49 protein-coding genes (1 of these 49 running past the window's edge) are annotated in these 57,211 nt (G+C 65.1%); 30 read left to right on the plus strand and 19 right to left on the minus strand.

The window, feature by feature from the left end:
* The first annotated feature begins 303 nt into the window (after positions 1-303).
* Together OKA04_RS08705 and OKA04_RS08710 are read left to right on the plus strand one after the other, a co-directional pair.
* Complete coding sequence (locus tag OKA04_RS08705; RefSeq protein ID WP_264500760.1) at positions 304-1,143, plus strand: TIGR02452 family protein; 840 nt, start codon at positions 304-306, stop codon at positions 1,141-1,143.
* A 209-nt stretch (positions 1,144-1,352) separates the two neighbouring features.
* Positions 1,353-1,628 (plus strand): hypothetical protein, encoded by a 276-nt coding sequence (locus tag OKA04_RS08710; RefSeq protein ID WP_264500761.1) that lies wholly within the window; start codon positions 1,353-1,355, stop codon positions 1,626-1,628.
* 90 nt (positions 1,629-1,718) lie between these two features.
* Here the strand turns inward: OKA04_RS08710 and OKA04_RS08715 are convergent, their stop codons facing one another.
* The 5 genes from OKA04_RS08715 to OKA04_RS08735 form a co-directional block, all read right to left on the minus strand.
* Positions 1,719-3,770, minus strand: coding sequence for a TonB-dependent receptor (locus OKA04_RS08715; RefSeq protein ID WP_264500762.1), 2,052 nt, complete (start codon positions 3,768-3,770; stop codon positions 1,719-1,721).
* 63 nt (positions 3,771-3,833) lie between these two features.
* Positions 3,834-4,691: an ABC transporter ATP-binding protein gene (locus OKA04_RS08720; protein ID WP_264500763.1), complete on the minus strand. Its 858-nt coding sequence runs from the start codon at positions 4,689-4,691 to the stop codon at positions 3,834-3,836.
* A 597-nt stretch (positions 4,692-5,288) separates the two neighbouring features.
* The gene (locus OKA04_RS08725) at positions 5,289-6,215 is read right to left on the minus strand and encodes an ABC transporter ATP-binding protein (protein ID WP_264500764.1); all 927 of its coding nucleotides are present in this window, start codon (positions 6,213-6,215) and stop codon (positions 5,289-5,291) included.
* A gap of 38 nt (positions 6,216-6,253) precedes the next feature.
* Positions 6,254-7,138: a nitrate ABC transporter permease gene (gene ntrB, locus OKA04_RS08730; protein WP_264500765.1), complete on the minus strand. Its 885-nt coding sequence runs from the start codon at positions 7,136-7,138 to the stop codon at positions 6,254-6,256.
* Between the two features lie 84 nt (positions 7,139-7,222).
* Positions 7,223-8,509 carry a CmpA/NrtA family ABC transporter substrate-binding protein gene (locus OKA04_RS08735; protein ID WP_264500766.1) on the minus strand — a complete coding sequence of 429 codons (1,287 nt, stop codon included), beginning with the start codon at positions 8,507-8,509 and terminating at the stop codon, positions 7,223-7,225.
* Between the two features lie 251 nt (positions 8,510-8,760).
* Between OKA04_RS08735 and OKA04_RS08740 the strand changes: the two genes are divergently transcribed.
* Together OKA04_RS08740 and OKA04_RS08745 are read left to right on the plus strand one after the other, a co-directional pair.
* The gene (locus OKA04_RS08740; RefSeq protein ID WP_264500767.1) at positions 8,761-9,324 is read left to right on the plus strand and encodes a TetR/AcrR family transcriptional regulator; all 564 of its coding nucleotides are present in this window, start codon (positions 8,761-8,763) and stop codon (positions 9,322-9,324) included.
* On the plus strand, positions 9,321-10,487 hold the full coding sequence (locus OKA04_RS08745; RefSeq protein ID WP_264500768.1) for an MFS transporter: 1,167 nt from the start codon (positions 9,321-9,323) through the stop codon (positions 10,485-10,487). The genes OKA04_RS08740 and OKA04_RS08745 overlap by 4 nt, the downstream gene beginning before the upstream one ends.
* A 16-nt stretch (positions 10,488-10,503) precedes the next feature.
* On the opposite strand, the gene OKA04_RS08750 is transcribed toward OKA04_RS08745, so the two are convergent.
* On the minus strand, positions 10,504-11,544 hold the full coding sequence (locus tag OKA04_RS08750) for a CmpA/NrtA family ABC transporter substrate-binding protein (protein ID WP_264500769.1): 1,041 nt from the start codon (positions 11,542-11,544) through the stop codon (positions 10,504-10,506).
* 91 nt (positions 11,545-11,635) lie between these two features.
* Between OKA04_RS08750 and OKA04_RS08755 the strand changes: the two genes are divergently transcribed.
* The 4 genes from OKA04_RS08755 to OKA04_RS08770 all read left to right on the plus strand — a co-directional run bounded on the left by OKA04_RS08755 (position 11,636) and on the right by OKA04_RS08770 (position 14,911).
* A complete protein-coding gene (locus OKA04_RS08755; protein ID WP_264500770.1) occupies positions 11,636-12,559 on the plus strand; it encodes a LysR family transcriptional regulator in 924 nt (307 codons plus the stop codon).
* An 85-nt stretch (positions 12,560-12,644) separates the two neighbouring features.
* Positions 12,645-13,589, plus strand: a complete 945-nt coding sequence (locus tag OKA04_RS08760; protein ID WP_264500771.1) for a GNAT family N-acetyltransferase — start codon at positions 12,645-12,647, stop codon at positions 13,587-13,589.
* A 6-nt stretch (positions 13,590-13,595) separates the two neighbouring features.
* Positions 13,596-14,381, plus strand: coding sequence for a pyridoxal phosphate-dependent aminotransferase (locus tag OKA04_RS08765; protein ID WP_264500772.1), 786 nt, complete (start codon positions 13,596-13,598; stop codon positions 14,379-14,381).
* Positions 14,369-14,911, plus strand: a complete 543-nt coding sequence (locus OKA04_RS08770; protein WP_264500773.1) for a phospholipase D-like domain-containing protein — start codon at positions 14,369-14,371, stop codon at positions 14,909-14,911. The genes OKA04_RS08765 and OKA04_RS08770 overlap by 13 nt, the downstream gene beginning before the upstream one ends.
* A gap of 4 nt (positions 14,912-14,915) precedes the next feature.
* Here the strand turns inward: OKA04_RS08770 and OKA04_RS08775 are convergent, their stop codons facing one another.
* Entirely contained in the window at positions 14,916-19,466 is a 4,551-nt protein-coding gene (locus OKA04_RS08775; protein ID WP_264500774.1) for a hypothetical protein, read from the minus strand.
* 146 nt (positions 19,467-19,612) lie between these two features.
* Between OKA04_RS08775 and OKA04_RS08780 the strand changes: the two genes are divergently transcribed.
* The gene (locus tag OKA04_RS08780; RefSeq protein WP_264500775.1) at positions 19,613-20,554 is read left to right on the plus strand and encodes a TraB/GumN family protein; all 942 of its coding nucleotides are present in this window, start codon (positions 19,613-19,615) and stop codon (positions 20,552-20,554) included.
* Here the strand turns inward: OKA04_RS08780 and OKA04_RS08785 are convergent.
* Entirely contained in the window at positions 20,541-21,560 is a 1,020-nt protein-coding gene (locus OKA04_RS08785) for an LLM class flavin-dependent oxidoreductase (protein WP_264500776.1), read from the minus strand. The genes OKA04_RS08780 and OKA04_RS08785 overlap by 14 nt on opposite strands.
* A 202-nt stretch (positions 21,561-21,762) precedes the next feature.
* Between OKA04_RS08785 and OKA04_RS08790 the strand changes: the two genes are divergently transcribed.
* Both OKA04_RS08790 and OKA04_RS08795 read left to right on the plus strand, forming a co-directional pair.
* Positions 21,763-23,106: a tetratricopeptide repeat protein gene (locus tag OKA04_RS08790; RefSeq protein ID WP_264500777.1), complete on the plus strand. Its 1,344-nt coding sequence runs from the start codon at positions 21,763-21,765 to the stop codon at positions 23,104-23,106.
* 81 nt (positions 23,107-23,187) lie between these two features.
* Complete coding sequence (locus tag OKA04_RS08795; protein ID WP_264500778.1) at positions 23,188-23,829, plus strand: L,D-transpeptidase; 642 nt, start codon at positions 23,188-23,190, stop codon at positions 23,827-23,829.
* A 533-nt stretch (positions 23,830-24,362) separates the two neighbouring features.
* On the opposite strand, the gene OKA04_RS08800 is transcribed toward OKA04_RS08795, so the two are convergent.
* Positions 24,363-24,755 carry a cytochrome b562 gene (locus tag OKA04_RS08800; protein WP_264500779.1) on the minus strand — a complete coding sequence of 131 codons (393 nt, stop codon included), beginning with the start codon at positions 24,753-24,755 and terminating at the stop codon, positions 24,363-24,365.
* Positions 24,756-24,917: 162 nt separating this feature from the next.
* Between OKA04_RS08800 and mutS the strand changes: the two genes are divergently transcribed.
* The 4 genes from mutS (at position 24,918) to OKA04_RS08820 (ending at position 30,295) form a co-directional block, all read left to right on the plus strand.
* A complete protein-coding gene (mutS, locus tag OKA04_RS08805; protein WP_264500780.1) occupies positions 24,918-27,392 on the plus strand; it encodes a DNA mismatch repair protein MutS in 2,475 nt (824 codons plus the stop codon).
* 250 nt (positions 27,393-27,642) lie between these two features.
* Positions 27,643-28,182, plus strand: coding sequence for a four helix bundle protein (locus OKA04_RS08810; RefSeq protein ID WP_264500781.1), 540 nt, complete (start codon positions 27,643-27,645; stop codon positions 28,180-28,182).
* 156 nt (positions 28,183-28,338) lie between these two features.
* Positions 28,339-29,904, plus strand: coding sequence for a translocation/assembly module TamB domain-containing protein (locus OKA04_RS08815; protein ID WP_264500782.1), 1,566 nt, complete (start codon positions 28,339-28,341; stop codon positions 29,902-29,904).
* Positions 29,897-30,295, plus strand: a complete 399-nt coding sequence (locus OKA04_RS08820) for a hypothetical protein (RefSeq protein ID WP_264500783.1) — start codon at positions 29,897-29,899, stop codon at positions 30,293-30,295. The genes OKA04_RS08815 and OKA04_RS08820 overlap by 8 nt, the downstream gene beginning before the upstream one ends.
* Before the next feature lie 44 nt (positions 30,296-30,339).
* Here the strand turns inward: OKA04_RS08820 and OKA04_RS08825 are convergent, their stop codons facing one another.
* On the minus strand, positions 30,340-30,762 hold the full coding sequence (locus OKA04_RS08825; RefSeq protein ID WP_264500784.1) for a hypothetical protein: 423 nt from the start codon (positions 30,760-30,762) through the stop codon (positions 30,340-30,342).
* A gap of 64 nt (positions 30,763-30,826) precedes the next feature.
* Complete coding sequence (locus OKA04_RS08830) at positions 30,827-31,123, minus strand: hypothetical protein (RefSeq protein WP_264500785.1); 297 nt, start codon at positions 31,121-31,123, stop codon at positions 30,827-30,829.
* A gap of 401 nt (positions 31,124-31,524) precedes the next feature.
* Between OKA04_RS08830 and OKA04_RS08835 the strand changes: the two genes are divergently transcribed.
* The 11 genes from OKA04_RS08835 (at position 31,525) to OKA04_RS08885 (ending at position 43,919) form a co-directional block, all read left to right on the plus strand.
* Complete coding sequence (locus OKA04_RS08835; RefSeq protein ID WP_264500786.1) at positions 31,525-31,977, plus strand: division/cell wall cluster transcriptional repressor MraZ; 453 nt, start codon at positions 31,525-31,527, stop codon at positions 31,975-31,977.
* 661 nt (positions 31,978-32,638) lie between these two features.
* Entirely contained in the window at positions 32,639-33,622 is a 984-nt protein-coding gene (gene rsmH / locus OKA04_RS08840) for a 16S rRNA (cytosine(1402)-N(4))-methyltransferase RsmH (RefSeq protein ID WP_343226877.1), read from the plus strand.
* The gene (locus tag OKA04_RS08845) at positions 33,619-33,978 is read left to right on the plus strand and encodes a hypothetical protein (RefSeq protein WP_264500788.1); all 360 of its coding nucleotides are present in this window, start codon (positions 33,619-33,621) and stop codon (positions 33,976-33,978) included. The genes rsmH and OKA04_RS08845 overlap by 4 nt, the downstream gene beginning before the upstream one ends.
* A 77-nt stretch (positions 33,979-34,055) precedes the next feature.
* Positions 34,056-35,933, plus strand: coding sequence for a peptidoglycan D,D-transpeptidase FtsI family protein (locus OKA04_RS08850; protein ID WP_264500789.1), 1,878 nt, complete (start codon positions 34,056-34,058; stop codon positions 35,931-35,933).
* Entirely contained in the window at positions 35,930-37,429 is a 1,500-nt protein-coding gene (locus tag OKA04_RS08855) for a UDP-N-acetylmuramoyl-L-alanyl-D-glutamate--2,6-diaminopimelate ligase (protein WP_264500790.1), read from the plus strand. The genes OKA04_RS08850 and OKA04_RS08855 overlap by 4 nt, the downstream gene beginning before the upstream one ends.
* On the plus strand, positions 37,426-38,793 hold the full coding sequence (locus OKA04_RS08860; RefSeq protein ID WP_264500791.1) for a UDP-N-acetylmuramoyl-tripeptide--D-alanyl-D-alanine ligase: 1,368 nt from the start codon (positions 37,426-37,428) through the stop codon (positions 38,791-38,793). The genes OKA04_RS08855 and OKA04_RS08860 overlap by 4 nt, the downstream gene beginning before the upstream one ends.
* Positions 38,794-38,796: 3 nt before the next feature.
* Positions 38,797-40,011, plus strand: coding sequence for a phospho-N-acetylmuramoyl-pentapeptide-transferase (gene mraY / locus OKA04_RS08865; RefSeq protein ID WP_264500792.1), 1,215 nt, complete (start codon positions 38,797-38,799; stop codon positions 40,009-40,011).
* On the plus strand, positions 40,011-41,315 hold the full coding sequence (gene murD / locus OKA04_RS08870) for a UDP-N-acetylmuramoyl-L-alanine--D-glutamate ligase (protein WP_264500793.1): 1,305 nt from the start codon (positions 40,011-40,013) through the stop codon (positions 41,313-41,315). Before mraY ends, murD begins: the two co-directional genes overlap by 1 nt.
* Before the next feature lie 9 nt (positions 41,316-41,324).
* Complete coding sequence (locus OKA04_RS08875) at positions 41,325-42,191, plus strand: LysM peptidoglycan-binding domain-containing protein (RefSeq protein ID WP_264500794.1); 867 nt, start codon at positions 41,325-41,327, stop codon at positions 42,189-42,191.
* A gap of 48 nt (positions 42,192-42,239) precedes the next feature.
* Positions 42,240-43,382: an FtsW/RodA/SpoVE family cell cycle protein gene (locus tag OKA04_RS08880; RefSeq protein ID WP_264500795.1), complete on the plus strand. Its 1,143-nt coding sequence runs from the start codon at positions 42,240-42,242 to the stop codon at positions 43,380-43,382.
* Between the two features lie 90 nt (positions 43,383-43,472).
* On the plus strand, positions 43,473-43,919 hold the full coding sequence (locus tag OKA04_RS08885; protein ID WP_264500796.1) for a hypothetical protein: 447 nt from the start codon (positions 43,473-43,475) through the stop codon (positions 43,917-43,919).
* A gap of 24 nt (positions 43,920-43,943) precedes the next feature.
* Here the strand turns inward: OKA04_RS08885 and OKA04_RS08890 are convergent, their stop codons facing one another.
* From OKA04_RS08890 to OKA04_RS08900, 3 genes are read right to left on the minus strand one after another with little or no spacing between them, the layout of a single operon-like run.
* On the minus strand, positions 43,944-44,402 hold the full coding sequence (locus OKA04_RS08890) for a VOC family protein (RefSeq protein WP_264500797.1): 459 nt from the start codon (positions 44,400-44,402) through the stop codon (positions 43,944-43,946).
* A gap of 51 nt (positions 44,403-44,453) precedes the next feature.
* Positions 44,454-46,043, minus strand: a complete 1,590-nt coding sequence (locus OKA04_RS08895) for a LamG-like jellyroll fold domain-containing protein (RefSeq protein ID WP_264500798.1) — start codon at positions 46,041-46,043, stop codon at positions 44,454-44,456.
* A 7-nt stretch (positions 46,044-46,050) separates the two neighbouring features.
* On the minus strand, positions 46,051-46,587 hold the full coding sequence (locus OKA04_RS08900) for a sigma-70 family RNA polymerase sigma factor (RefSeq protein ID WP_264500799.1): 537 nt from the start codon (positions 46,585-46,587) through the stop codon (positions 46,051-46,053).
* A gap of 252 nt (positions 46,588-46,839) precedes the next feature.
* Between OKA04_RS08900 and OKA04_RS08905 the strand changes: the two genes are divergently transcribed.
* From OKA04_RS08905 to OKA04_RS08920, 4 genes are all read left to right on the plus strand, one after another.
* Positions 46,840-47,418 (plus strand): hypothetical protein, encoded by a 579-nt coding sequence (locus tag OKA04_RS08905; protein WP_264500800.1) that lies wholly within the window; start codon positions 46,840-46,842, stop codon positions 47,416-47,418.
* A 154-nt stretch (positions 47,419-47,572) separates the two neighbouring features.
* Positions 47,573-50,311, plus strand: coding sequence for a beta strand repeat-containing protein (locus OKA04_RS08910; protein WP_264500801.1), 2,739 nt, complete (start codon positions 47,573-47,575; stop codon positions 50,309-50,311).
* Position 50,312: 1 nt separating this feature from the next.
* Complete coding sequence (locus OKA04_RS08915; protein ID WP_264500802.1) at positions 50,313-51,362, plus strand: thrombospondin type 3 repeat-containing protein; 1,050 nt, start codon at positions 50,313-50,315, stop codon at positions 51,360-51,362.
* Between the two features lie 84 nt (positions 51,363-51,446).
* Positions 51,447-54,431: an FAD-dependent oxidoreductase gene (locus tag OKA04_RS08920; protein WP_264500803.1), complete on the plus strand. Its 2,985-nt coding sequence runs from the start codon at positions 51,447-51,449 to the stop codon at positions 54,429-54,431.
* A gap of 21 nt (positions 54,432-54,452) precedes the next feature.
* Here the strand turns inward: OKA04_RS08920 and OKA04_RS08925 are convergent, their stop codons facing one another.
* The 5 genes from OKA04_RS08925 to OKA04_RS08945 form a co-directional block, all read right to left on the minus strand.
* Positions 54,453-55,031 (minus strand): L,D-transpeptidase family protein, encoded by a 579-nt coding sequence (locus tag OKA04_RS08925; protein WP_264500804.1) that lies wholly within the window; start codon positions 55,029-55,031, stop codon positions 54,453-54,455.
* Positions 55,032-55,117: 86 nt separating this feature from the next.
* On the minus strand, positions 55,118-55,570 hold the full coding sequence (locus tag OKA04_RS08930; protein WP_264500805.1) for a hypothetical protein: 453 nt from the start codon (positions 55,568-55,570) through the stop codon (positions 55,118-55,120).
* Positions 55,524-55,961 carry a hypothetical protein gene (locus OKA04_RS08935; protein ID WP_264500806.1) on the minus strand — a complete coding sequence of 146 codons (438 nt, stop codon included), beginning with the start codon at positions 55,959-55,961 and terminating at the stop codon, positions 55,524-55,526. Before OKA04_RS08935 ends, OKA04_RS08930 begins: the two co-directional genes overlap by 47 nt.
* 117 nt (positions 55,962-56,078) lie before the next feature.
* Positions 56,079-56,714, minus strand: coding sequence for a YceI family protein (locus OKA04_RS08940; RefSeq protein WP_264500807.1), 636 nt, complete (start codon positions 56,712-56,714; stop codon positions 56,079-56,081).
* Positions 56,715-56,789: 75 nt separating this feature from the next.
* On the minus strand, positions 56,790-57,211 hold the 3' portion of the coding sequence (locus OKA04_RS08945) for a pirin family protein (protein WP_264500808.1). It continues 304 nt past the right edge of the window; 422 of the gene's 726 nt are visible here — the last part of the coding sequence; its start codon lies beyond the right edge, outside the window — the gene reads right to left on this strand; it ends in the stop codon at positions 56,790-56,792.

Consider the following 57,211-nt stretch of genomic DNA (forward strand, 5'->3'; position numbering starts at 1 on the left):
GAAGCCTGCCGGCCTCTGCCCTCGCCCGTGGCATCGCCGCGAGACGCGAGTACGTTGAAAGATTCTTGGGTTTAACTGCGGGTTCACCCCGTAAGTCATCCGCCCCGGTCTCTCATTTGTAAATACGCCCGGTTTTTCGATATGGAATAGCTGTCATTACCACATGGTGAGGTTGTCATGTGCGCTGGGGCGGTTGGCAGGGTGCCTGGTCTGCCTGTCCCAAGCTTGGGACGGAGGTTGAAATGCAGGAATGTCGCGATTGTTCGTGATGGGTGATCAGGCTATCTTGTAGATTCCAAGTGCATGAGGTTGCAGTTGAAGGCGAAGGCGGAGGAGGTTCTCCAGATTGTGGAAAACGGTGGCTACAGGAATCGGGCCGGCGAGTGGGTGGATATCCGTGAGGCGGTGGACCATGCTGTCGCCGGGACGCGCCTGTACAGGCCGGTGGATTCCGTAGGATTGATGGAAAGATCGGGCGATGCCCAGCCAGGAAGTGGCCCCGTGGTCACGGTCACCCCGGAGACCACGCAGATCGCAGCGTCCCGCATGGTGAAGGAGGGAGCCGGTGATCTGGTGCTGCTGAATTTCGCTTCGGCGAGGCACCCGGGAGGGGGCTTCATCAACGGGGCGAAGGCGCAGGAAGAGGACCTGGCTCGCTGCTCCGCGCTCTACCACTGCTTGCTGCCGCAGAAGGAATACTACGATAGGAATAGTAGCCAGCCTTCCATGCTCTACACGGATCACCTGATCTACAGTCCTCAGGTCCCTTGGTTCAGGACCCGGAGCAGGGATGAGCCGGATGAGGTATTCCTCGCCTCGGTCATCACGGCTCCCGCACCGAATGCAAGGCAGGCGCTGCTCCGCGGGGATACCCAGGATCAGATCCGGGTGGCCTTGGAAAGACGCTGCGGCCAGGTGCTTGGCGTAGCCCGGGCTCATGGTCATCGCAACCTGTTGCTCGGGGCGTGGGGTTGTGGAGTCTTTGGCAATGATCCCCGGATGGTGGCGGGAGCATTCAAGGAGTGGATCGATGGGCCGACTTTCGCAGGTGCTTTCGACCAGGTGGTTTTCGCCGTGTTTGACGGCACGGAAGATCAGGGGACGCTCAGGGCGTTCGAGGAGACATTTCGAGATCGGACGTAATGACGCGACTGATGGATCTTTGGTCCTCATACACCGTCCATGATTGGCCGCGCACCTGGCGAGATGCGGAAGGAATGGAGTTCGACTGGTTTGCTCTCGATCAAACCGGTCAGCTCGGGATCTTTTCCTCGGCCGGATCGGGCCCTGTTCCCGCGGCGGTTTTCGGCGCGGGGGTGGTTCCCTACAATGCCCTTCAGGAATGGCTGTCCATGAGCCGTCCGGGAGGTGCGAAACTGGTCTTCAAGGGCGATGGAAACTACCGCGACTGGCAGGCTTTTGCGAGCCGGGGCCTGTATGCCTTCGATTTCCACGATGTTCATCGTAGTTCGACGGACAAGCGGCAGGGATACGATCTGATCTATCGCCCGGAGCAGCCGATCATGGCGGGGGACTTGCCCGAGAATGTGAGGACCGCACTGATGGTTTTGCCGGTCGTCTTTGGCGAAGGAAATCTGGTTTCCGCATCGCTGCTCGGTCCGGAATGAAACAGCGTCGTGCGAGCAAGTGCCGCCACCACGCAAAAAGAGGGACCGTGAAGTCCCCCTTTCGCGAATGGTTGTTAGAATGACGGGGCCTTACCAATAGTAGGTCACCGAGGCTCGGATGGTGCGGGGTTCGGCGGGGTGGAGGTGGACGTCGTCGATGCCCGCGGCGGGTTCGCCGGGGAGGCGGGAGGTGTAGAAGTACTCGATGTCGTTGTCCTCGCGATCGAGCAGGTTCAGCACGTCGATGGCGAAGTCCCAGTTCTCCAAGCGATAGCCCGCGCGGAGATTCACCTGCAGGGAGTCCTCGGACTCTACGCCCTTGTTCGCGGTCAGCGGGCGCTCCGAGAAGTAGCGCAGGCGCAGCGCCCCGTAGGGACCGAGTGCCTCGCCGAGAGTCATCCCGCTGGAGATGACGAAGGGTACCTGATTCTCCACCCACGGACCGGCGGAGGTATCGGTGTAGCGGCCCTGGGAAAGCGCGACCTCCGCATCGAGCGTGAACCAGTCATTCGGACGCCAGTAGCCGGCGAGCTCGATGCCGTAGCGGTCCGTCGAGGGGCCGGCCTCCACATTCCCCGCGTCGCCGACGTAGAGCAGCTCGGACTCGCTGTAGAGATACCAGAGCGCGGCGGTGGTGGTGAAGCAGTCGCCCCACTGGTGGCGCACGCCCAGCTCCGTGCCCCAGGTGCGGACGAGCGGATCGACGGGCGCGACCGGGGTGACGCCGTCATTCGGATCGATGCGGGTGAAAAGCCCGCGCGCGTCATTGCTGTGGAAGCCGCCGCCGAGATTCAGGTAGTACTCGGTATTGTCCCACGGGCCGAAGATGAGGTTCAGCTTTGGCACGGCAATGGCGTCCCACTCGTTGCCGCTGTTTGCCGCGGTGTCGCTGTCCACGTCGAAGTGGAAGGCATCCGCACGCACGCCGGCCTCGGTGCGGAACCAGTCGTTCCACTTCGTCTTCGTCGCGGCGAAGACGGAGTAGCTGCCGGTGAAGACATCGTCCGTGCGGATCGGATTCACGTCCGCACGGGCGCGGGTGCGGGCAAGCTCCAGGTCCCAGATCACGTCATTCCGCGTCTGGAAGCCGAGGGTGTAATCCGTCTCCGCGCCGAAGAGGCTGCGCTTCTCCAAGGTCGCCGAGACTTCGCCGCCGAAGAAGACGCGCTGGTCGGATTGGCGGAATTGGTCGCCATTCACCGCATCGTCGAGGAAGTAGGTGAAGTTCGAGTAGAGATCGAGATCGTAGTAGCCGACGTAGGCATTGCCACGCCAGCGGGTGTCGCCGTCGAGGCGGCCCCAGTTCATGGAAAGCGAGTAGCGCTGGGACTGCCCGCCATTCGTGGGATCGATGAAGCCGTAGCGGTCGAGCTGACCTGTTAGGATGGCGCGCTCCGGGATCTGGTCGCTGGACGTCCACTCGGCTTGGTAGCCGAGCAGCGTGAAGTCGAGGAAGTTGTCCTCGTCGCCGGTGTGCCAGCGCAGCATGCCATTGAAGCGGTGCGCGTCTTCCTCCAGCACCCACGGGCCATTGTAGTAAGTGGCCTCGCCGCCATAGGTGAGCGTGCCGATGCCTGCCTTCACCGAGTCGCCGATGACGAAGCGGAAGTAGTCGTCCTCCCCGTAGGCGACGCTCGCGAAGCCGCGCTCGAGCGACTTCACCAGCGAGAACTCCGCCGCGCCCGCCGTGGTCAGGTCGCCCATGCGGGCATCGAAGGGGCCCTTTTCGTAATCGAGCCGGCCGACGAGCTCGGGGATGAGGAAATTCATGTCCGCGTAGCCCTGGCCGTGGCCGTGCGCGCGGTAGTTCGCCGGCATGCCATCGACGAAGATGCCGAAGTCCGTGCCGTGGTCTAGATTGTAGCCGCGGACGAAATACTGGTTCGCCTTCCCGCCGCCCGCGTGCTGGGTGACGATCATGCCGGGTACCACCTCCAGCAGCTCGCCGCGGCGGAGGTACGGGCGTTCCAGTAGTTCCTCGCGGTCCGACTGGCCCTTCGAGGCGGAGTCGGCCTCGCCGAGCAGGTTTTCCGCCTCGCCGGTCACGACCAGCGGCTCCAGGGCATCCTGGGCGGACGAGGTGGCGGTGAGCAGCGCGAGGGCCGCCAGCGAGTGGCGGAGTGGGGTACGGGAGAGGATCACGCCGCTGAAACGAGATCCGTGCGGAAATCCCACGGAATTTTTTCCGGGGAGAATCCCGCCGTCTCAGGCGGTCGGTGCGGTCGCCCCGGCGGGGATCTTGTGCTCGGGCGCGGCGATCATTTCCGGCTCCGGGGAGACGATGCGGCTGGGGCGGATGTGGGAGCGCTCGTTGAGGAAGGTCAGCAGATGATTGCGGATCTCCGGGTAGCGGGGATCGGCGAGGACGGCGGCGCGGTCGCGCGGACGCTCGAAGGGGATGGTGAGGATGTCGCCGACCTCCGCCTCGGGGCCATCGGTCATCATCACCACGCGGTCGGAGAGGAAGATCGCCTCGTCCACGTCGTGGGTCACCATCAGGGTGGTGAGCTTGTTGCGTCGCCACAGTTCCAGCAGCACTTCCTGGAGTTCCATCTTGGTCAGGGCGTCGAGCATGCCGAAGGGCTCGTCTAAAAGGAGCATCTTCGGCTGGAGGGCGAAGGCGCGGGCGATGCCGACGCGCTGGCGCATGCCCTGGGACAGCTCGCCAGGATACTTGTGCATCGAGCCGCCGAGGCCGACGACGGTGAGGTAGTACTCCGCGAGTTCCCGGCGCTCGGCCTTCGGCGCGGTGAAGTATACCTGATCCACGCCGAGCATCACGTTCTCAAAGGCGGTCATCCACGGCAGCAGGCAGGGGGACTGGAAGACCACACCGCGATCCGGCCCGGCCTCGGTGGTCTCGCGCCCGGAGAGGATCATCGCGCCATCCGTCACCGGGGTGAGACCCGCGACCATGGAGAGCACGGTGGATTTCCCGCAGCCGGAGTGGCCGATGAGCGTGACGAATTCCCCGGGCGCGATGTTGAGGTTGAACTCCTTGACGATGGTGGACTTCCCGTAGGCTTTCGAGAGCTTGAAGAGTTCGAGGACAGGGGCGGACATGGGAAAGAAGATGGTGGAGGTCGGAGGTCGGAGGTCGGAGGTCGGAGGACGGAGGTCAGAGGTCAGAGGTCAGAGGTCAGAAATCGGAAATCGGAAATCGGAAATCGGGCACGGTCAGATGGGGCGGCGGGGCTTGGTGATCGGGTTCTTCAGGGCCAACGGCCCGACCATTCCTCAGCCCGGGCCAACGGCCCGGGTATGGATACGGAGATGATGGCGGCCTGAAGGGCCGCGATATGGGTTGGGAGGTTCATCGGTGACGAAGTGCGATGGGGTCGGTGGATTGTTTGGGGGCGTGTTAGGTGAGGTGGTAGTTTCCCCTATCGCTGCCCTTCAGGCCGCGGATCGTGCGGGGCTGTTTACCCGGGCCGGTGGCCCGGGCTGAGGGATGGCCGGGCCTTTGGCCCTGAGAGGTCGGATGGGGATAGCAGATAGCAGATAGCAGATGGCAGATAGCAGATGGCAGATGGCAGATGGCAGATGGCAGATGGCAGATGGCAGATGGCAGATGGCAGATGGCAGATGGCAGATTTGAGATTGGCGGCTTGTGGCTGGCCCCTGACGGCTGACGGCTGGAAGCCGCGGCCACTTTTGCGATCATGCTTCGACCTGGAGTTCCTCGCGCTGGAGCTGGGAACGACGGCGGGGTGCAGGCTTGTTGAAGAAGGAGAAGTTGCGCGGTTTGCCCAGGTCCTCCGGGAGGATGTCCGGGGCGGCCAGCTTCCGGGTGACGTGCGGGGTGCTGTCCTTCTTCGCGCCGAGCAGCGTGTCCACCAGGCGCAGCTTCAGGTCCTTGAACTCCGGTGTTCCTAGTAGTTGCTTGCGGTCGCGCGGGCGGGCGAGGTCCACGGTGATTTCCCTGCCCAGCGTGGCACCCTCGCGCCCGGGCAGCAGGGGGATGACTCGGTCGGCCACGAGCAGCGCCTCGTCCGGGTCATTGGTGATCCAGATCACGGTCGTGCGGTTCTTCTGCCAGATGTCCGCGATCTCGTCCTGCAGGGTGGCGCGGGTGAGGGCATCGAGCGCGGAGAGCGGTTCATCCAGCAGCAGGATGCGCGGGTTCGCCGCCAGCGTGCGGGCGACGGAGACCCGCTGGCGCATGCCGCCGGAGAGCTCGCGCGGCAGCTTCCCCGCTGCGTGCGAGAGCTTCACCATGTCGATGTATTCCGCGGCCCGCTCGGCGCGTTCCTTCTCCGTCATCTGCGGGAAGATCTGGTCGATGGCGAGGCGGACGTTTCCGGTCACGGTCAGCCACGGCAGGAGCGAGTAGTTCTGGAAGACGATGCCGCGTTCCGGTCCCGGGCCCCGGATGTCGGCACCGTCCATCTTCACGGACCCGCTGTCCGGCTTCAGTAGTCCGGCCACCAGATTGATGAGCGTGCTCTTGCCGGTGCCGGAGTAGCCGATGATGGAGACGAAGTCGCCCTCCTCCACGGTGAGGTCCAGGTCGCGCAAGACGGTGGCCCGCTCGTGACCGCGGCCGAAGCCCTTCGATGCGCCGCTGATTTCCAGGATGGGTGGCATGGTTGTGGGGTGCTTGGGGGATGCTCGTGGTGGTCTCCTCAGGCGGTGCGGAAGCGGCCCTCGACGAGGCTCATCAGGCGGTCCAGCACGTAGCCGATCACGCCGATGGTCAGGATAGAGAGGATGATGTGGGCGAAGCTGTTCGCATTGTACTGCTGCCACAGGAAGCCACCGACGCCGGGCTTTCCGATCAGCATCTCCACCGCGACAATGACCAGCCACGCGATGCCGAGCGACAGGCGGAAGCCGGTGAACATGTAGGGCAGCGCCGAGGGGATCAGCACCTTGAAGAGCGTCTTGGTCCGCGAGAGCTTCAGCACCTTCGCCACATTCAGGTAGTCCTGTGGCACGGCGCGCACGCCCACGGCGGTATTCAGCACCGTGGGCCACATGGCGCAGATGGCGATGGTAAAAAGCGCCGCCGCATCCGAGGTTCCGAAGCTCACGCGGCCATCCGCATCCAGCACCTTCAGCCCGCTGAAGAGCACCATGCCGAGCGGCAGCCAGGCGAGCGGCGAGACCGGGCGGAGGATCTGGATGATGGGGTCGAAGGCCTTCGTGAAATTCTTCGACAGGCCGAGCAGGAAGCCGATGGGCGTGCCGACGAGCAGCGCGATGAAATAGCCCTGCGCCACCAGTTTCAGCGACAGCCAGGCAAAGCGGAGGATGCCCTGGTCCAGTTCGCCGCGCTTCGCCAGCGGCTCGACGATGTAGGGTTTGCTGGCGCTCCATGTCTCGGCAGGCGAGGGGAGATTCTTCGAGATGCCGTGGCGCTCGACCTTTGTCACCGGGTCGCCCCAATCGTCCACGGTGGTCGTGGTGGTGGCCTTGCCGGAGATGATGGCCCAGCCACCGACGCAGAGCAGGATGCCGACGAGCGGTAGCAGGAAGACATCGAGCTTGAGGGATTGGAAAAATTTCATGGTAACGTGGAAGTGGGAAAGAATGCCCGCGGGCGTCCGGGAAGGTCCGCCCGCGGGGAACCGAATCTCTATCCAGTAAAGTGATCAGCCCTTCAGGGTCTTCACGGCGAAGGAGGCGACGTAGGCTTCCATGTCGCCCTTCGGGTCGAATTTCGATCCATCGAAGAAGCTCTCCGCCGCGTCCGAGAGGCCGTCGTGGGTGTAGCCGATTTCCTTCATCGCGGACTCATAGAGGTCCGTGCGCATCACCTGCTTCGCGATGCCCTCGTAGTCCGGCGCGCCATTCGTGAAGCCCCAGCGGCGGAGCTGGGTGAGCCACCACTTCGCATACTTCGGCTGCGGGAAGTTGCAGTTGCGGCTGCTGAAGATCATGTAGTCCGGGTCGCGGAATTTCCGGCCGTCGCCCATGTCGTACTTGCCCTGCAGGCGCTGGAGGATGGCCTCGGGCGGACAGTTGATGTAGGTGGGAGCGCTGACGATCTTCGCCTGCTCGGGGCGGTTTTCCATCACGTCGAGCCACACGCTCGCCTCGTGCAGCGCCTTGAGGACGGCCTTCACCGTCTTCGGGTTCTTCTCCGCGAATTCCTCGGTGAAGGCGCAGACCTTCTCGGGGTGGTCCTTCCAGATCGCCTGGGTATTGATGGCGGTGAAGCCGATGCCCTCGGCGACAGCCCGGCCATTCCACGGCTCGCCGACACAGAAGCCATCCATCTTTCCCACCTGCATGTTTGCCACCATCTGCGGCGGCGGGATGGTGATGAGCGAGATGTCCGCACCGGCGCCGCCCGCGTCACCGGGATTGATGCCGCCCGCGGCGAGCCAGTAGCGCAGCCACATGGCGTGGGTGCCGGGCGGGAAGGTCATGGCGAAGCTCATGGGATGGCCGTCGGCCTTCGCTGCATCCACCAGCTGCTTCAGCGCCTTCGGGGCCGCGCCCACCTTGCCCTTCAGCGAGGTGGCGAGGCTGATCGACTGGCCGTTGCGGTTGAGGATCCACGGCACCACCATCGGCACCTTTGGCGCGCCGCCGAGACCCATGGTGGAGGCGATGGGCATGCCGAGCAGCATGTGCGTGGCCTGGATGTCGCCATTGGCCAGCGAGTCGCGGATGGCGGCCCAGCTCGCGCCCTTGGTGACGGTGGAGTTGATGCCGTACTTTTTGAAGAGCCCCTTCTCGTGGGCGATCACGATGGGCGAGCAGTCGGTCAGCGCGATGATGCCGAAATTGACGTTCGCGGTCTCCGGAGCATCGGAGGCGGCCTGCGCCCCCACCCATCCGGCGGGCAGTCCGGAAGCGAGCAAGCCGAGGGCGGTGGTCTTGGCGGAGCGACCGAGGAAGTCGCGGCGGGAGAGGGTTTGGCGGTCGTTCATGGTGGCGAGGATCAACCCATGGAAAAGCTACCGCCGCGCCATCGTGCCAACGTGAGGAGAAGTTCCATGCGGGGAAATCACATGGGGCGCTTGAAGCTCCTTCATAGTCGGGCTGTCGAAATTCGTGAAATTCATCACGTTCATTGAATTGAATGCGGAGTGCGAATGATTGCGACAGGATGGCCCGATTTCGGCCGGATCGCGGATCAGGCCTTGACGGGTTGGTTGTTTAGGAACACTTGTTCCTAACGATGAGCCCAGCGAACGAGCGACAGCGCCGGCACGATCCCGGGAGGCGGGACCGGATCGTCGAGACGGCGATGGCAGTCATCGTTCGCGATGGCCTGTCCGGGCTGAGTCACCGGAAAGTGGCCGCGGCGGCGGACGTGCCACTGGGCTCGATCACGTATCAATTCGCGAGCCTCGACGAACTGGCGGAGGAGGCGTTCGCGCGCTACGTGGCGCGGTGCTCGGATCACTTCGAGCAGGCGCTGGCAGCATCCCGGTCCGCCGACGAGCTGCCGCGAATCCTGGCCGCGGAGGTAGGCGTCTATCTCGCATCCGGCGACCAGCTCATCCTGGCCTACGAGCTCTATCTCGGCTCCGTGCGGAATCCCGCGCTGCGAAAGCTGATGAACCGCTGGCTGCGGAATACCCGCGGCTCGCTGTCCCGTTATCTGGACGAGGCCACGGCGCGGATCGTGGACGGCCTGATCGAGGGCCTGCTGCTGCACACGCTGCTGGAGGACGAGCCGATGCAGCCCGCCGAACTGGAGTCCGCCTTCCGCAGGCTTCTTGGAAAGTCACCCGCATGAACCACGCCGCACCTGCTCCCGGGGACGGGGCACCCCTGCTGAAATCCACGACCAAGCTGGCGACCCGGCTGTCCTTCCTCATCCCCGGCATCGGCATCGCCTGCTGGGCGCCGCTGGTGCCATTCGCGAAGAAGCAGATCGGGCTTGATGAGGCGTCGCTGGGCTTCCTGCTGCTCTTCCTGGGGATGGGCTCGGTGATGGCCATGCCAATGGCCGGCGGGCTCGCGGCGAAGGTGGGCAGCCGCCGCGTGATCGCGGTCGGATCGGTGGGCGTCGCGCTGGTGCTGCCCATGCTCGCTCTCGCGTCTGCACAGTGGGAATTGGCGACTGCGTTGTTCTTCTTCGGCGCCTCGCTGGGCGCGGTGGATGTCGCGGCGAATATCCACGGGATCGAGGTCGAGCAGCGCGAGGGCCGGCCGATGATGTCGAATTTCCACGGCTTCTATAGCTTCGGTGGCCTGGCGGGATCGGCGCTGATGACGGCGCTGCTCACCGCGGGCGTGCGTCCTTTCGCTGCCACCATCGGAGTGTCGGTGCTGCTGATGGTGGCGCTGGGTGTGGCGGTGCCGTCGCTGCTGCGCACCAGGTCTTCGAATGATGCGCCGTTCTTCGTGCGGCCGCGCGGGATCGTCCTGCTGATCGGCGTGCTGATCTTCATCGTCTTCCTCATCGAGGGCGCGCTGCTGGATTGGAGCGCGGTCATCCTGGAGGAAAGCCGCGGCGTGGAGGAGGCGCGCGCCGGCATCGGCTTCGTGCTCTTCTCGCTGGCGATGGCCGTCACGCGCTTCGCCGGTGACGGGGTCATCGCGCGCTTCGGCGGGAGGAAGGTGCTGCTCGGTGGATCGCTGCTCGCCTCCGCGGGACTCGCGCTGGTGGTGGCTGCGCCGTGGACATGGTTGGCCATCGGGGGCTTCCTCGTCATCGGCTTCGGCGCGGCCACGCTGGTGCCGGTGCTCTTCAGCGCGGCAGGCCGGCAGAAGGTCATGCCGGTGGACCTCGCGATCTCCGCGATCAGCATCATGGGCTACACCGGCATCCTCGCTGGACCGGCAGCCATCGGCTTCATCGCGAAGCAGGTCAGCCTGCCCGGTGCCTTCTCTCTGCTGGCCGCGATGGTGCTGGTGGTCGCGTTCTTCTCGCGGATCGGCGAGCGCCCGGCATGAGCGGGAGAAGGGTGGATCACGCCGGGAGCAGGATCTTCTCCGACGCGCGGAAAAGGTCCTGCCGGTAGAGGCGGGTGAGCGGGGCTGCGGTGGTCTCCGGGAGGAGGCCCGCGCCGCGCATGCCGGAGAGGAACCACGAGGCCTTGTCGGCCGTGGGGCAATTCAGGTCGCCGCCGTAGAAGAGGTGGAAATCCGAGGCGTCCACATTCCCGCGGCCGGAGTCGAAGACCGGGCCGAGGCTGTTCCGCAGCGTGGCGGGCGAGCACCCGGTATAGGCGGGCTTGGCGAGGATGGTGATGAGCTCGTTCCGGAAGCCGGGATCCTGGCACATGCGGCAAGCGTGGAGCAGCGCGGCCCCGAGGGCGACGCATTCCTCGCGGCTGTCCCCGGCGAATTCCCCGGTGACCAGCAGCACCTTCTCCGGGTGGCCGGTCGCGAGTTCCGCGGAGGTGGCGGGGCACCAGCCCTGGCCGCCGAGGATGCTCTCGGAATTCCACGGCTCGCCGACGCAGTAGCCATCGATGTGACCGGCAGCGAGATTCCGCGGCATCAGCGGCGGCGGCAGGAAGACGATCTCCGCATCCCGGCCCGGCTGCACGCCGTGGCGACGCAGCCAGGCGTGGAGGAGCAGGTGATGCGAGGAAAAGCGATGCGCCGCGGCGAGCGTGAAGGGGCGATTCTTTTTCCAGCGGTGGGAAAGATGCGCGGCGAGGCCTTCGCCCCGGCGGATGGACTCCGGCGGCAGCTCGCGGGAGAGCGTGATGGCATTGCCATGGGCGCTGAGGACGAGCGGCACGGCGATCTCCCGGCGCATCTTGTTCAGTCCGAGCGCGAGGTAGAAGGCGAGCCCGGCGATCGACTGCGCGGCATCCAGCTCGCCATAGGAAAGCATGTCCCTCACGGTGGCCCAGCCCGGTTGTCGGGAGAGCTTCACATTCAGCCCGTAGCTTTTGAAAAGCCCCAGCTCGTGCGCGACCGCGACCGGGGCGCAATCATTCAGCGGCACGAAGCCGAGGCGGATGGGAGAACGGGACTCGACGACGATTGGACTCACCATGAGGAAATGTGCGTAGCGGAAAGGGTGCCAACCCTTCGGCCTTGGCATGTCCCCTGCTTTCTTGGCGCGGAATTTTTGATGAGACTGGCTCATGACTGAACTCCTTCCTGATCTGCGGCAGCTGCGCGCCTTCGTGTCCGTGGCGGATGAGGGGAGCTTCACGCTCGCCGCGAAGAAGCTGTTCCTCACGCAGTCGGCCATCAGCCACTCGATGAAGGCACTGGAGGACAGCCTCGGCTGCCGCCTGCTGGAGCGTCTGGGAAAGAAGACCGTGCTGACCGAGGAGGGCGAGGTCTTCCTGCGCCGCTGCCGCCGCGTGCTCGGTGAACTCGAGGACGCGGGCCGCGAGCTGGACGGGCTGAAGCGCTGGGGTCAGGGCCGCATCCGCATCGGCGCGCCGCATTCGCTCTGCCAATTCCTGCTGCCGACCGTGCTGCGCGAGTTCCGCGATTGCTTCCCGCGCTGCGAGCCGACCATCGAGGCGGACGATACCGTGAAGCTGCTGGAGAAGATGGCCGAGCACGATCTGGACATCGTCATCGGCATGCGGCCGCGCATCGGCACCACGGAATCCTTCCGTCCGCTTTTCCGCGATCATCTCACCTTCGTCGTGCCGCCCGTGCATCCGTGGGCAGAGACGGGCCGCGCGGATCCGGAGGATCTGGGCAAGGTCCAGTTCATCACCTACGCCCGTGGCACCGAAACCCACCGGCTGGTGGAGGAGCATTTCGACAAGCTCGGCGTGCGCCTGCGCCCTCCTCTGGTGCTCGGCGACATGGAGGCCATCAAGGGCATGGCAAAGATCGGCCTTGGCGTCGGACTCGTCGCGCCATGGGTGGCGAAGCGCGAATTCGACGATGGATCGCTGGTGCGCATCCCGGTGTCCGGCGAGCCGATCGAGCGCGAGTGGGGGATCTTCCACAAGTCGGACCGCTCGCTGAGCCTGATCGAGGAAACCTTCGCGGGCATCGCGGAGATCGTCGGCGGGGAATTGAGCGAGCCGACGATTGTCTGACCCGCCGGCGTCCATCGGCGCGGGCGATGAACTACGTCGGAATATCGATGCCCCCCGGTGACACGCGGCGGGCATCATGCGCTGCATGCCGGACCATCGATTCGTCATTGCCGAGGCCGACGGGAAGACCCGCGGGCAGATTCATCGGGCGAGGCACCGCGTGTATGCCCTCGAGCTGGGCCAGCACCCGCCGAATGCGGAGGAGCGGCTGACCGATGCGCTCGATGCGGTGAACCGCTACTTCGCCGCGACCTGCGGGGATGAGCTGGCGGGCTTCGTCAGCGTGACGCCGCCGGGCGAGGCGGGCTATTCCATCGACAAGTATTTCCGCCGGGATGAGCTGCCCTTCGAGGTGGGGGATGATGTCTTCGAGATCCGCCTGCTGACGGTGATGCCCGGTCACCGCCGGTCGGATCTCGCCGGGGCGCTGATGGTTGCGGCATTCCGCTGGATCGAGGCTCGCGGTGGCAGGCGCGTCGTGGCCATCGGCCGTCGTGAGGTGAAGGGTATGTATCTGAAATCTGGCCTGAGCGATACCGGTCTGACCGTGCAGGCGGGGGCGGTCACCTACGACCTGCTGCATGCCGGGGTGGGGGAGATCCGCGCGGCACTCAATGGGATGGCAGGCCTCGTCAGCCGGATCGAGACCGGCATGGACTGGCGCATGCAGGTGCCGCTGCGGAAGCCGGCGACGTGCTTTCATGGCGGGGCGTTCTTCGGAGCGATCGGCGCGGGCTTCACATCGTTGGAAAGGCGGCACGATATCATCAATGCGGACGTGCTCGACGCTTGGTTCTCTCCGGCACCGGCGGTGACGGATGCGCTGCGCGATCACCTGCCGTGGCTGATGCGGACCTCGCCTCCCACGGACTGCGAGGGGCTGGTGGTTGCGATTTCCACCGCGCGCGGTATTCCCGCAAGCTGCGTGCTGCCTGGGGCGGGTTCGTCGGATCTGATCTTCCGTGCCTTCCCTCGGTGGCTGGATTCGTGGTCGCATGTGCTGTTGCTCGATCCCACCTATGGCGAATAGGCGCACGTGCTGGAGAAGGTCATCGGCTGCGAGGTCGAGCGCTTTCCTTTGCACAGGAAAGACGGCTACACGATCGATCTCGAGCGCATGATGGAGCGCATCGCGACCGGCCCCGATCTCGTCGTGCTGGTGAATCCGAACAGTCGCACCGGACGCGGGCTGATGGCGCGGGAGGTTTGCATGCTGCTGGAGGCTGCTTCATCGCGGACACGCTTCTGGATCGATGAAACGTACATCGACTACACCGGAGAAAGCGTGGAGCAGATGGTGTCCCGCCACGAAAATCTCATCGTCTGCAAGTCCATGTCGAAGGCTTATGCGCTCAGCGGCATGCGGGTCGCATATCTCTGCGCCGCGCCTCATCATCTGGAGGAGTTGCGGGCCTTCACCCCGCCGTGGGTGGTGGGCCTGCCCTCGCAGGTCGCGGCGGTGAAGGCGCTGGAGCATGCGAACTACTATGAACGTCGTTGGAAGGAGACCGTGCTACTGAGGTCGGCGCTGGCGATTGACTTGGGCGGCATGGGGTGGGAGGTCATCCCGGGCTCCGCGAATTTCCTGCTCGCGCATCTACCCGAGGAAGGACCTTCCGCAGGAGAGGTGGTCGCTGCATGCCGGGGGCGCGGGCTTTTCCTCCGCGATGCCGCGGCGATGGGCGCGAGCCTCGATGACGGGGCGATCCGCGTGGCGGTGAAGGACGCCGCGACGAACCGGAAGATGATCGGGATCCTTTCGGACATCGCGGGATCGACGGCGCGTGCAGCACGCGCTTCACTGGCCCGGTGCGCGAGCTGATCCTGAACGAGGAAATCCACACCCGGGTGATCCGGGAGCTGGTGCCGCAGGCGCGGCGCTTCCTGTGGATCGTGACGGCGGATATCAAGGACATGCACGTCGCGCGCGGCAGGCGGTCCGTGCCCTTCCTCCAGGTGCTCGCGGAGCTGGTGGAGGAGGGCGTGGCGGTGCGGCTGATCCATGCAAAGGAGCCCGGCCCGCGCTTCCGCGAGGACTTCGACCGCTACCCCGTGCTGGTGGAGAGCGATCTCTTCGAGCGGGTGCTCTGCCCGCGCGTCCACACGAAGGCGGTGATCGCGGACGGCAAGCGCGCCTTCATCGGCTCGCCGAACCTGACCGGCGCGGGCATGGGCGCGAAGCACGCGGACAAGCGGAACTTCGAGGCGGGCTTCCTGACCGACGAGCGCGAGGATCTCGAAAAGCTGGTCGGCTGGGTGGACGAGCTTTTCCTCGGCGACTTCTGCGCGAAGTGCCGCCTCCGCGACAAGTGCCCGGACCCGCTCGACGGCGATCAGGAGCAAGCCGGGTGATCCTTCAGTGGTTGTTTTCCTCCGCCCGCATCCGGTAGAATCCCCGCTCGTCACCGGTGGTGAGCATTACCCGTTGTCTCCCAGTCGTGGCGTGATGAAGCTGGAGCTCCGGCCCGACGGAACTCGTCCAGTCGCCCAGCCCGTCGCGGACGGCCACGGTCGTCCAGGATCCCGGGGTGAGGTTGGTTGAGCGCTCGATGATGAGCCGTACGGAGGCGTTGTATTCGGTGCCGACCTCGAACCAGAGTTCACCCCCATGGTGACCCCACCACGTGCTGTGCGCATCCGGATCGTTCCCCGTGGCCCATTCCATTTGGAGGTCCAGTCCATCCCCGTCCTGATCCTGCGGGGTGCCCTCCGCGTCCATGCCCATTCGTGAGGACCAGGCGGCGAAGGATTCGGTGCCGGTCAGGTCGATGGAGTAAATCGCCTGACCTGATCCTACGGGCTGCTGTTCCAATGCGGGAGCGAGCAGGATGCCCTTGCAGAGCATCAGCGATCCTCCGAGTGCCGAGGTCCGCTCAAGGTTGGTCAGCGGCGTGAAGGCATGGATGGACTTCACGAACGTATATCCGTCCTCGCTGGCGCGGTAGAGATGGATGGACCCGGAGTGACTGGAGAAAGGTTCGCCGATCGCCAGCCAGTCACGCTCCGCCACGATGTGGTAGCCGAAGGAACCGATGAAGACCGGATCCGGAGAAAAGATGATCTGGCGGGTCTCCCACCCCGCGGCGGTTTCTTCCATGATGTACACCGCTCCCGATGAGAGGCCGTCCACCTCCGCCGCAAAGTCGCCTGCGATCACGAAATTCCCCGAGCACTGGATCGAAGTTCCGAAGGTATTCGTCCAGGTGATGCGCGGGTCCCGTCTGGGGTTCACCGTGCCGAGAGGAATGATTCCAGTGGAGGAAAGCTGTGCGACCGAGAGGCAGGCTCCTTGCTCCTTGAAGTCGCGGTAGTAGAGGCGGTCCCTCTGGTCGATGGCGATCAGGGAAGATCCGACCATGATCACGGGAGTTGATACCGAGCCGATCATGACGGGTCTCTGACCTGAAATGTCGAAGACATGGAAGAGTGTGTTCCGACCGATGGGCTCCAGGTTGCTGTCCTTGTTTTGAGCGATCGCGACGAAGCGTCCGTTGCTGGCGGTCTGGTCTCCCAGACTGGAAGCGAAGAAGGGAGCCGGTCCAGGGATGACCTCATTCAGAAGCCATTGTCCCGGGCCTGTCTTTCTGCCGAATTGGATCGCATCTTCACGGGCTTGCCCGGGCAGGCCCGGATTGCCGAGCACCACCAGGTCTCCATGGAGGGCGAGTCCATGCGCATTGCGATCCGTGCGAGGAAAGAGCCCGGGCTCGCTGAAAGCCGGACCATCGTTCACGGAGAAAAGGCCTCCCGTGCGTGTCCGGGTAGAGTGACCCCCGGCTCCGCCGTAACGGCGGAAGAGCAGGTCATCCCCGTCAAAGGCCACCTTCGCGAAAGACGTGTCTCCATCGGGAATGATCCGCTGGATCGCTCTCGGCAAGGTGGTCCGTTCCTTCATATAAGCCACGGGCGGGCTCGGCTCATCGGGGTTCGAGAGCCCGAAGCCGACCGCCGGACGGGCACGCACTGCTGCCCCGGCGACCGGGTGGGGATTGTCCAGCAGCCGGAAGGTGAAGTTGGCGGTGGATTCACCGGCTTCCAGGAAGCGGGTCTGTGCGTGCGGGACGAAATCGCGGTTCTCCGTGCCGCCGTTGAATCCCTCGATGCCGACCACCAGCGGAAGTGGCGTGGTAGCCGGAGTATCCAGGCTGGCGGAAAATGAGATGGAATCGCGAGTGGAGCCGACCTGGTTGGTCTCCGGGGTGATGGTCAGCCGGGGCAGGTCGCGGCCCATTTCCACGATCATCACGTCCCGGCGACTCCATTGGTCAGGATCGCTGTGGACGACGGCGAAGCGGCCGGCCGGGCTGACATTGGAGTATATTTCGCCCCGGGTGTGCCATGGATGGACGGGGAGATAGGACAGGGTCGGACGCAGCGAGTTCCCGAGGCGCTCGTAGCCGACAGCCTGCGGTACCGCTGCGTAAGTGGCAGTATCCCTGCTTTCCTGCATGCCGACCAGGAATCCTGTCGGGGATGGAACGCTCCAATCTTGGAAGATTCCGATTTCCGCCGGTGGGAAGAGGGACGGCACCTCCTGGAAGAGGCCCGTCGGTTGGGGGACGTAGCAGCGGAGTCTCCCGTTGTCGTGGCCCGCGACCAGCATTCCTTGGGAGAACTCAAGGATCTGGACGGTCGATGCCACCTGGTCGAATGCGAAGTTCTGGAGGTGCTCGAATTTGCCGGCGTTTTCGTTCCAACGGAAAATAGCCACGCCGCGCTTTTGCAGGGCATTCGCCCCCGGGCTGGTGAAGCTCGCGGCGAGATAAGGAGGGGACCACGCCAGTTGTCCGCCGATGGTCGCCCGGCTGCTGCCCCAGTCACCACCGGAGAAGCCGGCGTCGGCATGGCTGAGGACGGAGTGGAGGGTGAGTGTTCCACCCTGCCTGCGGAATGCGTGGATGAAGCCGGAGTGGCCCTGTATCGAGACTCCCTGGTTGGCGAACACCCAATCGGACGTGAGGATGATCTCGCTGCCGAAGCTGCCGACAGGGTCGGCGGTGGACCAGAGCGCCGCACCGGGAACCCAGTCGCCCGCTCCATTCTTTACGAAGCTCCGGATGTGTCCGCGACTGTACAGGTCGCCGTCTTCTCCCAGGAGAATCAGGGTTTCATCGTGGACCAGCGCTCCGGCTCCGACCCGGCGGTCGCCGGGGACCGAGGAGGGTGGGGTCACGATCTCGGGGGCCGAGACCCACTGCCCGTCCGCCTGACGGATGAAGCGCAGGAGACGGGGCCGGGTATGTCCCCAGCCCACGTAGTAGCCCAGGATCAGCTCCTCATCGCTCATGGAGATATTCTCGGGCGCGGGGAAAAAGTCCTGGCTTCGGATGTCGGCGACTGGCGGGGTGACGTGGGCGATGACTTGCGTCGGGAGTTCTCCGTTCCGCGGTGCGCGGTCCGCGATGGAGATCACCGGATTGTCACCGAAGCGATCTGCTCCCCACACCTTGGCCTCGTCCATCCGGATGGTCTCGGTGGGCTCGGCGATGAGGTCCTTTGTGATGAGGACCGGCAATTCATGCCAATCCGTGCCGGGGTAGAGGAAGTCGATCCCGGGAGGGGCGACGTAGTCGGAGCCCGCGGTGGCGGTGCCGCCCAGAGGGCCTCGTTCGAGGATCTGGACCGTATTCACCGGCCGGCTCGTGGCGATTCCCAGGCGGACCACCGCCGCATCCTCGTCGGTTTCATACGAGGCGGGCAGGTAGGCGTAGGCCAGCCGGGGGCCGGGTTCCAGTGTCCGGAAGACCTTTCCCCAGCCCTGCAGCTCCACGACGAAGCGGTCGGTCGTCGCGAAGATCCGCGATCCATAGGTCTCGCTGTCCCAGGAAGGATCCGCGATGCAGCCGGTCCATTCCCAGCCTGTGTCTTCACCCTCACCGCTGCGGTCGGCGATCAGCAGTGCGCCTTGGTTGGCGCGGTTCGGATTGAAGGAGCTGGCCGGAGCCCCGATCATGATTCGGCCGTCGTGGTGGGCGATGGCGGTCCCCGCGCCTTTCAGCCAGCCGGGAATCTCAAGTTCGCCAAGGGCTAGCAGCGGTCCCGTGTGTTGGAGGCGGAATCGGGCGACGCGGCCCGGGCCTGCCGCATTCGGCGCTCCGGCGAGCAATTCGCCATCCGCGAAGCAGAGTGCGCTTCCGAAGCGCTCCGTGGTGCCTGCCGTGCCGGCGAGTCGCTGCTGTTCCTGCCAGGTCCCGCCGGATTTCCGGTAGAGTATCACCAACCCGCGGTCATTTTCACCACGGCCGATGCCAGCCAGGAGATTGGTGCCATCCGTGACGAGGCAGGAGAGCACTGCGGGATCGGTGGCGGACGATGCGGCATTCGGATTCGCCGGCAGGTCGCTCGAGCTGACGAGCGACCATGTACCGCTCCCGGCCGGATGCTGGAACTCATGGAAGCGGCCACCGATCCCTTCGCTTGCCACGAACAAGGAATTTCCATGCAGGAGGATCCGGAAGCCGAACCCGTGGTGGGCGGGGTTCGGATTTTCCAGTGTGCCTGCCGGAGTCCAGGTGTCATCTGCTGCCCGGGTGAAACAGTAAACCCGGCCTACGGGTGTGCCGGAAGCGGTGAAGCCGGGCGCGCCCACCAGCAAGGTGTCGCCATGCCAGGCGCATGAATGTCCGAAGCGTACCGCGCTTCCGCTGGATGCGTCCGAAGCGGGGGGGCGGACGAACCCCCGGGACTCGGACAGATCGGCCCCGTAGATGTAGACGAGATTGCTTGTCGGTTGGCCGATGGCTCCGAAGGAGTCGGAGAAGGCGGCGCCGGGCTCGGGAAAATCCCCGCTCTGATGGTTGCCGAATTCATAGGTCGCGGGCTCCGCTGCACCCAGCGGGGCCGTCATGAGACAGATGCCGATGAGGATCCGCGGGATACGGGAGATGATGGGGAAGAGGGATCGCATCGCTTTGATGGCACGGGATACCACGCCGGGACTGTGGGGGAATGCCGGTGCCGGGGCAAGCTCGTGCGAGGCTGGCCGGGTGTGGAAAAGCACCGGCAATTCCTACTGGTGGTATCCGGAGCGGGCCTGCCAGTATAGGCAGCATCATGTATCTGCTGACTCGTTCGATTCCTTGTCTCTCTTTTGCCGCCACGGCGCTGCTTTCCTTCATCTCTCCCGTGCATGCGGAGGCGGAGCATCCGGTGAAGCCGCTGCTGTGGAAGGTGGAGGGGCCGGGCGTGGAGAAGCCTTCCTATCTCTTCGGCACCCTGCACGTGGGCGACAAGAGGGTGGTGACGCTGCATCCGGACGCGGAGAAGGCATTCAAGGAATCCGGCGCGGTCCACACCGAGGCCCCGCTGGACATGAAGAGCCAGATCGCCTCGATGCCGCTGATGATGCGCGGGGATGGAAAGAAGCTCGACGACGTGATCGGCGAGGAACTGGCGAAGCGGGTCGAGAAGGAGTTGAAGACCATCAATCCCGATCTGGATGCGACGCCCTTCCAGCCGATGAAGACATGGATGGTGGCCTACACGCTGCCCTTCCTCCCCGAGCAGATGAAGGGGATCAAGCCGCTCGACATGGTGCTCTGGGAGCGCGGGGCGGCAGAGGGGAAGAAGACCTCGGGCATGCAGGAGATCAAGGATCAGGTGGAGGGCTTCAATTCACTCTCGGACGAGGAGCAGACCGCGCTGCTCAAGTCATCCCTCGACTATCTGGAAAAGGACCGTGCCGCGGGCAAGGACCGGATGAAGGCAGCGGCGGACGTTTACGTCACCGGGGATGTGAAGAAGATCAATGACCTCGCCCTTGAATCGATGACCGAACTGTCGGGCGGGGAAGACGCGCCCCTCATGAAGAAGCTCATGGACTCAATCCTCACGAAGCGCGACGGCATCATGGCCGACTACGTCGAGGCAACGCTGAAGAAGGATCCGGGCACCGTTCACTTCTTCGCGGCAGGCGCGGCGCACTACGCGGGCAAGGACGGCGTGCCCTCCCTGCTGGAGAAGAAGGGCTACAAGGTCACGCTTATGCAGGACTGAGCGAAGCAGCGAGCGAGGCCGCTTCCGCGACGATCTCGTAGCTGCGCTTGCGGTCCTCGTGGCGGTAGAAGCCGGAGTGGATCATCAGCTCGTCCGCTCCGGTGGCGGCCACCACTTCCTCCAGCTTTGCCCGCACGGTCTCCGGCCCGCCGATGATGGCGGCGCCGAGGTGGTCGTCCACGGCGGCCTTTTCCGCGGAGCTCCAGCGGAAGTCCATCGAGACCACCGGCGGTGGCACCGGGATGGGTGCGTGGCGGATGAGCTGCAGGATCATCTGCTGCACGGAGGTGGCCAGATGGCGCGCCTCCTCGTCGGTGTCCGCGGCGATGACAGGCAGGCCGACCATGGCGTGCGGCTCCGGCCATGCGGCGGAGGGCTGGAAATTATCGCGATAGATCTTCAGCGCCTGGTGCAGCAGGCGCGGCGCGAAGTGGGCGGCGAAGGCGAAGGGCAGGCCGAGGAAAGCGGCGAGCTGCGCGCTGAAGGTGCTGGAGCCCAGCAGCCACACGGGCACATTCGTATTCGCGCCCGGGATCGCCTTCACCCGCTGCGCGGCACGCACGGGGCCGAGCAGGGCGATGAGCTCCTGCACCTGGTCCGGGAAATCGTCCGCCGCGGAGGGATCGCGGCGCAGCGCTCGCGAGGTCGTCTGGTCGGTGCCCGGGGCGCGGCCGAGCCCGAGATCGATGCGGCCGGGGAAAAGGGCTTCCAGCGTGCCGAATTGCTCGGCGATGATGAGCGGCGGGTGATTCGGCAGCATGATGCCGCCGGAGCCGACGCGGATGGTGGAGGTGGCTGCGGCGACGTGGCCGATGAGCACGGAGGTGGCGGCGCTGGCGATGCCCGGGATATTGTGGTGCTCCGCCAGCCAGAAGCGCCGGTAGCCGAGCGCCTCGACGTGGCGGGCGAGGTCGGCGCTGTTCCGGAAGCTATCGGCGACGGTCCCGCCCTCCGTGAGCGGCGAGAGATCGAGCACCGAGATGGGGATGTCCGCGAGGCGTTTCATGGCTGGAGAGAGAGGCAGGCGCGCCCGGGTGGCTGGAGTGCCGATGGTCGGGTGAGCCGGGTGCGCCGGACCTATCCCGCGCGCCCGGGGTGCCCGCAAGTGGTATTCCCCCGTATTCCCCGGCGGGTGTCTCCTTTCGCCCGTGGCCGGCACCCGCGGGTTTGACCTGCGGGTGGGATTGGGCTTGGCTGCTCCTCATCGCATGAAACGTGTCGCGCTCGCATGGCTCGCCGCGGTGTCGCCACTGGCTGCATCGCCGAAGCTCGACTTCGCGCTCGGCATCCTGGCCGGGGAGCGGGGGGATCACGAGGCGGCGGCTGCTGCGATGGAAAAGGCACGCGAGGCAGACCCAGGGGCCTACCCTCTGGTCGCACGCGTGGCCGGCCAGCGCATGGCGGCGGGGGATGTGGAGGGCGCGTCCACGCTCTATCGCGAGTTCGCCACCGGCAGCCCCGAGCGGATGGACGCGCAGCTCGCCTATGCGGATTTCTTGCGGGACGCCTCTCCGGACGATGATTTCGCGGCGAAGCTGGCGGTGGAGACCTTGGAAAAGGCGGCGGGGAAATTTCCCGGCCACCTCCCGATCCAGCAGCGGCTCTTCCGCACCTACGAGTCTCTCGGCCAGCGGGATCGCTCGCTCGGCATCTTCGAGTCGGTGATGGAGGCTCCGTCCGGTCGTGCCGGGGTCATGGAGGCCGTGGCGATGTCCCGCACCCTTTTCCCAAAGGACGACCTGAAGGCCCGCGAGCGGGTGGACACGCTGCTGAAGGACTCGTGCGCCCGCATGCCGCAGGATGCCGTGCTGGCACGCACCGCCAGCGAGCACTTCCGCACCACGGGCCGCCTGCCGGAGGCGGTGGAGATGCTGTCCCGCCATGTGAAGGCGATGCCTTCTTCGCTCGAGATGCGCCGCCAGCTCGGCGTGCTGCAGCTCATGGCCGGTCAGGAGACCGAGGGCGAGGCGACCCTGCTGGAGGTGGTGGACATCGACATCAATGAAGCGCGCGCCCACACGACACTGGCGAAGCTCTACCGGAAGCACGGCCGCGCCGCTGAGGCACGCCAGCACGCCGCGCAGGCGCTGAAGTCGCGCGGCGGCAGCGTCTCGGATTTCACGGCGCTGGCGGATGAATTCCTCGACGCGGACCTGCCCCGGGAAGCCCGCCTGCTGCTGGAGAAAGCGATGTTCTACCACCCGGACGACGCGGCTACCGCGGTGAAGCTGGCGGTGGCATCGCGCCGCGACCCGGAGTCACGGTCGCAGTCCTCACTGCTCTTCCGCGAGGCCGAGGGGCTGTCCGGGGAAAAGGGCCCGGCGACCGATCCCGTCTTCCTCACGGAATTCGCCGAGTGCCTGTTGGAAAGCGGCCAGACAAAGGCCGCGGAGGACCGCCTGCGCACTGCCATCCGCACCTACCCGCCTGACCGGAAAAAGGAGACCGCCGCCGCGCTGCGTCGCCTCGCAGGGATCTGGGAAGGGGAAAAGCGTAACGAAGAAGCCGCAAAAGCCTTGTTGCAACGGGCAAAGTCGCTCGATCCCGGTTAGAGGTAAGTGGTTGCGGGACGCCGGGAGGTGGGGTATAGACCCGCGCCCCAACCAGCCCGCATGAATTCATCGACGTCCCTCTTGAGCATCGTTGCCAGTGTCCTGGCATTGTTTTTGGCCAGTTGCGCGAACAAGCCCGCCGTGACCCTGGGTCCGGATGGCAAGCCGATCGATTCGCAGGGCAAGCCGACGAATCCCTTCCCGCCGGGCAGCTACGACCACTTCAAGGCCGAGCCGGACTACCCGAAGACGATGAAGACGTGGAAGAACGACCAGCTTCTCCCGCAGACCAATGACTCGAACTCGCGGATCGTCATCTCGCTGCCGAAGCAGCGCGGCTTCCTCATGAATGGCGACGAGGTGGTGATGGATTACCCCATCTCCAGCGGAGTGCCTTCCCGCCCGACGCCTCCGGGGAATTACAAGATCCTCGAGAAGATCGTGGACAAGTCCTCGAATGCCTACGGCAAGGTCTATGACGCCGAGGGCAAGCAGGTCAGCGGCGAGACGCCGAAGGACGTGCCCGAGGGAGGGAAATTCGTCGGCGCGCCGATGAACTACTGGATGCGCCTCACCTGGGACGGCGTGGGTCACCACATCGGCCCCATCCCGCGCTCCCGCCGCGCCGCCTCGCACGCCTGCATCCGCGGCCCGAGCGCCATCATGCCGATCGTTTACGGCAAGATGAAGGTCGGCTCGCCGGTCTCCGTGGTGGAGGAGTGAGTTTTCTTCCGGGGGGGAGTGAAGGCCGGAAGGGTGTAGCTCCAAGGAATGAATCCGGAAGAACGAGGCCCTGGGGAATGATACCCATGGTCGCGGGATCACGCCGGATTTTTCAGGGCCAACGGCCCGGCCATTCCTCAGCCCGGGGCAAGCGCAGCGTCGCCCCGGGTTTGGTGTGCCATGGAATGGCGGCCTGAAGGGCCGCGATACGTGTGCGGACGCTCCTGCCTCTTTGATTCCCGATTCACGGTCGTCACCCGTTTTTACCCGCGTCCCCTTATCGCGGCCCTACAGGCCGCCAACTTGCCGGCATGAAAAACCCGGGCCGTTGGCCCGGGCTGAGGGATGCTCGGGCCTTTGGCCCTGAAGAATTCGGCGGGTTCTTGCCTTGGAGGTTTCTGGCGTCGTGACTCCGGCGGCCTCCTTGCTCGATCCTTGCCCACGACACGAAAAAACCCGGGGCGACGCTGCGCTGCCCCGGGCTAATAGATCGTCGGACCCTTGGCCAAATCCCGCCAAGGCCCATCGCAGGATCACTCCTCGTCTTCGATGAAATCGTCGTGGCCCTTCTTCTTGGAGCCCTTCACGGTCTCGACGAGCTTGGTCACGGTCGGGATGTCCTTGGCGATGAAGGCGGACTCGACTTCGCAGAAGACGACGAAGAGCTGGCCCATCTGCAGGCGGTAGGCGGCGATGGCCTTGTCCTTCGCTTCACCGGCGGGCATCTTTGCGATCATGGCCGGGACCAGGGGCAGCGACTTCAGCACGGCCTCCTGGCCTTCGCGGGCGGCCTTGGCACCCTTCGCCGGGTCGGTCTCGCGGCGGAAGGCCTTGAAGGCGGAGTCGATGCTTTCCATCTCCTTGCCCAGCGCGGTGTCATCGGCGCGGACCGGGGTGGGTAGCATCAGGGCGGACGCCAGTAGCATGGCGGGGAAGATCAGTTTTCTCATACGCGTCCGCATACAGCGTGCCCCCCGGCGAACTGTCAAGGTAGGGAAAGTGGTAGGTGTTCGCCTGAAAATAACGGGAATAATGGCCTGCCTTTCCGCTTCACCCGCCGCTCTCTGGCCGCTCAAATCCGCCCACAAATGTCCGCCGCTCCGACGCTCACTCCGATGATGGCGCAGTACCAGGCCATGCGCCGCTCGCTGCCTGACGACGTGCTGCTGCTCTACCGCCTCGGCGATTTCTACGAGATGTTCTTCGAGGACGCGAAGACCGCGGCCCCCATCCTGAATGTGGCGCTGACGAAGCGGAACGCGATCCCCATGTGCGGCGTGCCCTACCACGCTGCGGACGCCTACATCGCGAAGCTGGTGAAGGCCTCGAAGCGCGTCGCCATCGCCGAGCAAACCAGCGAGCCGAAGCCGGGGAAGATCGTCGAGCGCGAGATCACGCGCATCATTTCCGCAGGCTCCATCATCGAGAGCCACCTGCTGGATGACCAGCGGCCGAACTACCTCGCGGCGGTTTTTCACCTCGGGAAGGCCCGCGGGCTCGCCTGCGTGGACCATTCGACGGGGGAATTCACCGTCGCGGAATTCGCGGACCAGGCGCAGCTCGATGACGAGCTGGCGCGGCTCACGCCATCGGAGTTGCTGATTTCGGACGAGCAGCTCGCCGTCTTCGGCCACCTGCCCGCGGCGCAGCCGTACGATGGCTATGCCTTCCTGCCGGACCCCGCGCGGCAGATGCTGTGCGATCACTTCGGTGTGCACTCGCTGGATGGCTACGGCTGCGGCGAGGCGCATTCGGCGGTCGCGGCTGCGGGGGCCATCCTTCACTATCTGGTCCATCAGCTCCGCCGCCCGTGCGAGCACATGCGCGCGCTGCGGGTGCGGGAGAATGCGGACCACGTGCTGATCGATGCCGCCTCGCAACGGAATCTCGACCTCATCGACTCGCGCTCGGGGAAGAAGCACACGCTGCTCGGCGTGCTGGACCGGACGCGGACGCCGATGGGCGCGCGGTTGCTTCGGGACTGGATCCTGCACCCGCTGCGGGATCGCGCGGAGTTGGGACGGCGGCATGATTTCATCGCGGCATTGCTCGCGCAGCCCTTCATCCTTTCGAAGTGCCGTGAATCCCTGCAAGGCATCCGCGACATCGAGCGCACGGTAGGCCGTCTCTCGCAGGGAGCGGGAAATGCGCGCGACCTCCAGGCGCTGTCAGTGTCGCTCGCGCACATCCCCGCGCTGCAGGAGGATCTCGGCTGCTTGGGCGTGCCACATGCGCCGGGGCTGCGCGCCTTCCCGGAGCTGGTGGATCACCTGCAGGCATCGCTTTCCGACGAGCCTCCGGCGACGCTGAAAGATGGCGGCATGATCCGCGACGGACACTCGCCGGAGCTGGACGAGCTGCGCTCGCTCTCGCGCGATGGCAAGTCGTGGATCGCCAAGCTCCAGGAAGACGAGCGCAAGCGCACGGGCATCGAGTCGCTGAAGGTGAAGTTCAACAACGTCTTCGGCTACTTCATCGAGATCACCTCGTCGAAGCTGGACAAGGTGCCGGATGACTACACGCGCAAGCAGACGATGGCGAACTGCGAGCGCTACATCACCCCGGCGCTGAAGGAGATGGAGAACAAGGTGCTGGGCGCCGAGGAGCGCGCGAAGCAACTGGAGCAGGAGCTCTTCCTCCAGCTCCGGAGCGAGGTCTGCCGGGACCTCGTGGCGCTGCAGGGCGCGGCGGCGGCCATCGCGGAGGTGGACGTGCTGTGCGGACTGGCGGAGACGGCACAGACCCATGGCCACGTGCGCCCGGTGCTGGAGGACTCGCGGAATCTCATCATCGACAACGGCCGCCACCCCGTGCTGGAGCAGACGCTGGTGGAGGAGAAATTCGTGCCGAACGACACCGCCTTCGATCCCGCCGAGTCGTTGCTTCAGATTCTAACAGGTCCTAACATGGCGGGCAAATCCACCTACATCCGCCAGGTGGCGCTCATCACGCTGATGGCGCAGACCGGGGCATACGTCCCCGCGGACCATGCCGTGGTGGGCATGGTGGATCGTATCTTCTGCCGGGTGGGTGCCTCGGATGACCTGTCTCGCGGGCAGTCCACCTTCATGGTGGAGATGAATGAAACGGCGCTGATCCTGAATCACGCCACGGATCGCTCGCTGGTCATTCTGGACGAGATCGGCCGCGGCACCGCGACCTTCGATGGCCTGTCCATCGCGTGGGCGGTGGCGGAGCACCTGCACGATGTGGTGGGCTGCCGGACGCTCTTCGCGACGCATTACCACGAGCTCACGGATCTCGCGAACACGCGGCCCGCAGTGGCGAATTTCAATGTGGCGGTGCGCGAGTGGAACGACGAGATCATCTTCCTCCGCAAGATCCTGCCCGGCGCTGCGGACAAGAGCTACGGCATCCAGGTCGCGCGTCTCGCCGGCTTGCCGAAGCCGATCATCGAGCGGGCGAAGTCCATCCTCTCGCACCTCGAGCTGCACTCCGCGAAGCCCGATGCGAAGAAGCAGGGGCCGAAGGCGAAGAACACGCGCCAGGATGCGATGCCCTCGGCCAATGCACCGCAGCTCGATCTCTTCGCGGATCTGTGAGGGGGCAGAGGCATGGCTTTACATGGGTCGCGTCCCTGTGGGGATGACCGGGGAGACGCAGAGGTCGCGGAGAGACGCGGAGGGGAGGAATTGATGAATCACCGGGACGCCGGGGATGCGGCGTCTCGTAAGGAAGGGCGAAGTAGAGCTGCAACGGTTGAAGGCGAGCTGTTGTGGAATCTGCTTCTACGAGGGGATTCAATATGAGATCTGAAATTTCAGATCTCAAATTTTCCATCATCACCTACCAATGACTTATCAGCGCTTCGAAGATGTGCCCGTGTGGCAGGATGCCATCCGGCTGGCGGAGGGATGCGAGGACTTCCTCATTGCTGCGAAGGACCGGATCACCTACTCGAAGCGCGATCAACTCGACCGCTGCTCGCTGTCAGTGTCGAACAACATCGCCGAGGGCTTCGAGCGGGGGACGACGAATGAGTTGCTGGCCTTTCTCTACATCGCCCGCGGCTCGGCGGGGGAGGTCAGGTCGATGCTTTGCTTCTTCGGGCGCAGGCCTGCGCTGGTGGATTTCAAATCCGAGATCTCAAATTTGAGATCCCTCGCGGAGAGCTGCTCCCGTCAGATGTGGGGTTGGGCGGACTCGCTTCAAAACAGCGATATCACCGGTCAACGCCACCTGAATGACCGGACACGCGAGGAATGGCAAAAGCGCAAGACCGGGGAGGAAGGCCGGAAGGCTTTCGCGGCCAGGGAGAAGGAGATGGTTTCAAAGCTCCCGCCCGAGCATCCCGCGAGAAGATTGTGGGAACAGCGGAATGGCCCGCTTTGATGGAAGTCCGTCCCGATTCGAGATCTGAGGTTAGGGATCTGAAATTTAAAATCTGAAATTTGAGATCTGAGATCTCAGATTCGAGGTGAAGTTCCCGACGAACACCCCAATGAAATCCTCTGGCCCCGCGGGGATAAAGCGGCCAGCTTTCCCCGCATGAGCCGGAGAGAAAGGCGCAAGAAGGCCGCGGGGGCGAAAGGTGGCAGCAGCAATCGCTGGCTGGTGCGCGGCGCGGTGATCGCCTTTGGCGGTGCGGTGGCCCTGCTCGGCGGCGGCTACATCGGCCTGCGGAGCTGGCTGCACGGGGAGAGCTTCCGCCACATGCTGGCGACGGAGGCAGGCAAGGCGATCGGCGTGACCTGTGAGTTCAGCCCCTTCCGCTGGGCGGGCACGAGCATGACCACGGACTCCTTCACCGCATCCGGCGAGGCGATCGTGCAGTCGATCAATTCCGAGGGCCTGCGCGTGGACGTGGGCCTCGGCGGATGGTGGGAGGGCGTGTGGCGCATCGACGAGGCGCGTGCGCGGAAGATCGAGGTGGTCATCGACACCACCGCCGCGGACCGCGTGAAGGATCTGCCCCCGGCCACGGTGCAACCCCCGCCACCACCGCGGGGAAAGAAGTGGTACGACAGCCTCGTGCCCGACGAGGTGGACCTGCGGAAGGTGGACGTGGGAAATTCCGCCCTCAAGGTGATCACCCGCAGCGGACCCGTCAGCATCTCGGGAACCTCGTGGAAGGTCACCCCGGATGAAGCGAAGGGCAGCTATCGCGCGGAGGGCACCGATGGCACGGTGAAGCTGCCGTGGGAATGGGCCCCGCCGATGAATCTGGGCAAGGCCCGCCTGCGCTATCACCAGGACACCGTCTCGCTCTCCGCCGCGGATTTCCAAGTCTATCAAAGCGGGCGGCTCGACCTGAATGGCGAGATGTCCGTGAAGGGCGACGGCTATGTCTTCAATGGCCACCTGCGCGACGTGATGTGCGACGAGATCCTGCCGGAAGATTGGAAGCAGCGCGTGGCGGGAAAGGTGGACACGGAATTCACCGTCGAGTCCGGGAAGAACGGCCCGATCGTGGAGGGCAGCCTGACGCATGCGAATGGCGTGCTGACCGCGCTGCCGCTGCTCGACTCGCTCGCGGCGTATGCGGACACCACGCGCTTCCGCCGGATCGCGCTCGAGAAGGGCTCGCTGGATTATCGCTGGGAAGACGGCGCGATGACGCTGAAGAATATCATCCTCTCCAGCGAGGGGCTCGTGCGGCTGGAAGGCTCGCTGCAGGTGGACAAGCAGGAGCGCATCGACGGGCGCTTCCGCCTCGGCCTGGTGCCCGGCATCCTGGCGCGCATCCCCGGCGCGGAGACCATCGTCTTCGCCCCCGGCGAGCGCGGCCTGCTGTGGACCACGCTGCACATCTCCGGCACGCTGGAGGATCCGGAGGAGGATCTGTCCCAGCGCCTCATCGCGGCGGCCGGCATGCGGATGATCGAGATCATCCCGGAGACCGGGGAGAAGGTGCTGAAATTCACCACGCAGGCGCTCGATCAGGACATGCAGGCGCAGTTGAAGCAAAGCGCCGACACCGTGATCGAGCAGGGCAAGGGAGTCATCGAGCAAGGCAAGGGCGTGATCGACGAAGCGGCGGGCGTGGTGAAGGAAGTCGGTGGATTGCTGGACATCTTCGGCGGGAAGGAAGAGAAGAAGAAAGAAGATGAGTGAACCCATCGAGATAACCGTCGAGCGCTCGGCGGCCCAGGCTTCTCAGGGCCTGTTGCTGGCCCGGATCTTTGCGTCGGTGCTGACGCTCATCCTCCTGCTGCTCGCGATGATGGTGAGTTCCATCGCCGGGAAGTTCGGCGCGATGTATGCGGAGCTGGGAGACGCGGAGCTGCCGGCGCTCAGCATGATGGTGACGCGGAATGGCGGCACGATCCTGCTGCTGGTGCTCGTCCTCGCCGCGGTCACGGCGTTCTTCATCTGGTCGAAGGGCAAGATGGCCGCATGGATGGCAGGCATCGGCCTCCTGCTGATGTCGGTCTTCATCCCGGTAATGGTGTTCGCGATCTTCCTGCCTCTCGTGAAGATCGTGTCGGACATGGGGAACATGTGATCGCGCAGAGTCCCTCGTGCATGTGTCGAGGGCGCTGAACGGTCTCATGATCCATCTGCCAGGAGAACGCAGACATGCTGGCTGGATTCGTACACATGGATGACGTGCATCCGATCCCTTGATTCCAAGCAGTAGTGCCTTGTGATGTTGGCGGAGTATTGCTCCTCGAATCCTTTCGGGGGACCGGGCGGGTGTCCAAACTTGCCGAGCTCGAACTTCACCGAACCGGGATTGAATCCACTATCAGTATCGTACTTTCCGGAGAGCTTTGCACAGATGGAGTCGAAGTTGCTGGCTCCGTCCTTCGACGTCTTGTTGTAAACGTAGTACTCCCTGTGGAAGCGGACTCCGGATTCTTCCCGTGAACTCACGAGGGGCTCTTCCACTCCGACGAGCTTTTCAAATTTCGAGGGCCCGGAGCATCCTGTCAGCAGGAGGGAAACAAGGACGGCTGCGATCCGTTTCATCTGAGGGGCGCTGTTACGATATGGCTTCCGGGATCCCGGGGCTGCGGGTGGGGGAAGCGTGGCCTCACCTACAGAGCGCGCGGGCGATCTCCATCCACTCGGCCTCGAGCGGGGCATTGCGGGATGGGGCGGGCTTCCCGGCGCGGGAGTACCAGTAGCAGGCATTCCCGTAGTCGCCTTCCTCGCGGTGGAGCCAGGCGTGGATCCAGGCGCCGGCGGGGTCGGGGAGATCCTGGCAGGCATCGTGGGCGGCGTCCCATTTCCCGGCGCGGGCGAGCCACAGGGTCTCCTCCGTCGGGCTCAGGCCTGCGGGCAGGGTGGCATCGGTGCGGGCGGAGTCGGCGAGGGAGGCGGCGTTCATGAAGGAAGTAGGCAGCAGGTGGCGCGGGACCGGAAGGCGTTTCTTTCTACCGGGGGGCATTCTGCGGGAGCGCTGGAAATCGCTCCGGACCCGGACCGATTCCCGGGCTTCGGCGGGGATCAGTACACCGGAACACACAAATTGGCTTTCAAGTACACTCCAGATGCACGACAGTCCGCCGCGAGTGCTCGGAGGCCAAATTTTAGGGTCAATTTTTCAAAAAATTAGCCATCCGGGTGTTTGAAAAAGTGAATCCGGCAGTGGTGATGCATCCAAATTCACAATACAAATCACTGATTTATAGTGATTTAAAATTTCAACAGGGAAATTCTGAATTTGGTTTGACGGTGTTAGTGTACTTTGGTGAACTCTAGGGCATTCCGCGGGCGTTCCCGCCTCTGATGTCCTCCAAGTCCAAAGTCCACGAGAGTCATTTCGACTACAAGATGGACCCGAAGTTTCGGGTTTCCGTCCCTGTCGAGTGGCGCCCGGAGACCGAGGAGACGCCGATCCGGTTGCAGCTCTCCAAGGAGCACGACCTGCCGGTGATCAAGGTGTACGGCGAGGCGGAGTTCGACCTGAAGTTCGAGCAGGTGGAGCAGAGCAATCTGACCCCTGCGAAGAAGCAGCAGATCGTCGGGCACCTGCGGATGATGTCGAAGAAGGCCAGCGTCAGCAGCCAGGGCAAGCTCACCGTCCCGAAGGACTGGAGCGAGCGGGTCGGGCTGAAGGCGGATGGTCCGGTGATCCTCGCCGGCCGCGGCCCCTTCTACATGCTCTGCACGCAGGAGACCTTCGAACGCATCACCGAGATCGAGCTCGGCATGGACGACGGCGACCTCGGCGTCCTGTGACAGACCACCCTTTTCCAGAAGATTTCACCCACACCCACGAAGCGACAACATGCTGTTCGCCCCTCCAACCCTGGCATCCGCACAAGGCGGACTCGCGGCACCCACCGCGGGAGAAAGCCGGGTGCCGGGGTTGGCATCTGTTTTCCCATCGGTCCGGACCGGCGCACTCGGGACAGCGCGCCCTTCCGGCCATCCCTACACGGCTGTCCGTCTCGCGTTCCATGGCTGGTTGGCGGGGCGGCGGCCGGAGATTTTCCAGGCTGGGCGGATGAGGCTACTCGGGACAGTGCCTCCTTCGTCCCTTACATCGGTGATCCGCGCGGCTTCTGGCTGGTTGTCCGCGCGGGTCGCCGGCGATTTTCCATCCGAAACGACGGGCGCACTCGGGACAGCGCGCCTCTCGCTTCACACCCAAACGGCTGTCCGCCCCGCATTCCATGGCTGGTTGGCGGGTCGGCGGCCGATGGCTTTCCTGGCTGGGCGGAAGGGGTCACTCGGGACAGTACCCCTTTCGCTTTTCAATCCGTTGATCCGCGCGGCTTCTGGCTGGTTGTCCGCGCGGGTCACCGGAAATTTTCCATCGGCACGGACCGGCGCACTCGGGACAGCGCGCCCTTCCGGCCATTCCCAAACGGCTGTCCGCCCCGCATTCCATGGCTGGTTGGCGGGGCGGCGGCCGTCGGAGGGAGTTTTCCAGACAAATGAAGCGAACGGCTATCACCTCTCCGTGCTCCCTGCCGAGACGGTGGAGTGGATGGCCGCGCAGGAGGGCAAGCTGATCATCGACGGCACCCTCGGCGGTGGCGGTCACAGCGAGGCTTTCCTGAAGGCCGGCGCGTCCGTCATCGGCATCGACCGCGATCCCGAGGCACTCGCCTTCGCATCGCAGCGGCTGGCCGCCTATGGCGACCGCTTCCGCACCTGGCAGGGAAATTTCGCAGATCTCCGGGACATCCCCGAGGTCCGGGGGGAAACGCGGGCCGATGGCCTGCTTTTGGACCTCGGGGTCTCGTCCCGGCAGCTCGACGCCGCGGAGCGGGGCTTCTCGTTCCGCGGCGCGGGCCCCCTCGACATGCGCATGGGACCTGCATGTCCCTTTGACGCCGCGCACGTGGTGAATACGTGGGCGGAGTCGGAGCTGGTCCGTATTTTCTTCGAGCTCGGCGAGGAGCCAAAGGCCCGCCGAATCGCCGCCGCCATCGTGAAACGCCGCGCCGAGCGCGAGTTCACGACCACGACGGATCTGGCCGAGTGCATCGAAAAGGTCATCGGCCGCCACGGCCGCATCCACCCGGCGACGAAGGCCTTCCAAGCCATCCGCATGACGGTGAATGACGAGCTCGGCTCGCTGGAGCGCGCGATGGAAGCCGCGCTCGACGTGCTGAAGCCGGGAGGCCGCCTGCTGATCATCACTTTCCACAGCCTGGAGGACCGCATGGTGAAGCGCTTCATGCAGCACCGCGCGAAGCCTTGGCTGGACCAGCCCGACTGGCCGGCACCGCGGCCGAATCCCGACTGGTGCCTGCACCTTCCTGTTAGAAAAGCGATCGCAGCCAGCGACGCAGAGATCCGAATCAACCCGCGGGCCCGCAGTGCAAAACTGCGGGTCGCCGAGCTTCTGGACCCCACCGTCTCACCCCGATGAATCGACTCCGCTCCGAGCCCACGACTCATATCTCCGTTTTCATCACGCTGATCCTCGCCGCACTGGTGGTGATCGCCGGCGGCATCATGCACGCGGTGGCGAAGAACTCGCAGGTGCAGGTGGAGCGCCAGATCGACCAGGCGCAGACGCGCATCGAGCAGACGAAGGTGAAGATCCGCATGATCGAGGTGCGGACGGACAAGCTGCTCGACCGATTTGAAATGAAGGAGCGGCTCAAGGAGTCCGGCTCCGGTCTCGTACCCATCACTCCCGCCGACATCGAGGAGGTCCGCCCGCGGCAGTTGCCCGTGGCCCGGCCCGGCTCGGAGGTCGCCGATGTCCGCGAGCCATCATGACCCGGAGACACTTTCAGACCAGGTGTGTGTTGCTGTGCTCGGTCCTTGTGACCGGGCTCAGCGTGCTTTCAGTGCGCTTGATCCAGATCCAGGTGTGGGATCGGAAACACTACGCGAACAAGGCCCGCCAGACCTTCGAGCGCCGCGAGGTGCTCGCGGGTCTGCGCGGGACGATCGTGGACCGGAATGAGGAAGTGCTGGCGAAGAGCATGCCGGTGGCCTCCGTCTTCGTGGACCTGAATCACCTGACGGACCCGCTTCTCGTCTCCTTCCCGCTGGCCTACGAGCGCGCGAGCGCGGAGGCGGACTGGGAGACCCTCTCGCCGCAGGACCGGAAGAGCCGCGTGTATGCCGAGCGCAGCGTCATCCTGAAGGACGCCGAGGACATGCCGCCCGGCACGCTGGTCGAAAAGGGCATCGCCCAGGCGGTGAGCCTGCTCGCGCGCCCGCTGGGCATGAAGCGCGAGGACATGCACTCGCAGATCAAGAAGGCGGTCGATCGCCGCTCGATGGAGTTTTGCCTGGTGAAGGATCGCCCCGCCGACGACATCGAGCGCGTCCGCGAGATCATCTCGAAGCACTGGCTGGAAGGCTTCTTCCTGCGCGAGTCCTTCAAGCGCTGGTACACCTCGCCGGATCTGGCGACGCACGTCGTGGGCTTCACGGGCGAGCAGGAGGATATCGATGAGAACGGACGCAAGACCTTCCGTCCGGTGGGGAAATTCGGCATCGAGTCCGCGCTGGAGGAATATCTCGCCGGCAGCGATGGCTGGCAGGAGCACCGCCGTGCGCCGAACGGTGCGCGCATCCCCGGGGATACGAGCAGCCTGAAGCCGCCGCGCGCCGGGCTGGACGTGCAGCTCACGCTGGACATGGGCGTGCAGGCGATCGTGGAGGAAGAGCTGGATGCCGCGCTCACCGACTGGGAGAGCAAGCGCGGGTGCATCATCGTGATGGACCCGAAGACCAGCGAGATCCTCGGCATGGCCAGCAGGCCGCATTTCAATCTCAACACGCTGAAGGACATCGGCAAGGACCAGCGCGGCATGAATTTCGCCATGCAGGCGATCTACGAGCCGGGTAGTACCATCAAGATCGTGGCAGCAGCCGCCGCCATGAACGAGAGGCTCGTCACGCCGCAGACCTCCATCTTTTGCCACAACGGCCTCTACCAGCAGGGGAAGGTCCGCGTGCCGGATCACCACCCCTACGGCTACCTCTCCGTGGAAGGCGTGCTCGCGAAGTCGAGCAACATCGGTGCCTACAAGCTGGGCCAGCAGCTCGGCTCGGGCCGCTTCTACGAATACATGGCCGACTTCGGCTTTGGGAAAAAATCCGGCATCCTCCTCAGCGGCGAGAGCCGCGGCGTGGTGCGGAATTCCGGGAATCCGGTGGACTTCTCCCGTGCGACCTATGGCTACGCACTGGCGGTGACGCCGCTGCAGGTGGCCTCCGCCTACTGCGCCATCGCGAGCGACGGCAAGCTGCGCAAGCCGCACATCGTGAAATCGATCACCGCGAACAACGGCGTGGTGGTCGAAGAATTCGAGCCCGAGGTGGTAAGCGAGGTCCTGCGCCCGGAGACGGCGAAGGCCATGCGCGGCGCACTGCAGAAGGTGGTGGACGTGAAGGGCACCGCTCTGCAGGCAAAGGTGCCGGGCTACAGCGGCGCGGGGAAAACCGGGACCGCCGTCCGCATCGAAAAAGGCCGATATCAGGCCGGGCACTACACCGTATCCTACGCGGGCATGCTGCCGGCAAAGGATCCCGCCTTCGTGTGCGTGGTGGTCATCGACGATCCGCTCACCACGAAGGTCTCCCGCTACGGCGGCACCATCGCCGCTCCCGTTTTCGCCAAGGTCGGCACCCGACTCGCCGCCCACATGAATCTCACCCCGGACGAGCCGGTGGAGGAGAAGGACAAGGACAAGCTCGCCGGAACCAAGAAACCGTGATTTTACGCGATCTCATCGCCCACCTCGACCGGCCTTTGCACGCTGGTAATCTCGACACCGAAATCCAAGCGGTGACGTCTGACTCACGCCTTGTGGGGCCGGGCGTTGCCTTCGTGGCCGTGCGTGGTGAAAGCCAGGACGGTCGCGATTTCATCCCTGCGGCGCTGTCGCGCGGAGCTGCCGTCATCATCTCCGACACGGCGGCGGACGAGGGCCACCCGGACGAGACTCCCTTCATCCAGGTCAGCGATACACGGCACGCGCTCGCGGCCTTCGCGCGCCTGCTCGCGGGCGAGCCCTCGAAAAAGCTGCGCCTCGCCGGTGTGACCGGGACGAATGGCAAGACCACGACTGCCTTCCTGCTCCATCACCTGATGAAGCGGGTGTGGCACCGCGCCGGCATGATCGGCACGGTGGTGGTGGACGATGGCGAGCAGGCGAAGCCCGCGAATTTCACCACGCCGGGACCGGTGGAGTTGAATGCCCTGCTGGCCAGCATGGTGGAGCACGGCTGCCGCGGCGCGGCCATGGAGGTGTCCTCGCACGGCATCGACCAGAAGCGCATCGACGGCGTCGCCTTCGACGCGGCCGTCTTCACGAATCTCACGCAGGATCACCTGGACTACCACGGCACGCTGGACGCGTATGCCGCGACGAAGTTCTCGTGGTTCGAGTCGCTGGCCATCGACCCGCTCGGCAAAAAGCCGGTGGCGGTGGTGAATTTCGACGACGGCTACGGCGAGAAGCTGGTGGACCTGCTGGGTGACCGCCTGCCGCTCATCAAGTACGGCTTCAACGTCCACTGCGACTTCCGCGCGAACAACTTCAAGCAGAGCGCGCGCGGCATGGAATTCGAGCTGACGGCGAAGGGGAAATCCTACCTCGTCCGCGCCCCGCTCATCGGCCGCTTCAATGTCTATAACATCCTCTCCGCACTCGCCGCTGCGAGCGCGATGAAGATCAAGGTGCGCGACGCCGTCGCTGCCATCGCCGAGGCCCCGCAGGTGCCCGGACGCATGGAATTCTGCGGGACGAAGGACGGTGTGACCGTCTTCGTGGACTATGCGCACACGCCGGATGCGGTGACGAATGCGTGCCGCACGCTGAAGGAGCTGAATCCGAACCGCCTCATCACCGTCTTCGGCTGTGGCGGGGATCGCGACAAGAAGAAGCGCCCGCTGATGGGCAAGGCCGCGTCCGAGATCAGCGACGCCTGCATCATCACCTCGGACAATCCGCGCAGCGAGGAGCCGGAAGCCATTCTCAAGGAGATCGAGTCCGGCATGACCGGCACCCGCTACCGCAGCGTGGTGGATCGCGCCGAGGCGATCCGCATCGCGATCCATGCCGCAGGGCAGGGGGACATCGTCCTGATCGCGGGCAAGGGCCACGAGACCTACCAGCAATTCTCCGACCGCACCATCGACTTCGACGACCGTCGCGAGGCGCGCCGCGCCCTGGCCGAGCGTCCCGAACCACCGCAGCGCAAGCGATGACACCCATCGACGCAAGCACCCTGGCCCGGCATGCCGGCGGCGTGATCGCTGCCGGACGTGGCGACGTGCTTGCTTCAGCTGTCTCCACGGACACGCGGACGATTCCCCCCGGCTCGGCATTCTTTGCCCTGCGCGGCGACCGCTTCGATGCGAATGACTTCGCCTGCCAGGCGATCGCGGCGGGAGCCTCGGTCGCCGTGGTGGAGCGCTGGGAAGGTGATTGCCTGGAGGATACCGCGGTGGTGCAGGTGCCGGATGGCCTGGCCGCGCTGCAGCGCTTCGCCGCATGGTATCGCCGCCAGCGCGAGATCCCGGTGGTGGGCATCACGGGCTCGAATGGCAAGACGAGCACGAAGGACTTCACCACTGCCGTGCTTGGCCGCGCCTTCAGCGTGTGCGCCACCCGGGGGAACCTGAACAATCACATCGGCGTGCCGCTCAGCGTGCTCTCGCTGGAGGACAGCCATACGGCCGCCGTCTTCGAGATGGGGATGAATCACCCCGGCGAGATCGCGCCGCTGTGCGAGATCGCGCGGCCCGGGCTGGGCATCATCACGAATATCGGCACCGCCCACATCGAGTACATGGGCAGCCGCGAATCGATCGCCGAGGAAAAGGGCGCGCTAGCCCGCAGCCTGCCGGAAGACGGTGCGCTGTTCATTCCCGCCGGCTGCGATTTCCACGACTACTTCAAGCGTCGTACCAAGGCCCGCGTGATCTGTGTGGGAAATGGCCGCGGCGAGATCCGTGCGGAAAACCTGGTCACCTCGGAAAGCGGCTCGCGCTTCACGCTGGTCATCTCCGGCAAGCCTGCCGCGGAGGTGGACCTGCCGGTGGCCGGCCGCCACATGGTGACGAATGCCCTGCTCGCCGCAGGGGCCGGATGGTTCCTCGGCATCGATCCGGAGGAGATCGCCGCCGGGCTGTCGGGTGCCGTGCTGACCAGCGGCCGCCTGCGTCGTTTCACCAGCGGCGGCGTCGTGGTCTTCGACGATACCTACAATGCAAATCCCGAGTCGATGGCCGCGGCGATCGACACGCTGGCGGAGACGCCGGTGCGGAGTGGCAGTGGCAAGCGCATCGCGGTGCTGGGCCGCATGGGCGAGCTCGGCAGCCATGGCCCGGAGGCGCACCTGAAGGTGGGCCGCCTCGCCGCCTCGCGCGGACTTACGGTGGTTGCCGTAGGTCCGGGGTCCGAGGGCATCGCCGAGGGGGCCGTCACGGTCGAGCATTTCCCCGACCAAGCCGAAGCCGCCGCCTGGCTCGCCAGCCACGCCGTCGCCGGTGACGTCGTCCTTTTCAAAGCCAGCCGCAGCGCCGCGATGGAGCGCGTGATGCAGCAGGCATTCCCGACTCAAGACTGACCCATGCTCTACTGGATTTACGAATGGTGGAAAGCCGCTTTCGAGGCGGAGAAGGCGAGCGGCGTCCAGGAGTGGGCGCACACCTTCTCGTTCCTCAATCTGCTCGGCTACATCACCTTCCGGGCCGCGGCGGGTTGCTTGCTTGCCTTCGTCATCAGCATCTTCGCCGGGCCGCGCGTGATCCGTCGTCTCATCTCGCTGAAGGTGGGCCAGCCGATCCGCACGGCGGAGGAAGTCCACAAGCTCGCCGAGCTTCACGGCGGCAAGGTGGGCACCCCCACGATGGGTGGCGTGCTCATCCTCGGCTCGGTGCTCATCTCGGTCTTCGTGTGCGCGCAGCCGTTGAATCCCTTCGTGGCCGTGTGCTCGTGCACGATGGCGGCGCTCGGCCTGCTCGGCTTCTGCGATGACTACAAGAAGGTGAAGCAGAAGAAGTCCGACGGCGTCAGCGCGCGGACGAAGCTCTTCTGGCAGCTCGTCATCGCGGTGGTCGCGGCGTGCTTCATCTATTTCAAAAAGGAGATCAGCGGCTACGGCGCGACTCCCGAGGAGATCGAGGCGGGGCGCGCGGGCTTCAAGCTGGGTGCGAGCCACATCGGCATCGGCCAGATCTGCTTCCCGCTTTTCAAGTCGCCCATCATCGACCTCGGCATCCTGGTCATCCCGTTCTTCGCGGCGATCATCATCGGCAGCTCGAATGCGGTGAACCTGACCGACGGTCTCGACGGCCTGGCGATCGGCTGCACCATCACGGTGGCGCTTGCTTACGCGGCGCTCGCTTACCTCGGCGGTCACGCCTACATGGCCCGGGAATATCTGGTCATCCCCTACAATCTCTACATCGGCGAGCTGGCCGTGCTGCTGCTCGCGCTGGCCGGTGCGGGCTTCGGCTTCCTGTGGTTCAATTGCCACCCGGCGAAGGTTTTCATGGGCGACACCGGTTCGCTGGCCATCGGCGGCGCGCTCGGCACCGCGGCCATCTGCGTGAAGCAGGAGCTGCTGCTCGTCATCATCGGCGGTGTCTTCGTCATGGAAGCCTTGTCGGTGATGCTGCAGGTCGGCAGCTTCAAGCTCCGCCGCAAGCGCATCTTCGCGATGGCGCCCATCCACCATCACTTCGAGCTCCGCGGCTGGCATGAGAGCCAGGTGATCATCCGTTTCTGGATCATCTCCATCATGCTGGCCCTCTTCGGACTCGCACTGCTCAAGATCGCCTGATGACCCTGTCCGGAAAAATCGTCGTCGTCCTCGGTGCCGGCCGCAGCGGCCGTGCAGCCGCCGCCCTCGCCCTGCGCGAGGGTGCGGAGGTCCACGTCCACGATGCATCGCCGTCCATCGACGGCATGCCCGTCGGCGTGCAGGTGCATCCGGGAGCCACGGTGGAAAAGGGCGGCGGGGTGACCTCCGACCTGCTCGTCATCAGCCCCGGCATCGACACCTACGGCCCGCTCGTCGCTGCCTACTCGCAGGGTGCGGGCGAGGTGATCGGCGAGACGGAGCTCGGCTACCGCTACTACGAGGGCCGTATCGTCGGCATCACCGGCACGAATGGCAAGACGACCACGACCGAACTGGTCGAGCGCATCCTGAAGGCAGGCGGCTACGATGCCGCACCATGTGGCAACTACGGCCACCCGCTGTGCGAGATCGTGCTGCGCGACCCGATGCCGAATGCGGTGGCGCTGGAGCTGAGCTCCTTCCAGCTCGAGACGATCAAGGACTTCCGCCCGGATGTCTCCATCTGGCTGAATTTCGCGCCGGACCACATGGACCGCTATCCCACGGTGCAGTCCTACTTCGATGCGAAGTTCCGCATCTTCATGAACCAGACCGCGGACCAGAAGGCCATCGTCCGCACGGGGGAGAATCTCCCGGCGATCCTGCCGGAGCTGGTGACCTTCTCCACGGAAGATCCCGAGGCGGATTGGTTCTCCGATGGACGTCGTATCACGCGCCGCGGCGTGGAGGTGCTGGACCTGGAGGCGAGCACGCGCATGCGCGGCCTGCACAATGCGGAGAACGCGATGGCGGCCATCGCCGCGTGCGAGGCGATCGGCATCCCCATCGGGGCCGCGCGCACCGCGCTCGATGGCTACGCGCCGCCGCTCCACCGTTGCGAGCTGGTGCGCACGCTGGATGGCGTGGAATATCTCAATGATTCCAAGGCTACGAACTTGCATGCCCTGGAGAGCGCGCTACGCTCGCAGACCCGCCCGGTGGTGCTCATCGCCGGGGGAAAGGAAAAGGGCCTCGACTACGCGCCGGTGGTTCCTTTGTTAGAAAAGAAGGCGGTGGCTGCCGTGACCTATGGCCAGATCGCCGCACCCCTCGCCGGGATCTTTTCCGCAGCTGTCCCCGTCAACCAGGTGACCACCCTCGCCGAGGCCGTGGAAGCCGCCCGCAAGCTCGCGCCGCGCGGGGCCACCGTCCTGCTGTCGCCGGGCACCTCATCCTTCGACCAGTTCTCCGGCTACGAGCAGCGCGGGGATGTCTTCCGTGATCTCGTTCTCAATCTTCGTTGATTTGCACCCATGAAATTCTCCGATCTTTCCGTGAAGCGCCGTCCGGCAAAGAAGCCGGTCTTCCGCAAGCTTTTCGCCAACGTCCGCCGCAAGCAGCAGAAGGTCGCCGTGTCCGCGCCGATGCCGGATGCCGATGGCGACGTGCCGAACCTGGGCATCGCCCGTGCGCTGGTGGTCATCCTCATCATCCACGTCATCGCCATCGGTGGTATCTTCGCCCACAGCAAGTGGTTCGAGAAGGACTCCGTGATCGTGCAGGAAGGCTCGGCCATCGTGCCGGCCAAGCAACTGCGCGATGCCGGCGAGCCGCTGCCGAAGATCGACAAGAACGACGAGCCCTACCAGCCGAAGGCCGGTGAGACCTACGCCTCCATCGCTCGTGACAAGGGCGTGAGCGAGCAGGCGCTGCGCGAGGCGAACAATAACATCGAGATCCGCCCGAGCCGCATCCTGCGCATCCCGCAGCAGGCAATCACCGCGCTGGAGCCGCAGGAACTCATCGCCGCCCGCAATGGCAGCGTCGTGCTGGAGAATGCGGATGCGATGCCGAACGAGGAAGCCGCCCCTGCCCCGACCCCGGTGGTGATGGACGAGATCCGCAACGCCCCGATGGTCGAGACCGCTGCCGCAAGCTCCGGCACCGTCTTCAAGCCGCGCGTCCAGCGCGAGACCGCCGCCTCGCAAGCTGCTCCATCCACCCCGGTGAAGCCGCAGGCCCAGACGTCCGCGATGAACCGCAGCTACAAGGTGAAGTCCGGTGACACCTTCTGGAAAATCGCCCAGGCACACAAGACCACGCCGGATGCCATCATGAAGGCGAACGGCATCTCCGACCCGCGCAAGCTGAAGCCGGGCATGAATCTGAAAGTGCCCTGATCCTCTCTCCCCGCCGTCGGTCGTCAGCGCTCTCTCCCCCCCAACGCCATGAATCGCAGCGCTTCCATCCTCCTTTGCACCGCCGTAGCCGCCCTCGTCTCGCTCGGGCTGGTCATGCTGACCAGTACCGGAGCGTGGGTGAAAAGCGCGGCGACGCCGTATGCCTTTGTCATCGACCAATCGAAGTATGCGGTGGTCGGCCTGATCGCGGCGTTCATCGCGGCGAAGCTGGATCCGATCTGGCTGCGCCGGGCGTGGCCGTGGGCACTCGCCTTTGCGTGCGTATTGCTGGTGCTGTGTTTCGTTCCCGGCGTGGGAGTCGAGTACCTCGGGGCGAACCGCTGGATCAGGGTTCCCGGCATCGGCACCTTCCAGCCATCCGAGTTGGCAAAGGTGATCGCGCTCATCGCGATGGCCGGATGGTTTGCCCGCTGGCAGACGGAGGTTCACACCTTCTGGCGCGGCTTCGTGCTGCCCGGCATGCTGGTGGGGCTGCCGGTCGCGCTCATCGCGATCGAGACCGACGTGGGCTCCGCGCTCGCACTCTCGGTTGCGGCAGGTGCGTTATTCTTCTGCGTCGGCACTCGGCTTCTCTTCATCATCCCCACCGCTGTCACCGGTATCACGGGGGCGATTTGGTACATCATGTCGGATCCGGTGCGAAGCTCCCGCATCGAGGCCTGGCTGGATCTGGAGACCTACCAGCGCGGGAAGGGCCAGCAGCAATGGCGCGCCCTACTCGCCTTCGGCAACGGAGGCCCGGAAGGCGTCGGCCTCGGCAATGGCTCGGAGAAATTCGGCACGCTCACCTTCGCCTACAGCGACTTCATCTTCCCGGTGGTGGGCGAGGAACTCGGGCTGCCATTCACCCTCGGCACCGTGCTGTGCTACGTGATCATCGCGGTGTGCGGTTGCTCGATCGCTATCCGTGCCTCGAATCTCTTCGACCGCTGCCTGGCGCTTGGCATGACCTGCGCGCTGGTGATTCCCGCGATGGTGAACATCGCCGTGACCACCGCGGCCCTGCCGAATGACGGACTGCCCTTGCCCTTCGTCAGCCACGGCGGCACCAGCCTCATGATCTGCCTCGGCGTCGTCGGACTGCTGTGCGGCATCCATCGCCGCTCCTACGTCACGCACGACAGCGGCGAGCCGGTCCTTGGCAACAAGGTCTATGCGGTGAAGCTCTGATCCCGCCATCGCGTGATTCCAAAGCGGGGGCGCAGGAGCTAGTATTCTGGTTTCCTTCCGCTCCCACCTCACCCCAATAGCACCACTGCGATGGACGACGAGAGATGTGCCTTTGGTGACCCGGTCGTGGCGAATGATCTCATCGCCGTCTCGGACAAGCTGGCCGGGCCGCTGCGTGTGCAGAGGCTGAAGATGAAGGTGGCCTTCTGGCTGCTGATCCCCGTCATCACGCTGCCATTGCTGGCGATGGAACTCATGGGCGTGAGCCTGCGGGTCACGGGCTGGAAAGGGGTGGCGCTTTTCCTCGTCGCCCCGTGGCCCATCATCGGGATCCTCCTTTGGCAGATCTTCGGCGAGAAGCGGGTGCGGCGAAAGATCTACCGCGAGGAAGGCCTCTATTGCCTGAACTGCGGCAAGATGCCCTCGGGCTCCGGTGCGGATCAATACGAGGACTGGATCGCCTGGCGGAGCTGCCCCCGCTGCGAGGGCAAGCTGAAGCGATTTGAGAACGACCGCACGACGCCTCCGCTCGGTTGATCAGCGGAGGCGCGTGGTATCGGCTCACGCCTGATTCTGCTCGGCCCACGTTTTCGCGGCCTCGTCCATTTCTTCCGGCGAGACGTCGCGGACGTGGGAAGCGAGGGTCCAGCGATAGCCGAAGGGGTCGTTCACCTTGCCGCTGCGGTCGCCCCAGAACATGTCGGTCGGCGCTTGCACCACCGTGGCACCGGCAGCGATGGCCTGCTCGAAGGCGGCATCGATGTCCGTGACGTAGAGCATGAAGGAACATCCCTCGCCCACCGCAGGGGCGAGCGCGCCATGGTGGGGATACTCGTCGGAGAGCATGATGCGCGAGTCGCCGATATTGAACTCCGCATGCATGATCTTCCCCGTCGGCTCCGGCATGCGGAAGACCTCCACGGCACCGAATGCCTTCGCGTAGAAATCCAGCGCGGCCACGCCATCGCGGACGGTGAGGGACGGGGTGACGGTGTGGTAGCCTTGGGGAATCTCGCTCATGCGGCATGGCCTAGCATGGCGAGGCGGCTTTGACGAAGGAAACCGCAGCCATCAGCGCATCGCCGCCGCGATTTCCTCCGCGGTCAGCGCGCGGGTGAGCAGGGCGAATTCATCGATGCGGCCGTTGAAATTCCGCACCATGCCATTGGTTGGCGAGGTCGGGCTGGAGGCGTCGAAGTTGCCGAGGTTCGCGAGGCCGAGCTGGATCGGCACCTTGCGCGTCATGCTGCCCGCGGCGACCTCGCTGCCATTCATGTAATGCCTCATCATCCCGGTATCGCCATCGATGACGGTGGCCAGATGCAGCCAGCGGCCGAAGTCCTGCGGGGTGACGACGGGCGGGCTCTCCAGGCGCTCCCACGAGGGGTAGGCGTGCTCGGGCTCCGCCCGCAGGCCGAGCAGCATGCGCCCGTCGCGATCGAGCTTCCAGTGGATCTCGCCGATCTGCTCCGGTGCCATGGAGAGCAGGGCATTGTGCTCAAGCGGCAGGCTATCCACGCGGACCCATGCCATGAGGGTCACGGACGGGGTGACGCCCTCCGCGCGGAATCGCACGCGGTCGGAGGTCTTGGCAAAGCCGAGCGCGCCCTTCCTGTCCCAGCGGCCGGAGAGCGTTTCGCAGCCGATGATGGTGCCGTGGGAATTTCCCGCCGCACCCGCGGCGCGATTCGTCAGGATCATCGACGTGCGGTCGAGTCCCTCGAAGTCGAAGTGGATCTGCAGGTCCGGCGTGGTGCTGAATGCCTGCGAAGCAGTCTGCCAGTCTCCCCGCTGCGCCTCATTCACGCGGGCGGTCTCCTGCATCAGGCGCGAGGGATCGGTGAAGGCCTCGCGGCTCGCGGGAAAGGCCTCGGATTTCCCGTGGCGGATCGAGACGGCATGTCCTTCGAAGAGCTCGCGGGCGGTGGCTTCCGGCACCTCGCCCTGCAACTCCACCTCGCCATCGAAGACGTGGACCTCGCAGTCGTCGGCGTTCGTGACGCTCATGCCGAATTCCGTGCCGCGGTCCACGACGCGCATCTTCGCATTGATCACGGTGAAGCCCTCGGCGGGCGGCGGGACCTTTGCGGTCAGCTTGCCATTGTCGAGGCGTGCCAGATTCGGCGAGAGCAATTCCAGCGTGGCGGGACCTTCCAAGACGACACGCGCGCCGCTGTAGAAGTCGAGCTGGAGCGTGCCCTTGCGGATCTTGATGAAGCCCTTTGGCAAGGCCTCGCCGGGCGCATACGCGGTGCTGTCCCACTCCACGTCGAAGGCCTGGTCCAGCAGCGCGACCTCGTGGCTGTGACTGTCGGCCTTTGAGGCGATGTCGGTTCCGGTGCCGGGCTGCTCCTTCGAGGGCACCAGCCACCACCCGAGGGCGAGGCATGCGGCGAGCCCCGCGGAGATCCATGCCCGGCGGGAAAACGGGATCACCTTCCGTGCGGGCGGAGATGGCGCGGTGTCTTCGAGCAACGACGCGCCGCCTGCCTGCAGCGCCTGCTCGCGCAGCAGGCCGTGCCACTCCGAGTGCTCCAGGAAAAGCTGCCGGGCCTTTGACGACGAGAGGAGCATGGCCTCCAGCTCGCGTCGTTCTTCCTCCGTCAGCTCACGGTCGAAGTGGGCGGAGATCAGTCGATCAAGTCGTGCTTCGTCGAACATGGAGGCATCAGGAAGGATTCGCTGACATCTTGCGCATCACGCACTCGCGGAGGAAAGCCCGCGCGCGGGAGAGTGTCACATTCACGGACTGCACGGTGCAGCCCATCAGGTCCGCGATCTGTGGCGGCAGGTGGTCGTTCTGGTAGCGGTAGTCGATGGACCGGCGCGCCTGCGGGGCGAGCTGGCTCAGGCAGGAGCGCAGCAGGGCCAGCCGCTCATCCGCATCCGCGCGGAATTCCCGGGGCTCCGCGCCGAGCGCCTGGAGCACTTCCTCCGACAGGCTCTCGAAGCGCCGCGCGCGGAGTGCTTCCAGCGACTTGTAGCGCGCGATGGTCTTCACCCAAGCGGCGAAGCTGGTGCCGATCTCGAAGGAGGCCGCCTTCCTCGTCACGGTGAGAAAGGTCTCCTGCATCACATCGTCCGCCACGGAGAAATCCGGGATCATGGCGAGGATGTAGCCGCGCACCGCCGGCTGATACTGGACGAAAAGGCCCTGCACCTTGGCGGTGTGGGCTTCCTCGGGTGTCGGCGGGTCGTCGTGCATCGTTTCCTGTCCGGGGATAGGATGATGCCAGAGCCGCCGGACTTAGCAGTGAAAATCCGGGGGGCGGATCATCGCTTGTCCCGTTTACCGGGAGTTTCATCCAACGGGTTCTTGATTGCGCACAGCTTCCTTCGGATGGGAGGATAGGGAGACCAGATGAGAATGATCCTTGCTGCTTTCATGTTCCCTCTTCTCGCATTCGCGGAGACGAAGGAGTTTCCGTTGGCCGTGGCGGATTCGGGTTCGAAGAACGTGGACGAGATCGTGAAAGGACTGGTGTCACTTCGTCCCGCCCCGGCACCTACCTCTACCGAAGTTCCGGGCGGATGGGCCGATGGCTTCACGTCATCCACGGGCCGCTATTCCACCCCGGAAGTGGAGACGTCGATAAAGAAGCTGAAGGATCTGGGCCCGGCTGCATTTCCCTATCTCATCAAGCATCTGGAAGATGATCGCTACTCCTACAGCGACCAGCCTTTCATTTCCAACTCCGACGGTCCCGGGTGGTCGAATAATTCGGTTGGCTCCGCCGTGTATCTCGTTCTCACCAACGGGATCACTTTCGCAGGGGGATACAAAATTCGTGAAGGGCCTGATGGAAAGGATCTGATTCCACTGACTATTACAGACTTCATCGCTGTGCGCGGTGGCATGAAGGCGTGGGTGGAGGCTGTGAAAGACCGGTCTCGCGCAGCAGTCTTCACCGAGTTCATCGACTGGTGCATCGCAGAAGAAAAGAAGCGGGGATTCAAGGACAAGGAAGACGAGGATCGGATAGTCTCCGTGTATTTGAAGAAGCGAGCGGAGATTGAGACGCCGGGAAAGAAGTAGGAGTAACCGGCGGATTTTTGCCGTGTTGGCAGGAGGTCCGTGAGGGAAGGGTGGCGCATTTTTTTTCGCGCCGTCTGCTAAGTCTCCGCGGTGAGCGGGCATTCAAGGTGATCGCTCGCCGGATTTACCCACCGGGGGGCGATGGTAGAAACCCATGAAACCGTTCCCCGTCCTCGCGTCGTCGCTTGCCCTCGTGGCAGGCTTTCCTGTCTCGCTCTCGGCCAGCAGCCTCATGTTCGACTTCGGCAATCCGGCACCCAATACGGGCGTCCCCGAAACGAACGTCGCGGCAAGCCCCGGACCTGTCGCCACCGGCAGCTACCGGACCCTCAGTCCCGGGCATGCCATCGGTGCCGTTCCACTTTCCGATACGACCTGGAACACCATCACGACTTCCAGCCCGCGCTCCGATCTCAGCTATTCCGACGGGACCGCCGCGACGGGCGTGACCCTGACGTTGGGGCAGGAGGCATCCGCGGGGGACAACATCATCAGCTACTCCACCGCAATCTCGACGCTCACCCTGATCGGGAACGGCGGCGGCACCGCGGGCCGGCAGAGCATGCTCGCACCCGGATCCATCTACGGGGATAGCCGTCTCGCTTCCTCGGCCGTGGGGCGCGATGGATTCTTCGGCGGGACGGGTGCCGCCATCGGCTTCCGCGTCGATGGCCTGGCTGCGGGCGACTACATCGTGTACCTGATGGGCCGGAACACGAACTCGAATACCGCGAGCCTTTCCGGCATGACCTTCCACGCGACCGCCGAGCCGCTTTCGGGCACCTTCACCGATTTCGTTTTCTCGTCCTCCGCATTCCAGTCAAATACGACCTACACCACCGCAGCCTATGCGGGGCAGTACGGGACCTTCACCGCGGGTGAAAGCTATGTGGCCATCCCCGTGACGGTCACTGCCGGGCAGTCGATCTATGTGGCCGTGGATGGCACGCAGACGGAGCTGCGCGGATTCCTCAACATGGCGCAGATCACTCCGGCTGCCGCCACGCCGGTGGAATTCAGTTGGTGGAACGGTGACGGCGACTGGGACACGACATCCCTCAACTGGAACGGCAATTCGCAGGCCTACGCCGAACCCGCGCGCGTGATCTTCCCGAATCTCGATGAGCCGGTCGATGGCATCAATACGGTGAACCTCACCGCTGCATTCGCCCCGCATTCGGTGAGCATCACGAACAACGGCGACTTCGACACGGCCGCGTATCACTTCACCGGCACCGGCGAGATCACCGGTGCCACGGGTATCGTGAAGAGCGGCTCGGGCATCGCGCGGTTTTCCAATGCCAGCAACTCGTATGCCGGGCTGCTCTCGGTAAGCGGTGGAGCGGTGGTGAAGGATGTGGCGGATAACACCACGGGAGGCATCAGCGTCTCGAATGGTGCCACCTTCATGCTCTCCGGAGGCGTCACGGATGGCAGCGGCCAGATCCTCACCCTCGCAGGACCGGGTCAGACCGCGCAGAATTATTTCTACACCGGCGCGCTCAACCAACGCGGCGCACTGCAGTCGAATGCGGGGGCGAATACCTGGGCGGGCGACATTGTGCTGACCGGCACCGCGGGAGCCAGCGGCACCACGCGCATCGGCGTGCAGAATGGTTCATCGCTCACGCTGACGGGTGCGATCTCCGAAGCGATCGCCGGGATGAGCCCTTACTTCCGCGCGGGTGACAGTCCCTCCGACTCCATCACCATCGCAGGCAGCGGCTCATGGACCGGTGCCACCCGCATCTACTCGAACGGAGGCGTGGTGAAGATCGGCGGCGACAACAAGCTGCCAACCACCGTGGACCTCATCGTGGGAAACACGGCGAGCCTGACCGGTTCGCCTACTTTTGACCTCGCGGGATTCAATCAGACCGCCGCGGGACTCGGTGGTGTGGGCGGCACGCATCCGCCCGTCGTCCAGAATTCCGGAAGCACCCTGTCCACCCTCACGCTCAATCCTACGGCGGCGAGCACCTTCCCGGGGATCATCCGGGATGCCGTGCAGCTCGTCATCGGCGGCACTGCCACGCAGACGCTCACGGGTGACAATACCCACACGGCCGACACGGTCATCAATGCCGGTGCCCACCTGATCGTCGGCGATGGTGGCGAGCTGCTCTTCCACCCGACCACGAACGGGATCACGAACTCGGTCGGCGGTGCGGGCACCCTCAACTACGATGGCATCCTCCGCATCGACGTGTCCGGCGCTTCCGTTGCCACGGGGAATTCGTGGACGCTGGTGAAGGTGGGCAGCCTAGCGAGCGCGACCTTTGGCACCACCTTCTCGGTGGCAGGTTCCTCCGCACCCTTCACCGAGACCCCGGTGGACTCCGGGATCTGGAAGCTCTCGGCGGGTGGCTCCGAGTGGACCTTCACCGAGTCCACGGGAGCACTGACGGTCGTCGGCGGGGGCGTGCAGCCTCCTTTCGATGCGTGGATCAGCGCCCGTTTTCCCGGCGTGACCGATCCTGCCATCATCGGAAAGGGTGCGGACCCGGATGGCGACGGTCGTGACAATCTCACGGAGTTCGCCCTGAACGGCGATCCCGACGATGGCTCCGACAATGGTCATCACGTCGTGGCGCTGGAGGACACCAATGCCAACGGGCAGAAGGAACTGACGCTCACGCTCGCGGTGCGCAAGGCGGGCGGCTCGCCGGTCTTCTCGGGCTCCCCGCTGTCTGCCATTTCGGATGGCGTGAAATACACGATTGAAGGATCGCTCGATCTGGTCTTCCCCGGCAGCGCCACGAGCGAGGCCGCGCCTGCCTCGGGTCCCGCCGGACTGCCATCGGACTACGAGTACCGCCGCTTCCGTCTCGATGCCTCCGAAGGCCTCTCGGGCAAGGGCTTCCTCCGCGTGAAAATCGAGCAAGCCCCGTGACATGAAGCGCCCGTGCTTTCACCTGGCTGCCATCGGCCTGATCCTGCCCTGCCATGCGGCGCCGTTGGCGCACGAGTCATTCGACTACGGTGCCGGCTCGGCGCTGACCTCCCGCGATGGCGGCGGTGGGTGGGCCGGTGCTTGGTATCAGGACGGGCAATCCGGCGTCGCCGGTGCCGACGGCCTGGGCTTCACCGATGCGCTGGGCAATGTGCTGGATGCGACGGGGCGATGCGCCGACACCACGGGCACGGCGACCACCCGCAGCCTGCGCGTGCTGGGAAGCGGCGTGACGAATGACGTGTGGATCTCCTTCCTGTGGCGGCTCCCCGCTTCTAACAGGAAGTTCGAGGGCGTGTCCTTTTATCGTGCGTCGCAGCAGGTCTTCACCGTCAGCAATCCCAGCACGACCACCACGTCGCAGATCTCGCTCACCAGCAATCTCACGGCGAACAACAGCGTGAACACGCAGAAGGGCGACTTCGGCACGACGCACTTCGTGGTGCTGAAGCTGACCAAGGGCGGCGGTGCGGGCGGCGCGGACCGGGTGGACCTCTTCCTCGATCCGGTACTGGCCGGCACCCCGTCCTCGCCGGATGCCGTGATCAGCGGCAGCAATTTCGACATCGACCGGGTGAGGATCGCCGGGGAGGACGGCGCGACGCTCCTGGTGGACGAGCTCCGCGTCGGCGAGACCTTCGCCGATGTGGCCCCGCACGATCCGGCGGGCGGTCCCGACAGCGACGGCGACGGCCTCACCGATGCGCAGGAAGCCGTGCTGGGCCTGAATCCGAATGTGGACGACTCCGCGCTCATTGCCGCCATCCGGGCGAATCCCGGATGGTTCGGCCTCCACGACCGCGCCGGCATCCTGGCGCAGGGGAATGGCGGGGTGGTGCTCGGGAAAGAGGGCGAGGGGCCGGTGAACCTGATCTTCGAGGTCCAGCACGGCGAGAACCTCGTCTCGTGGCGAGTGCTCGAAACTTTCAACCGCCAGGTCATGATCCCCCCGGGAAAGCAGTTCCTCCGCATCACTCCTGCAAGCCCGTGATACTATGAATGTAGTAATCCGGCATCACCCGCCGCACGCCGCCGTGCGGGCAGACGACTTCCATCGCACCAACCTCGACACGCCTTGAACCGCATCCTCATCCTTGCCGTATCCCTCTGTTTCCCGCTGCCCGCCGTGGCGGCCGATCCCGTGTCCCGTGACGTCGTCGTGTATGGCGGCACATCCGGCGGCGTGATCGCCGCCGTGCAGGTGGCGAAGTCGGGCCGCTCCGTGGTCCTCATCTCGCCGACGCAGCACCTCGGCGGTCTCACGACCAGCGGGCTCGGCTGGACGGATCTTGGCGAGAGCTCCATCCTCGGCGGGCTCAGCCGCGAATTCTACCACCGCGTGTACCAGCACTACCAGCAGGGCAGCGCGTGGAATTGGCAGACGCGCGCGAGCTTTGGCAATGCGGGGCAGGGCGGACCGGCCTTCAATGCGACCACCGAGGTCGCCTCGGTCTTCGAGCCGAAGGTGGCGGAGGCGGTCTTCAGCGCGATGATCTCGGAGGCCCAGGTGCAGGTCATCACCGGTCGTCTCGACCTGGACGATGGCGTGGTTATGGACGGCGGGAAGATCGAGCGGCTGAAGCTGGAGGACGGCCGCGAGTTCGCGGGGAAGATCTTCATCGACGCGAGCTACGAGGGCGACCTGCTGCCCGGCGCGGGCGTGAGCTTCACCATCGGCCGCGAGGCAAATGCGACCCATGGCGAGACCTACAGCGGCATCCAATCGGCACGCGCGACGAAGAACCAGCTCCGCGACGGCATCGACCCGTATGTGGTCCCGGGGAATCCGGCGAGCGGCCTGCTGCCCGGCGTGAATCCGGATGCGGGCGGCGTGGATGGCAGCGCCGACACGCGCCTGCAGGCGTATTGCTTCCGCATGGTGCTGACGGACGTGGCGGCGAACCGGGTGGCGGTCGCGCAGCCGCCGGGCTACAACGAGGCGGACTACGAGCTGGTCTTCCGCTCGATCGCCGCGGGTCAGACGACGGGCTTCTTCAAGCTCGACCTGATGCCGAACCGCAAGACGGACTCGAACAACACGGGTGGTATCTCCACCGACTACATCGGCAAGAACTACGGCCCCGGCTGGAACTGGGCCACGCTGGATCACGACGAGCGCCTCGCGTTGGCAAAGCAGCACGAGAACTGGCAGCGCGGCCTGATCTGGACGCTGCAGAACCACGAGCGGGTGCCCGCGTCTATCCGCAATGCATACGCGAAGTGGGGCCTGCCTGCCGATGAATTCACCGACAATGGCAACTGGCCGTGGCAGCTCTACGTCCGCGAGGCACGGCGCATGGTCTCCGACCACGTGATGAACGAGAGCCACTGCAACGGCAGCGTCGTGGTTCCGGACTCGGTGGGCCTCGCCGCCTACGCGATGGACTCCCACCACGTGCAGCGCCAGGTGAAGAATGGCATGGTGAAGAACGAGGGCGACGTGCAGATGCCGGTGGCGAATGCTTACCCGGTCTCCTACCGGTCCATCGTGCCGAAGGCCGGGGAATGCCCGAACCTGCTGGTGCCGTGGAGCCTTTCCGCGAGCCACATGGCCTTCGGGTCCATCCGCATGGAGCCGGTCTTCATGATCCTCGCGCAGTCCGCGGCGCTCGCGGCGGACATGGCGCTGGATGACGGGCTGACCGTGCAGCAGGTGCCCTACTCGCGCCTGCGTCCGGTGCTGCTCGCTGCGGGACAGGCGCTCGGTGCGCCGGCCGTGGGCTTCCCGACGGCGGTCGTGGACAATACGGATGCCGGGCAGGTGACGGCCACCGGGGCATGGATCGCGGCCAGCTCCTCCTCCGGCTTCCTCGGCAGCGACTACCTGCACAATGACAATGCGGGCCAGGGTGCGAAGCAGGTGGCCTATGCGGCACCGGCGGGCACGGCGGGGATGCAGCGCGTCTTCCTGCGGTGGACCTCGCACTCGAACCGCGCGTCGAACGTGCCGGTGGAGATCGTGACCGCGGGTGGAAGTACGACGGTCACCGTAGATCAGCGGTCCAATGGCGGGAAATGGAACCTGCTCGGCTACTTCAGCGGCGTGCAGCAGGTGATCGTGAAGACGACCGGGGTGAACGGCTATGTCATCGCCGATGCGGTGGGATTTTCCACCGTGGCGGAGGACGACGACAGCGACTTCGACGGGATGAGCGACCTGCGCGAGCTGGAGCTGGGGCTCGATCCCATGTCGCCGGACACGGCATTCATCGATGCGGTGAAGCGGCATCCGGAGTTCTTCGACCTGCATTCCGCCGGGGAGATCCACGACCTGCGCATCGCGGGCTCCACCTATACGCCGGGACTGTATGGCTTTCGCATCGAGGGTGGTCCCGCGTGGGAGCTGCTGGAGGATTTCCAGCTCGCGGTGCCGCAGGACGGGCCGCGGCGCTTCTATCGCGTGGCACTGCAGGGGACGCCCTCGGGGCTGATCTCCGCGCTGGAGTCCGGCCAGCCGCGGAAGGTGGTGGTCTATGGCACCAGCCTCACCGCGGGCGGTGCCTGGGTCTCCCAGATGAATTCATGGCTCTCCACGAAGTATCCCGGCCTGCTCACGGTGGTGAACAGCGGTCTCAGCGGGAAAAACTCCGCGGAGGGGGTCGCCCAGCTCCAGTCAAAGGTGCTGGCCCACCAGCCTGACGTGGTCTTCATCGAGTTCGCGATGAACGATGCCTTCCGCTACAGCGATGGTACGCCGCAGCTCAGCGTGGAGCAGGCGCGGGCGAACCTGGTCTCGATGATCGACTCCATCCTCGCGCAGAATCCGCAGGCGGAGGTCATCCTCCAGACGATGAATACGGTCTGGGACTCGCCGTCCGGCAGCAACCAGTCCGCCACGCTGCGTCCGGATCTGGCCGCCTACTACGAGATGTATCGTAGCGTCGCCGCGGAGCGCGGGCTGATGCTCGTGGATCACGAGCCGAATTGGGAGGCGCTGCAGCAGGGCGACCTTGCCGCATTCCGAGCCTGGGTCCCGGACGGGGTTCATCCGGTTGCGCAAGGTCTCGGCAAGGTCGCCCTGCCGTTGCTGAAATGGAAGCTGACGGGCGGGAAGCCATAGCTTCCGTGCGTCTGTCCGCCGTTAGTAAGAGATCGTGACCGGCGTGCCGACCTTCACCGCGTGGTGGAGCACGGGGGCGAAGTCCTTTGGCAGGCGGATGCAGCCGTGGGATGCGGTTTCACCGGGCTTCGGGATGACACCGGCATGCATGCCGATGCCGTAGCTGGTGAGGCGCATCCAGTAGGGCATGGGGGCTGGGACGTAGCGCTCGCCGGGCGGCACCTTCGTGCGCGGGGTGGCGTCGCCATTGGTGACATTTCCCCACTCGTCCTCGATCCAGCCGTAGCGGTTCGAGTGCTTGTCCACGATCTTCTCGGTGATCTTGTAGGTGCCCGCGGGGGTGCCGTGGCCTTCCTTGCCGGTGGCGACGAAGCACCAGCCGATGTCCCGTCCGCCGCGGGTGAAGAATGCCTGCTGCTCGGAGAGCTTGATGAGGACCTTCACCTCGCCCGGGCCGGCGTCGTCATACCATTGGTAGAGGACGTGCTCGGCCTTCTGGGCCGTGGGCGGGGTCTTCGTGATGATATTCGTGGGGCCGCAGGAGATCAGGGTCAGGCCTGTGGCGGCGATGGCGATGCGGGACAGCAGCGAGGTCATCATGCTGGGGACGAGAGAGGACGGGACTGTTAGCACGGAATGCGCCGGTGGCCAAGTCCTTCGGACATCGGAAAATCAATCCCGCCGCCTCAGAGTGCCATCGCGAGGACGATCCCGCCGAAAATCGCGAAGCAGAAGAGGGAAATCCCCGTCACCAGCGGCATCGAGCGCCGGAGCTTTGGCACGAGGAAAACCAGCGGGGCGAGGCAGGAGGCGAAAAGGATCGCGTAGATCCACCAGAAGGGCCCGTCGAGCCGGGGCGTGTCCGGGATGTATTTCGCCCCGCTGTAGTGCGCGATGAACCATTCCATGCCGACCAGATAGCCGAGCAGGGCGGCGCAGAGGGCCTGCAGGATGAGCAGCGGGCCGAGCATCCGCGCCGCCGCGGCGTCCTCCAGCTTCCGGCAAATCCACATCAGGGAAATGACGGTGCCCGCGCAGAGGAGTGCCGTCTGGGTGACCCCGATGATGACCCAGGCGTCCATGGGCCGCGCCTCAGTCGAGGTATTCCACGCGGCAGTCGGCGGCTTCCAGCAGGGCATCGCGGCCGGTCAGCACCGGATCGTCCGCGCGGATGATCCGGGCGCGCAGGTACTGGAAGGGCCGGGGGGCGGAGACTTCCCAGTCAAAGAAGGAAATGAGCCGCAGGTCCACCGTGGCGGCGTCCAGGTGGGTCACGGGGTGATCCCAGGTCTCCGCCGCCGGGATGTCAGTCGAGACCAGCGCGGTGATGCTCGGGGAGGCGGGGGTGACCCGGTAGCGCTCCAGTGCCTCGCCGCCGGTGGTGCCGGGGATGGCCTCCGCATCCGCTGGCAGGGGATAGGTGACCCACACGCGGAGCAGGGTGGCCACGTCCTCCGGCGAGGAGGCGTCTGCGAGCTGCTGGCCCGCCTGGCGGAAGAGCTGGATGCGGTCGGTGAGATCGATGGGCATGGCTTTCCGCGATGCTGACGGATGGCCCCGGCGGATGTCGAGGCCGGGCCCTGACTCCACGAAAAAGCGGCCGGGAGACGTGCTCCGGGCCGCTCGGGAGGTATGTTCCGGGGAAAATCAGGCGCCCGGCTTGGCAGTGAGGTCGAGGCGGATCACGACTTCGTCGCGGATGAGGTCCTCGGCCTTGCCCGGGTAGACGATGCCGAAGTCCTTACGCTTGATGTCGAACTCCGCCTTGATCGTCACGGTGTCGCCGCTCTCGGTCACGGTGGCAGGGAAGGTGATGTTCTTCGTCACGCCGTGGAGGGTGAAGTTGCCAGCGACGGTGTAGGCACCGTTCTCACCGGCGGTCAGCTCGGTCACGTCAAACGTGGTCTGCGGGAACTTCTCCACGTCGAAGAAATCCGGGGCCTTCAGGTGCTCGGTGAGCTTGTCGGAGTCGGACCAGGTGGAGTTCATGTCGATCACCACCTTGTGGTCGTTGCCCACGGGCTTGCCGTCCTTCACGGTGAAGTGGCCGGTGAAGGTCTTGAAGCCGCCGTCGTGCTTGCCGGTGACCTTGGAGCCCGTGAATTCGACCTTCGACTCCGGGGTGAAGACATACTTCGTGCCCGCGGCGGTGTCGGTGGTGGTTTCGGTCTTCTCGACCGCGTCCTTCACGGCTGCGGCTTCGGTCTTGTCGGCCGGGTTCTCGCAGGAGACCAGGGTCAGGGCGAAGATGGCGGCGGGGACGGTCAGGATGTTGGTTTTCATGGAATGACGGGAGACGTTAGAGGTTCGATGGAAATTGGCAAACGATGGTTGGAATGACGAGACGGGAGGTGATTTTCAGACCCCGAGGTCGAAGAGCAGCGCCTCGACCGGGGTGGAGGTGGCGGTGAGGGTGTAGTCTCCGGCGCGTTCACTGGAGGCGGCATCGCCGGGAAAAATTCCCGCGCCGTTCAGTTCCGCCTCGCCGTGGATGACGTGGAGCCAGAGGCCGCGGCCGGGCGAGAGGGCGTGGGTGACGGTTTCGCCGGGCTGGAGCTTCAGCCGGTAGATGTCGGCATCCTGGGCGATGGTGGCGGAGTGGTCGCGGCCATCGGGCGAGATGACGAGCACCTTCGATGCCGACTCCTGCTCCGGGGTGGGGGTCCACTCGGTGTAGCGGGGCTGGAGGCCGCGCTGGCGGGGCAGGAGCCAGATCTGGAGCAGGTGGGCGGTCTCGCTCCCGGAGGGATTGAATTCCGAGTGGGTCACGCCGCTGCCCG

Source organism: Luteolibacter flavescens, assembly GCF_025950085.1.
Classification (GTDB): Bacteria; Verrucomicrobiota; Verrucomicrobiia; order Verrucomicrobiales; family Akkermansiaceae; genus Haloferula; species Haloferula flavescens.

Bases quoted from the DNA above. Each gene is read 5' to 3' on its own strand.
- OKA04_RS08875 (WP_264500794.1), top strand. From the start codon at position 41,325: ATGAAATTCTCCGATCTTTCCGTGAAGCGCCGTCCGGCAAAGAAGCCG.
- OKA04_RS08780 (WP_264500775.1), top strand. From the start codon at position 19,613: ATGTATCTGCTGACTCGTTCGATTCCTTGTCTCTCTTTTGCCGCCACG.
- murD (WP_264500793.1), top strand. From the start codon at position 40,011: ATGACCCTGTCCGGAAAAATCGTCGTCGTCCTCGGTGCCGGCCGCAGC.
- OKA04_RS08775 (WP_264500774.1), bottom strand. From the start codon at position 19,466: ATGCGATCCCTCTTCCCCATCATCTCCCGTATCCCGCGGATCCTCATC.
- OKA04_RS08800 (WP_264500779.1), bottom strand. From the start codon at position 24,755: ATGCTACTGGCGTCCGCCCTGATGCTACCCACCCCGGTCCGCGCCGAT.
- OKA04_RS08940 (WP_264500807.1), bottom strand. From the start codon at position 56,714: ATGAAAACCAACATCCTGACCGTCCCCGCCGCCATCTTCGCCCTGACC.
- OKA04_RS08895 (WP_264500798.1), bottom strand. From the start codon at position 46,043: ATGTTCGACGAAGCACGACTTGATCGACTGATCTCCGCCCACTTCGAC.
- mutS (WP_264500780.1), top strand. From the start codon at position 24,918: ATGTCCGCCGCTCCGACGCTCACTCCGATGATGGCGCAGTACCAGGCC.
- mraY (WP_264500792.1), top strand. From the start codon at position 38,797: ATGCTCTACTGGATTTACGAATGGTGGAAAGCCGCTTTCGAGGCGGAG.
- OKA04_RS08880 (WP_264500795.1), top strand. From the start codon at position 42,240: ATGAATCGCAGCGCTTCCATCCTCCTTTGCACCGCCGTAGCCGCCCTC.
- OKA04_RS08900 (WP_264500799.1), bottom strand. From the start codon at position 46,587: ATGCACGACGACCCGCCGACACCCGAGGAAGCCCACACCGCCAAGGTG.
- OKA04_RS08860 (WP_264500791.1), top strand. From the start codon at position 37,426: ATGACACCCATCGACGCAAGCACCCTGGCCCGGCATGCCGGCGGCGTG.
- OKA04_RS08830 (WP_264500785.1), bottom strand. From the start codon at position 31,123: ATGAACGCCGCCTCCCTCGCCGACTCCGCCCGCACCGATGCCACCCTG.
- OKA04_RS08820 (WP_264500783.1), top strand. From the start codon at position 29,897: ATGAGTGAACCCATCGAGATAACCGTCGAGCGCTCGGCGGCCCAGGCT.
- OKA04_RS08810 (WP_264500781.1), top strand. From the start codon at position 27,643: ATGACTTATCAGCGCTTCGAAGATGTGCCCGTGTGGCAGGATGCCATC.
- OKA04_RS08740 (WP_264500767.1), top strand. From the start codon at position 8,761: ATGAGCCCAGCGAACGAGCGACAGCGCCGGCACGATCCCGGGAGGCGG.
- OKA04_RS08750 (WP_264500769.1), bottom strand. From the start codon at position 11,544: ATGGTGAGTCCAATCGTCGTCGAGTCCCGTTCTCCCATCCGCCTCGGC.
- OKA04_RS08790 (WP_264500777.1), top strand. From the start codon at position 21,763: ATGAAACGTGTCGCGCTCGCATGGCTCGCCGCGGTGTCGCCACTGGCT.
- OKA04_RS08885 (WP_264500796.1), top strand. From the start codon at position 43,473: ATGGACGACGAGAGATGTGCCTTTGGTGACCCGGTCGTGGCGAATGAT.
- OKA04_RS08815 (WP_264500782.1), top strand. From the start codon at position 28,339: ATGAGCCGGAGAGAAAGGCGCAAGAAGGCCGCGGGGGCGAAAGGTGGC.
- OKA04_RS08710 (WP_264500761.1), top strand. From the start codon at position 1,353: ATGAGCCGTCCGGGAGGTGCGAAACTGGTCTTCAAGGGCGATGGAAAC.
- OKA04_RS08825 (WP_264500784.1), bottom strand. From the start codon at position 30,762: ATGAAACGGATCGCAGCCGTCCTTGTTTCCCTCCTGCTGACAGGATGC.
- OKA04_RS08755 (WP_264500770.1), top strand. From the start codon at position 11,636: ATGACTGAACTCCTTCCTGATCTGCGGCAGCTGCGCGCCTTCGTGTCC.
- ntrB (WP_264500765.1), bottom strand. From the start codon at position 7,138: ATGAAATTTTTCCAATCCCTCAAGCTCGATGTCTTCCTGCTACCGCTC.
- OKA04_RS08890 (WP_264500797.1), bottom strand. From the start codon at position 44,402: ATGAGCGAGATTCCCCAAGGCTACCACACCGTCACCCCGTCCCTCACC.
- OKA04_RS08720 (WP_264500763.1), bottom strand. From the start codon at position 4,691: ATGTCCGCCCCTGTCCTCGAACTCTTCAAGCTCTCGAAAGCCTACGGG.
- OKA04_RS08935 (WP_264500806.1), bottom strand. From the start codon at position 55,961: ATGCCCATCGATCTCACCGACCGCATCCAGCTCTTCCGCCAGGCGGGC.
- OKA04_RS08760 (WP_264500771.1), top strand. From the start codon at position 12,645: ATGCCGGACCATCGATTCGTCATTGCCGAGGCCGACGGGAAGACCCGC.
- OKA04_RS08735 (WP_264500766.1), bottom strand. From the start codon at position 8,509: ATGAACGACCGCCAAACCCTCTCCCGCCGCGACTTCCTCGGTCGCTCC.
- OKA04_RS08725 (WP_264500764.1), bottom strand. From the start codon at position 6,215: ATGCCACCCATCCTGGAAATCAGCGGCGCATCGAAGGGCTTCGGCCGC.
- OKA04_RS08910 (WP_264500801.1), top strand. From the start codon at position 47,573: ATGAAACCGTTCCCCGTCCTCGCGTCGTCGCTTGCCCTCGTGGCAGGC.
- OKA04_RS08915 (WP_264500802.1), top strand. From the start codon at position 50,313: ATGAAGCGCCCGTGCTTTCACCTGGCTGCCATCGGCCTGATCCTGCCC.
- OKA04_RS08785 (WP_264500776.1), bottom strand. From the start codon at position 21,560: ATGAAACGCCTCGCGGACATCCCCATCTCGGTGCTCGATCTCTCGCCG.
- OKA04_RS08925 (WP_264500804.1), bottom strand. From the start codon at position 55,031: ATGATGACCTCGCTGCTGTCCCGCATCGCCATCGCCGCCACAGGCCTG.
- OKA04_RS08705 (WP_264500760.1), top strand. From the start codon at position 304: ATGAGGTTGCAGTTGAAGGCGAAGGCGGAGGAGGTTCTCCAGATTGTG.
- OKA04_RS08835 (WP_264500786.1), top strand. From the start codon at position 31,525: ATGTCCTCCAAGTCCAAAGTCCACGAGAGTCATTTCGACTACAAGATG.
- OKA04_RS08845 (WP_264500788.1), top strand. From the start codon at position 33,619: ATGAATCGACTCCGCTCCGAGCCCACGACTCATATCTCCGTTTTCATC.
- OKA04_RS08930 (WP_264500805.1), bottom strand. From the start codon at position 55,570: ATGCCCTGCTGGAAGCCGCCGACTGCCGCGTGGAATACCTCGACTGAG.
- OKA04_RS08745 (WP_264500768.1), top strand. From the start codon at position 9,321: ATGAACCACGCCGCACCTGCTCCCGGGGACGGGGCACCCCTGCTGAAA.